Raw genomic sequence first — 56055 nt, 5'->3', positions numbered from 1 at the left:
AATGCATTTGTTAAGGAACGCTTTCGATCATGGTATCGAAGACTCTGCCACGCGTCGCCTTTTAGGAAAACCAGAACAAGGATTAATTGAAATTACAGCTACTCATCGCAGTAATCGCACTATCATTACTATCCGTGATGATGGTTGGGGCATTTCTCTGGAGAAAATTCGCACCCGCGCCCTAACTATGGGATTGGATGCTTCTTTACTCGCTAATGCTAGTGATGAAGAACTATTATCACTAATTTTTGAACCAGGTTTTACTACCTCCGAGCAAGTCACAGCATTATCTGGCCGCGGTGTCGGTATGGATGTGGTTCGCAATAACCTCAAACTAATTCGAGGAGATGTGAAAGTTGATACCGAACCAGGAGTTGGTACTACCTTCACTTTATCAGTACCGTTTACACTTTCCGTTGCACGAGTTTTGCTGGTAGAAATCAACAAAATTCTATTAGCATTTCCCACAGATGTCATTTCAGAAATATCTTTACTTCAAGACGAGCGAGTTTTTGAAATGGCTGGTAGCGAAGTTTTAAATTGGCAAGGAACCATGCTGCCACTGATTCGCTTAAATCGTTATTTAGAGTTTAATTGCCTACGCTACGATAGCGCAGAGTTGGAAATTCCGGCAGCCATTAGTACTAATAGTGTGTTAGTAGTCAAAGGTAATAATCAGCCAGTCGCAATCCAAATAGATCGTTGCTGGGGCGAACAAGAAGTTGCGATTCGCCAAGTTGAAGGAAATATACCTTTACCTGAAGGCTTTAGCAACTGTACAATTCTCGGTGATGGTCGAGTAGTACCACTAGTTAATGTTAATGAGTTGCTGTATTGGATTGCTACAAATCAACGGACTCCCAGAGGCACTCAATTACCATCAGCAAGGTTAAAGACACCGTTCCTGATATTTGATGAAGAGAAAATATCAGCAGCATCTATTAAGCAGAAAGGTACAATTTTAATTGTAGATGATTCGATTAATGTACGCCGCTTTTTAGCTCTAACTCTTGAAAAAGGAGGTTATCAAGTAGAGCAAGCTAAAGATGGTCAAGATGCCTTAGAAAAACTCCATAGTGGATTAAAAGTGGAGGCAGTAATTTGCGATATTGAAATGCCTCGCCTTGATGGTTATGGCTTTTTAGGCAAGGTAAATTCAGACGTTGATACAAAAAATATTCCCGTTGCGATGTTGACTTCTCGTAGCAGCAATAAACATCGGCAACTAGCTATGCAATTAGGGGCGCGAGCTTACTTTTCTAAACCTTATAACGAGCAAGAGTTATTGCAAACTCTGGAGGAAATAATTCATTCGGTTGCAGAACAGGCAGTTTCTAATTAAAATTGTTAATTCATAATTAGGTTTTAGATATTTTCTTAGGTGCGTTATGCCAAAGGCTAATGCACTATTTGTTTTAACTTTTGCTGCCTTGGCGACTAGAAGTCACGGCTGCACAGACTTGTGTTGAGCATCTCGACTTCGCTCGATGGAGCCGGAGTCGAAATACAAAACCCGCACTTCAACTAGGCTCAGTGACCACCTGCGCGGATTAAAAGACTGAGTTATATCAGTAATCATCGCCTAGCTTTTGCGTCATAATATTTGTGTAAATTGAAATAAATATACGTAAACTCAATTTGTAGTGAATTTATGGTAACTGTAACACTGACAGCTGTTGCTACCGCAATCGCAACTACACTTTGGACTAAAGCACAGGAGAAAATTGGCGAAAACATTGGTGATGCTACATGGACGCTAGGTGGTAAGTTAATAAGATTACTCCGCCAGAAAAATAAATCGCCATTACTCACTAGCGCTGTTGAGGGAAATGAACCGCAGCGATTAGATTATGGTCAAGCAGTGCTGGAACTGAAAGCAGCAGCAGACGCAGACCCAGAAATTGCTCAAGCTGTTGTAGAAGTGGAAGCAGCAGCAAAAGCCGAACCAAAACTCACTCAAAAAATTCAAGAAATCGAAAATACCCTCAAGTCTCAACAGCCAACTATTCAAAATCTGACGCAGCTAGCAGAAAAAATTGGGGTTGTAAATCAAGGACAAATAAATAACCAAACTAATAACTTCACAATTTGACTACAGTCGTCTCAAGGGGAGGATGGGACAAAGTTAACTCCCGATGACTGGCGTGAAGTCTGCCGTGAAATACTCGCAGAACGGCGAAAGCTGACTACAAATCCTCTGACATCAACTGAGGGAGTAACCCTGCAAGTTGATGATGTTTACGTACCACTGGGATTACTTGAGCGCAAAAAACCATCCAAGCCTCAAGGTGATATTTCTCCAGAACAGGGTTCAGAACTGTACAAGGAGACAGAAATCACCAAAACATTTGAGCATGATGTTTTTCTTGAAGAAGTTCTCAAACAGAAGAACACGCCTAAAAGTCAAGGTAAGCGAATTGCAATCATTGGCGAACCAGGCGCGGGAAAGACAACACTTTTACAGCAGATTGCTGATTGGGTATCTTGTGAGATTCACCAGTCGATTGTGATTTGGGTATCTTTAGCAGATTTGCGAGAAAAGGAACTAAAATCTTATCTTTTCGAGAGTTGGTTAACTCAGATTGCCGAAAAAACAGGTAAAGCTGAACCCACTGAGCAACTAAAGAATGATTTTGTTGCTCTATTTAATCAAAATAATGTCTGGCTGCTGTTAGATGGGTTAGATGAAATGTTCGCATCTTCAGGTAATCCTCTCACAGAAATTGCACGACAATTCCGTGAAGTCAGGTTAATTTCTCAAGCGCGAATTGTGCTGACCTGTCGAGTTAATCTGTGGGATGGCAGCACTAATGTACTTGATGATTTTGATACCTATCGCAGTTTAGATTTTTCTTATCCACAACAGGTAGAGAGATTTATTCATAAATGGTTTACTGCTAATTCAGAAAAGGGGGAGCAGTTATGTACTGCGTTGAAAGAATCAGGTAAGGAACGAATTCAGGATTTAGTGAAAAATCCTTTGCGGTTGACGCTGCTGTGTTTGAATTGGCAATCAGGAGATGGCAAGTTACCAAATACTCAAGCGGGACTCTATCAGCAATTTGTCGATGACTTCTACAAGTGGAAAAAAGATGAATTTGCGACAAACTCTGACCAGCGTCAGCAACTCAATGTCAAATTAGGCGAATTAGCTAAAGCAGCAATAGACAAAGAAGCAACCCGTTTTCGCTTGCGAGAGGATTTTGTTAGTCAGTTTTTAGGAGATGCTGATGATGAAAAGTCGCTGCTAAAATTGGCACTAAATCGCGGCTGGTTGAACTGTGTCGGGATAGATCCGAACAGAAAACTTGTTTACGCTTTCTTTCATGCTTCATTTCAAGAGTACTTTGCTGCTATAGCAATTGATGACTGGCATTTCTTTCTCAACCACGTTCCTAAAAATCCCAGTCAAGGAACTTATCGCATCTTTGAATCGCAATGGAGGCAAACAATATTACTTTGGCTAGGGCGAGAAGAAAACCTCAAGCAGCAAAAACAAGAGTTTATCGATGCTTTAGTAAACTTTAAAGACGGGTGTACTGACTGGAATAGCGAAGATGTAGATAAAAGATTTTATGAATATTGCGCCTATTTTTTAGCAACCGCAGGAATTGCAGAGTTTAGAGGTTATTCTAAAGCCGATAAAATAGTAGCACAAATTGTCAAGTGGGGCTTTGGTTATTTCAACACCAAAAAACAAAACTGGACAAAATTTCCTAATCTAATTCAAGAGGGAGCTAGGTCAGCACTGCAACAAACAGACCGCATAAAAGCGATCGCCGCCTTGGTGCAACTGCTGCAATCAACTATTGTCGATGACGAAACCCGTAGGCGCGCAGCAGAAAGCTTAGAGAAAATCGGCACTGGCAATGAAATTGCGATCGCCGCCTTGGTGCAACTACTGCAATCAACTACTGTGGATGACGAAACCCGTAGGCGCGCAGCAGAAAGCTTAGAGAAAATCGGCACTGGCAATGAAATTGCGATCGCCGCCTTGGTGCAACTACTGCAATCAACTACTGTGGATGACGAAACCCGTTTGCAGGCAGCAGAAAGCTTAGAGAAAATCGACCCTGGCAATGAAATTGCGATCGCCGCCTTGGTGCAACTGCTGCAATCAACTACTGTGGATGACAAAAACCGTAGGTGGGTAGCATATAGCTTAGAGAAAATCGGCACTGGCAATGAAATTACGATCGCCGCCTTGGTGCAACTGCTGCAATCAACTACTGTGGATGACGAAACCCGTAGGCTGGCAGCATCAAGCTTAGAGAAAATCGACCCTGGCAATGAAATTGCGATCGCCGCCTTGGTGCAACTGCTACAATCAACTACTGTGGATGACGAAACCCGTAGGCTGGCAGCATCAAGCTTAGAGAAAATCGACCCTGGCAATGAAATTGTGATCGCCGCCTTGGTACAACTGCTGCAATCAACTACTGTGGATGACGAAACCCGTAGGCTGGCAGCAGAAAGCTTAGAGAAAATCGACCCTGGCAATGAAATTGTGATCGCCACCTTAGTGCAACTGCTGCAATCAACTACTGTGAATTACTCCACCCGTTGGCAGGCAGTATCAAGCTTAGAGAAAATTGGCACTGGCAATGAAATTGCGATCGCCGCCTTAATGCAACTGCTGCAATCAACTACTGTGAATTACTCCATCTGTAGGCAGGCAGCATCAAGCTTAAAGAAAATCGGCACTGGCAGTGAAATTGCAATCGCCGCCTTGGTGCAACTGCTGCAATCAACTACTGTGGATGACGACACCCGTTTGCATGCAGCATCAAGCTTAGGGGAAATCGACCCTGGCAATAAAATTGTGATCGTCGCCTTGGTGCAACTGCTGCAATCAAATACTGTGGATAAATTCACCCGTTTGCAGGCAGCAGAAAGCTTAGAGAAAATCGACCCTGGCAATAAAATTGTGATCGTCGCCTTGGTGCAACTGCTGCAATCAAATACTGTGGATAAATTCACCCGTTTGCAGGCAGCAGAAAGCTTAGAGAAAATCGACCCTGGCAATAAAATTGTGATCGTCGCCTTGGTACAACTGTTGCAATCAAATAATGTACATGACAACACCCGTAGGCTGGCAGCATTAAACTTAGGGGAGATTATACAGGATAATCAGCATCGCATTACGGTAGTTAAAGCTTTAAGTAGTTATTGGCGATTGGATGATGCCAACTACGATTTAGCCTGGAAATGCGCCCAGAATATGCCTTACCCCGATTTCTATCGAGCTTGGCATCAGCATAATGTTGCAACTCGTGCGATGCGAAGCTTAAAGAAAATCCTCTTCAGAAGAATTTGAGCAATTTTGCAGCAGCAACGTTACAAATGAAGTTCCCGTGGTAACTACAGCTTGTCCATTTGTTACCAACACAACCTGTTTGGTTACGAATGCAAATCCCTTAGTAACGAAAACTTATGCGTTCGTTACCAACACAACCTGTTTGGTTACGAATGCTTATCCATTTGTGGCAAATGCTTATGCGATCGTTACCATCCTAAAATCCAAGGACAGAAAATGCTAAGATTCCAATCAAATATGGCATTTGCACAGCTATGACACCCACGCTGCACAAATCAATCTCCTTAGCAGAGTTCCTCAAACTGCCAGAAACAGAACCTGCTAGTGAATTTATCGATGGTCGTATCTACCAGAAACCAATGCCACAAGGCAAACATTCCCGGCTACAACTAAAACTTTGTAACGCAATTAGCCAAATTGCTGAAGAACAAGAAATTGCCTTGGCTTTTCCAGAATTACGCTGTACCTTTGGTGGACGTTCGATTGTACCAGACGTGAGTGTATTTGCTTGGGAACGCATTCCCTTTGATGCTAATGGTGAAATTGAAAATACCTTTGGAATTTATCCTGATTGGACAATTGAAATTCTTTCATCAGAACAGAATACAACCAAGGTAATTATAAATATTCTTCACTGTCTAAAACACGGCACTCGATTGGGGTGGTTAATAGATCCAGATGAACGCTTGATATTAGTATTTTTGCCAGGACAACAACCTATAGAGATGACTGGAGATGAAGTATTGCCTGTACCTGAATTTTTACAACTGAATTTAACAGTTACGCAGGTTTTTGCATGGCTAAAACCAACCAAAATTAATTCATGAAGATTTAACGCTGCGGATGTTACACTTTCTGGGCTTGCGATCGCTGCTGGTAATATTAATTCAAGAGCAGCAGGCAACATAACTATCAACTCTGGTACTTTGATATTGAAACCTGGTGCTATTATATCGAAACCAGTACCCGAACCAAATGCGATCGCTGGTACTATACTTGCTAGTAGTCTGCCTTGGCTGGCGAAGACAAAGCAAGCAGTATTTAGCAAGGCTAAGGTCTAATTACATATTAGAATAAATTCGCAAATAGTTTAAATACGAAGCCCGCTCAGATTTCTCTCTGCGCGGGCTAAGTATTTTATGGGCAATTAGCCGGACGTAATATTAATGTCCCTGCAACTAAAATACTTCCAGGAACCTTTATTAAGCCTCAACCTTTACGCCCTTCCAGAATGCGACATAACCTTCAATATTCTTAGCTTTCTCCTTAGCGCTGGGATAATACCAAGCAGCATCTTTGTTGACTTGTCCATCAACTTCGATACTGTAGTAACTGGCAACACCTTTCCAAGGACAAGTAGTGTGGGTGTTACTTTCAGTAAAATACTGCTTGTTAATGGCGTCAACAGGGAAATAATGGTTGCCCTCCACAACTACGGTATTATCACTCTCGGCTAAAGTAGCTCCATTCCAAATTGCTTTCGGCATAAATGACTTTGTAAATAAACTATACATATAACATTTTGACACTATCAGCTTATTTGTAGTGAATTTCTGGAACCTATGACGCTGCCAAAATAGTTCAGAAGTCATGAAGAGGCGATGAATTACAAGATTTTCCCCTAAATATTAATTGCAATCACTTTTATTTATCAATTTGAAAATTAAAAGCATTTGCTTACATCATAAAGATTTTCTAGCATATTGCTATGGAAAGTTTATTAGCCCAAACAAAGTCATATTTCGGTTGCTCGCCTTGAGCAACAAATATCTAAATATGTAAGCGATGCCTGCGGTGAGCTACGCTAACGCACTTAGATAAATGCTTGTCAGCTAAAGATTTTATTTAGCATTTATTTGCATTTTTTAAGTTCTGATTAAACTTTCTTTCGATGTTCAATTTCTCCCATTTGAGTTAATTTGACTAACCTGTTTGGATAATTAAAAAATCAATTCTCCAGATGAACCGATCCGAAAAACTTGAGATTAATAAAATGGTGGACTCTATTACTAAAGAATACTAATTGCAACTACATTTTGTTCTAATTGAGGATAACTCTATGAAATTCACAAACTCCTTTAATTCTGCACATATTATTGCTTGGATTAATTCTATGCCTAAAATCACTTGCTTTCATCAAGCTAAGAATCACAATAGTCCATCAATAAACACAGCCGTCAACTCTGAAACTTATCCTAGATATTCTACGAGTGCCAATTATCTCAAACCCTTTGATACTGCTTTTATTGCTTATTACATGATGGGTTTTGGTAATTTTTAATGAGCTAAGTTATTTCTGGTCTTTTGAGGTGTAACTTATATCATTTTGTAAATTACAGTTTTTTCCAAAACACTCCATTCTTACACTATACCAATTCTCTTAAAAGCTTAGTGTTCAAAGTTTTCGGCAATTGTTTAACTCAACTTTGTGAGTAATAAATGAACAAACCTGATGACTTAATCATAAGAGCTTGACATTGCTAAATAAGAAGACTCTATTACTTGAGAATACTAATTAACCTCTACCGAGGATCAAATCATGAAATTCACAACTTTGCTCAATTCTGCACTGATCGTTGCTTTTATGGCTTTTATGCCTGGAATTGCTGGCGCTCAAACAGTTAATACTAATAATGGTGGTGGACAAATAAATACAGATGTCAATAATACTTTAGGCAAAAATCCTACAGATACTCAATATCTGCAACCCTTTAATCTTGCCTTTCTCGCTTATCAAGGTTATTTAAAAAAGCAGGGTATTCCTAGTTATGGCACTTTGTTATTCAAATACCAAACCGGATACTTGACTGGGAAAGATGTGGTTCAAGCTGCTATTAGGGCTAATAAGTTACCAGCGGAAGTTTTGAACGATGAAATGTATGTCAACGCAGTTGAGTTACAGATGAAATCATTTGGCGATACTAATGATTCACAATAGACAATTTAGGAGTGTTGAAATCAATCTCCGCATTTACCTATAATTTTAGACACGATAAATCGCCGTCTCTACAATAGACTTTTTGCATAAGTCGGGAAAAGAGGAAGGGGAAAGGGAAAAGGTTCTGTATTGTCCCCTTCCCCTTTAACCTTTACCCTTTTCTCAAGAGTGCAAAAAGCACTTTTGTAAGAGGTCTAATAATCAGTCTTTGGTCTTGACGGTGATTTATCGCGTCTGGGATAATACTTTTGTGACTTTGTTGAATACTTTGTTTGCAGCTATTGGTCGATTTATTGCGCTTTTGCGTTGATTAGGTTTGAAATAAAGTTGCACACAGCGTTAGAATAACTGAAAATATAAGGAAAATCAAAGTTTGTGGCGAATATATCCCACATCCCCAAATTACCGATACCACCGTCTCTTTTGGGGTCAGAAGTTGGTTCTTTTACTGAGTTTACAGTTACTCAACGAATGCCTGCGATCGCTCGCAGAGTTATTACTGAAAATAATTTCTCGTCTGAAATTAATACCAGCTTAGAAAATCTGGCAAGAGAACTACCAGCAGGATATGTGCAACCTCTTTTAAATAAGACTGCTGTAGATTTTTCAGCCTGGAATACATATTTAGAATTATACAAAGGTCAGCGTTGGCTAGATGTTCCTTGGTTTTTTGCCGAAACTTATTTTTTTCGGTTGATTCTAGAAATTACTAATTATTTTCGCCCTGGTGTCTGGCAAGGTATCGATCCATTTGAGTTACAAAAGTCTCAAAGTTTAGAAGCATCACTGGATTCGATTATTCAACTGTGCCATCGGGCTAACGATTGGTTAGATAATTCTCAACTGAAGGGAGAATCAAATCAAACAGCTTTAATAGCGCTGTTATATTTTGCTTTGTGGGGAAATCGAGTTGACTTGAGTTTATGGTCAGCATCCGAGAGCGATCGCAGTCGTTTTGATATTCAAACCCAACTAGCTCATATCTTAGTAAATGATGCCTCCCAAGTCACGAAATTGTTAACCAACTCTCAAGGAGGACGGATTGATTTTGTTGTAGACAATGCTGGTTTTGAACTTGTTTGTGATTTATGTTTAGTAGATTTTTTATTAAGTAGCGGATTGGCTAATCGGATTTACTTACACTTAAAGCCACATCCGACTTTTGTATCTGATGCCATGATTAAGGATGTACATGATACAATAAATTTTTTAGCCGCTATTGGAAATCAACAACTTACATCCTTTACTCAAAGACTGGAAGACAATATTGCATCCCGGCGTTTAGTACTATCTGAAGATTACTTTTGGACATCGCCTTTAGCCTTTTGGGAAATACCCAACTCCCTCAAAAATGAGTTAGCCAATGCGAGTTTGGTTATGGTCAAAGGAGATGCCAATTATCGCCGATTATTAGGCGATCGCCATTGGGAATTTACTACTGACATTGCAGATATAGTCTGCTACCTACCCGTGCCAATGGTAGCTCTACGCACCCTAAAATCAGAAGTAGCAGTTGGTTTAAAGCCAGAAGTTATTGAGAAAGTAGCAAAATCTGACTCTTCTTGGTTAACAAATGGACAGTGGGGTGTGATTCAGTTAGTAGTTTAGGCAATTTTTGAAAAATCGAGATAATTTGTAAAACAAGTATACGTATCTTCACTACTTATGGGGTCGTCTACCCTACCCGTATCGCTACAACCAGCTTAGGATAGACTAGAAGAACTTTCTAAGGAAAATGGTAGAAAAAATCACAGCTGTGTTTAATGGCAAAGTGTTCTATCCAGCTGAACCGGTCGCACTGCCAATTAATACCCACGTGCGAATCAGTATTGAAATTTTACCGCCCAGCGAACATGAAACGGTATCATTTTTGCAAACGGCGCGATCGCTCAACCTCGAAGGACCGCCTGATTGGTCTGCCAATATAGATAAATATTTGTACAGTAAATAAACTTTTCATGCATTCTGAAGTCTTTCTTGATACATCATTTGCCATTGCCTTATCAGCACCAAGCGATCGCTTGCATGACCGAGCCTTACATCTGGCTAAAATGTTACAAGCAGCAGAAACTCGTTTGGTGACAACACAGGCGGTGATGTTGGAAATTGGCAATGCCTTATCCCAACAACCTTATCGTCAGGCAGCAATCATATTATTAAATTCTCTAGTAGCAGACTCCAAAGTAGAAATTGTCCCCCTTTCTCAAGAACTTTACGAACGCGCTTTCCAGCTATATCGCGAACAAACAGAGAAAGAATGGGGATTTGTCGATTGCGTATCTTTTATTGTTATGCAATATAGCGGCATCACTGAAGCACTAACTGCCGATGAGCATTTTCAACAAGCAGGCTTTCGAGCATTATTGCGAGAAAATTTACCTTAAAGATTTAGGAATTGGACACGAGGCATTAATTATTCACAAATGACAAATGACAAATACTTCGACTTCTCTTCGAGACGCTACGCGAACGCTCAGTACAAGTGACAAATGACAAATGACAAATGACAAATGACAATTAAATATTTCGTTACAATCGGTGTGTGCGTTAGGCATTCAAGAGTTATCAGCCATGAAATTGATTTCCGATCCACCGATTCCTGTGAAAATTCAAAAGATGAAGGAACGGGTGCGGTGGATGCATCCAAGTTTTGTGCAACGGGGAATTGACCAAACCAGTTTAGTTATTGACGATCAGAGGCAAGATAATCCAGAATTTTCCTTTATGGTTATCGGCGATTCCGGTACTAAATCTCATTCTCGACACCATCCCCAACGAAAAGTTGCCGAACTGATGCTGACTCACCGCGATGATTGCAGCTTTGTGTTGCACACTGGCGATGTCATCTATGTGGTGGGTTCCCAAGAATATTATTCAACAAACTTTATTGAGCCTTACCGGGAATTTCTTGTCGATGGTGACAACCCGAAAAGCATTCCTTATGACCGCATGGTGTTTAATCTGCCGTTCTTGCCAGTCCTTGGTAATCACGATTACTACGATGTGCCGTTGATGTATCGTTTATTTACTGGCACAACATCGTCACTGCGTCGCCTGTTCCGCTACAAAGACATCGAGATTGGCTGGCATGGATCGTATCAAGGTAATGCTTATGCACGAGCATTTATGGACTACACCCAGGCGATGTCTCCACAAGAATTAGCACACCATTTAGATTGGCACTACACCGCAAAGACCGACACAGGGCGCTGTTTGCGTTATCAGCCTGGACAATTTACCCGTTTACCCAATCGCTATTACACCTTTCGTTACGGCGGGATTGACTTTTTTGCACTCGATTCTAATACCTTTAATACACCATCACCATTACCTGCAACTCAAGAGGGAGAAATTTACCGTCGGGAATTACAAAAGCGTCGCCAGGAAATCGATCGAGAAGAATTAGAGATTTTGAAGATATGCGATCGCCTCAACCCAGATAAACCCGCCGAAGCGGAACAACTCGATGACCTTAGTGCCAAATTAGACCAAATCAACGAAATCAAAATTGATATTGAAAAACAACTAGCATCTCATCAAATGCCTGCGATCGATTTTGAACAACTTGAATGGTTGCGAAGCAGACTAATCGAATCTTGGAATAACTCAGAGGTGCGCGGACGTGTAATTTTTTTCCACCATCCTCCCTACGTCACAGAAGCTACCAAGTGGAATCAAGCACAAACCTTGGCGGTTCGCCACCGTTTGCGCTGGGTGTTTGAACAAGTAGCAGAAACTCTTGGTACTCTAATTAAAGAACGTCCCATAGTCGATTTGATTTTAAACGGTCACGCTCACTGTTTAGAGCATCTTTGCACAACTGACACCGGATTTGCTGATTCTCACATTAACTGTATTATCTCTGGTGGGAGCGGTCATCGTCCCCGCTATCAACGGCGAGAAGGGACTGAATTGATGGAAATTTTTGCTGAAATTCCAGGTAAACCCACTCGGAAAGTTGCGGATTCAACGTTATTTGTCGGCCGTCATAACTACAATTTCCAGAACCGACTGCCTTATTCATGTGTGCGGATTGATGTTCTGGATGGTAGCCCGCCCAAGTTTATCATCAGACCGTTGATTACTGAACGGGTTGAACAAGAGTGGCATAACACGGAACTGGAACCTTTTGCGATCTAAACGGGATGCGAAGTAATTGAACTACACATTTTTCATCCCACTTGAAAATCAAATCTCAGCGCTGCATCTTAGCAAACTTTTACCAAATGCACCTTTGCATTGAGATAAAAGCTAGGTATATCCTAATCTTGAATAGAGTTACGATCGTCGCAAATTATGGCAGGACATAGTAAATGGGCAAATATTAAGCGCCAGAAAGCGTTAGTAGATGCAAAAAAGGGAAAAACCTTCACTCAGTTATCCAGGGCGATTATCGTTGCGGCTAGAAGCGGCGTACCAGATCCGGCGCTGAATTTTCAACTCCGAACAGCAGTTGACAAGGCTAAGGCTGCAAGTATTCCCAATGATAATATTGAACGAGCGATCGCTAAAGGTGCAGGCACTTTTGGCGGCGATAGCGCTACTTTTGAAGCGATTCGCTACGAAGGTTATGGCCCTGGTGGTGTAGCGATTTTAATCGAAGCCCTCACAGATAATCGCAATCGCACTGCTGCTGACTTGCGTGTAGCTTTTAGTAAAAATGGTGGCAATCTTGGTGAAACAGGTTGCGTTAGCTGGATGTTTGAACAAAAAGGCGTTTGTGTGGTGCAGGGTGTAGTTGACGAAGAACAGCTTTTAGAAGCATCCCTCGAAGGCGGTGCCCAGTCTTATGAGATGACTGAAGATGAGATGGTTGAGGTGTTTACTGATATTGGAAATTTAGAAATTCTTAGTCAGACACTCAAAAATCAAGGCTTTAAGGTAACTGATGCCGAATTGCGCTGGATTCCTAGTAATAGTGTAGAAGTTACCGATCCCGATCGGGCGCGATCGCTTTTCAAGTTAATTGATACTCTAGAAGGTTTGGATGACGTGCAAAATGTCACAGCTAACTTTGACATAGCAGAAGAATTGATGGCTATCAGCATTTCTTAATCAAAATTACAGTTATTTGGTTTATGTAACAAATATTACACTTATATAGAAGTGCTAGCAACTATTCTTAGCACAGTATTGCACTTAAGTCTTATATCTACGGATGTAAAAATAGACATGAAAGATTCATATCAATTACAAACTTATGACATACCTCTATTGGATAGTGAGATTGTTCATTACCTGATGAGGATTTTCAAGTGAATAAATTCGCTAAAGCTTTACTTTTGGCTCTGGTATTTGCTGCTCCTGTAACCGTATTTGCGGCTCAAGCTCAAGCTAAAGAAGTCCGTGTTGCTAGCGTAAAAAGTGCTAAAGTTCATCACAAGACACATCACAAGACACATCACAAGCGTCATGCTAAAAACCTAACTCATAAAACTCACGCATAAATAGTTACTATTAGTCGTAAAAGTTTCTAGTAGCTCTGTAATAAAGTTTAGTGTTGGTTTATCTGAAAAATAATTGTATTATTTAACCCCGCTGAAATCCCTACCAATCAGCGGGGTTTTTATTAACTTGCTCATGAGGACGCGCTCGTATAAAAATCAAAGTTCAAAGCGATCGCCTAATCATATCTACCACTATCCAATTTAGTCTTCAAAACATATATGAAAGCAGACTATTTAGAAGAATCGCTTTTTCGTGAGTTGGAGGAGCGTTTGCTTCAACCCGATGTCCGAAAATCAGCGAAAGATATCATGGATTTACTTGCTGATGAGTTCATTGAATTCGGAAGCTCAGGGCGTGTTTTTAATAAACAGCAAATTATCAAGAGCTTGCAGAATGAATCCATCCAACCTCTGACTCAAAGATTGATAACAGAATTCAAAACATTAGTTTTAGCAACAGGGGTTGTTTTAGTAACTTATCGTATAGTCAGACATATATCTGGCAAACAACCTGTTCATTCGTTGCGAAGTTCCATCTGGAAATTAAACAACGATCGATGGAAAATGATCTTTCATCAAGGCACTTTGGTTAGAGAATCATCAGTGCAGTATGATAAGTAATTGCTTGAAATTATTTAGAGTCCAAGTTTTGCATAAAAAAGGCTCAAGCATTCCTGCCTGAGCCTTTTCTAAATTCAATTAAGCTTAGTAGCGGTTGTTGCTACGGTTGTAGCCGCCGCCACCACGGTTCCCAAAGGAACCACCACTTCTGTCTTCCTTGGGCTTGGCTTTATTTACTTTGAGGTCGCGACCAAGCCATTCAGCACCATCAAGAGCTTCAATAGCTTTCGCTTCTTCATCTTCTGAACTCATTTCCACGAAAGCAAAGCCGCGTAAACGACCTGTTTCACGGTCAGTGGGTAATTGAACGCGCTTTACAGCACCATATTCTGCAAATACAGCACTCAGCGCATCTTGTGTAACATCATAGGAGAGGTTACCAACGTAAATTGACATCAAATGTCTCCAAAATCATAAGTTTGTAGAGATTTAGATTTCGGAGAGAAGTCTGTAATACCAAAAGGAAAAAGCCTGTCAATACTAAAAACAAACACTGTCGCCGAATTAATTCTCATTTCACTTGCCATGATGACATAGCAACCAACTTTCTGGGTAAAAGTTTGAAAAACTGTTATAAAAAGTTATATAAGCGGTTAATAGCTAGATGCTGGCTAGTCTAAAAACGGGTGAGGCTAAGTAAACCGCACCCACGAAATTACTACATTAAATCTAGTTATGTCAGCCTAAGTTTAGTTACTTAATACTGCCCAGATTAAAAGTAGGGGTGTGAAAGTCCCGTATCTTCAGTCAATACAAGTCTTCTACTAAGGGCAGATTGCAAGAAATTTAAAAATATTTATACTGAGTTAAGAATTGCATCGTCAGCTAAAAAGCGGGCGACTCAATTTAATGAGTTAAAGTGGTGAGAAATTTTTTTCAATAAAAAGTAATTTTTGATACAAAATTCTGCAAGAAGATAGCCAATTGACTCTCGCCGCTTTTCACTATTGATAATGTCTCAAAATTACTTGGTAATGCATGGCTGTTTAACCCAAAAAGCTCACCAAATACAAGAAAAATAAATGATTTTGGACAGAAATAAGCCGCACAAGCAGGCGAAATCACCTTTGGCAGCCGCTAACCAGGTAATTAATACCCAGTTAAATTCAGTTATGAAGACTGATGTGGCTGTTGCAGATGTAAAAAATAGTTTTGACACAAAGGTGTCTTCCCCTTTTGCATCCAAATTATTGATTCCCTGTCTGCTGGGCATAGGACTGCTGAGTGCGAATTGTGGAGCGCTACCCAAGGAAGAAGCGGCTGACGCACAATCTCAGAGTCCTGGTAGCGGACAACGTGGTGGTGCAACGGCTGTAGATGCAGCGATCGCTCGAACTGATACGCTACAAACACAACCAGAATACACAGGTAATACAACACCCTTCCGAATTGTGTCACTGCGATCGCAAGTAGAAGCTCGGTTGTTGGCTTTGAACCTTGATGTCGGCGATGCAGTAAAGCTTAAGCAAAACGTCGGGCGGTTAGATGATGCCATACTTTCGACCGAATTAAAGCAAGCAGAAGCAGAGCTAGCAGCCCTCAAATCAGAAGTAGCCAGGGCAACCAATCAGGTAAGCAATGCTCGTGCAGACGTTGAACGGGCGCGCCTAGAAGTAGTACAAGCTCAAGCAGACTCAGAGCGGCAGCAGAGGTTGTTCAAAGCTGGAGCGATCGCAGAACAAACTGCCCAGCAGGCGCGTACCCAGGCACAAACAGCCGCCCAGGCACTCCGGGCAGCCCAAGAACAAGTTCGCACAGAACAGCAAGCCGTTGCTGCCGCCCAAGGTAGAGTACTTGCTCAACAGGCATTGGTTGCCCAAACCAAAGAGCGCAGGTCTTATACTCGGCTGGTATCTCCGATCGCTGGCGTAGTCACAGAAAAGGTGACAGAACCAGGCAACCTACTGCAAGCAGGTAACGAAGTCTTGAAAATTGGCGACTTTAACCGTGTCAAAGTCGTCGTCCAAGTTTCCGAATTAGAACTGGCACAAATTCAAGTTGGGCAATCTGTACAAGTCCGTTTAGATGCCTTCCCCAAAGAAACATTAATTGGCAAAGTTACCCGCATTTCCCCTGCTGCCGACGCCACAGCTCGCTTGATACCTGTAGAAGTAGTGATTCCCAACACTCAAGGTAAGATTGGTAGCGGACTACTGGCGCGAGTCAATTTTCAAAACCAGACTCAACAGCGGGTAGTAGTACCGCAAACAGCAATTCAAAAACAAGCAGGGGCAGCAAAGGCAGCACAGAAAGAGCAAGAAAACTCGTCGGGGACGCTATTTGTGGTGAAAGACACAGATGGTAAGACGAAAGTAGCGACGCGTGCTGTAACTTTAGGACAAAAGGCTGATGGCAAAGTGGAAATTTTATCCGGCTTGCAAGCGGGAGAGCGCTATGTTGTTCGTAGTGGTAAGCCGTTAAAAGAAGGTGACACTGTAAGTCTTTCAATTCTTTCAGAAAAGCAATAGTAGGGTGAGCAATAACCACCATTCCAAAGAAAAAAGTACTCAGTAGTCAGCACTTAGCACTTATCACTTAGTATCATGCAACAGGCAAATAATAATAGTGGCAATAGCGGATTTAGCCTGAGTGCGATCGCTATCCGCCAACACATTGGCACACTCATGCTCACCGTGGCAGTAATTGTCATTGGGGTATTTTTTCTCACAACGATCCAAGTCGATCTCCTACCATCAATTACCTATCCACGGATTGGCGTTCGCCTAGAAGCCCCTGGTATTTCACCAGAAGTAGCAGTAGATGAAATCACCAGACCCTTAGAAGAAGCTTTAAGGGCAACTGAGAATGTAGTGCAAGTTTTTTCCCGCACCCGTGAAGGACAAGTCAGCCTCGATTTATACTTCCAACCAGGGGGCGATATTGACCAAGCCCTAAACGATGCAACTGCTGCTTTTAATCGAAATCGAGGACAACTACCAGATACGATAGAGGAGCCGCGCTTATTCAAAGTCGATCCTTCTCAATTGCCGGTTTATGAATTGGCGCTGACATCTGCCTCGTTACAAGGGAAAGATTTACGCGTATTTGCTGATGAAGAGTTAACGCGTGAACTCAGTGTCGTGCCGGGAGTTGCTTCGGTTGATGTATCTGGTGGCGCAGAAGAAGAAGTACGAGTGCTTGTTGACTTAAACCGATTGCAAGCTTTGGGTGTCGGGTTAAATGATGTCTTAGATGAATTAACAGCCCGTAACCAAGACACTTCTGGCGGTCGGATTCTGGGGCAAAATTCCGAGCCACTGACTCGGACTGTAGGACGCTTCCAAAATGCCAAGGAAATTGAAAACCTTTCCTTGGAAGTTTCTTCTCCTGCTACTGCTAATACCAGTAATAGCAGTAATACCACTACCACTACTACCCCTACACCTTCCCGCCGCGTTTATTTACGAGACTTTGCAGAGGTAATTGATGATACAGAAGAACAGCGAGTATTTGTTTATCTGAATCGTCAGCCTGCGGTGAAATTTTCAGTCCAAAAGCAGCCAGAGGCCAACACGATCGCAGTTGTAGATGCTGTTAAGCGGCGAATTGAACAATTACGACAATCAGGTTTAATTCCAGCAGACATGACTTTGAGTCCCACCACAGATGAATCTGTCTTCATCCGCAATTCTTTAAATGATGTAATCTTTTCTGGGATTTCTGGGGCATTGCTAGCAGCAGCAGCAGTATTGTTATTTTTGGGATCGTTCAGGCAAACATTTATTATCAGTTTGACGATTCCGCTATGTACTCTGGCGGCGATCGCTTTAATGAAAATCTTTGGCTTGACTTTGAATGTATTCAGTTTGGCAGGTCTGACATTAGGAGTCGGTCAAGCAATTGATACATCGGTTGTAATCTTGGAGAACATTTCCGAAAAAGCGGGGATGACTCCCAATCAGAAGGAGATGGAGGCAGGGGAGCGGGGGAGCAGAGGAGCAGAGGAGAAGGGGAGAAATTCCAAATTCTTTATTGACAGTGCGACTACTGCTTCTCAAGAAGTAGAATCTGCTTTAGTTGCTGCTACAGGTGCCAATTTAGTTTCTGTAGTGCCATTCCTCTTAATTGGCGGCTTTATTGCACTGCTATTTAATGAACTGATTCTGACAATTAGCTTCGCAGTCGCAGCATCTCTTGTGGTTGCGATTACAGTAGTGCCGATGCTGTCTTCTCGACTTTTGGGAATCCGCTGGTCTAGTCGGATTAGTGAATTTTGGCTGCTTAGACAGTTTAATCACCGATTTGAAGATGCGACGCGGGGATACAGTAACTTCTTAACCAAGGTCTTACGCTATCGCCTTTTCGTAGTAACTGCTGCTTTGGTAATTTTAGGCGGCAGTAGCTTCTTCATGTTTGGTCAAATTCCCCAAGAAATTTTACCCCGCATCAGTACCGGACAAGCTACCTTGAGAGCGCAGTTTCCTCCCGGCACACCTTTAGCAACTTCTGAAAAAGTTATGCAAATTGTCGATGACATTTTGCTCAAACAACCAGAAACCGAATCTGCTTTCACAACTGTGGGTGGTAATTTATTTGGCAGCAGTACTACAGAAAATCCTTTACGTGCCAGCAGTACCATCAATCTAAAACCAGGCACAGATGTCGAAGCTTTCGTCAAAAAAGTAACTCAGGAATTTAATAAACTCAACTTAGCAGGAATTCTGTTGCGCCTCAATCCTGGTCAGGTGCGGGGTTTAATCTTGAGTAATTCTCCAGTGCAAGGGTCAGAAGTTGACGTGATTCTGCAAGGTGAGAATGAAGAAAACTTAACGCAAGCAGGCGCTCAAGTGCTGCAAGCATTACAAGAAAGAGCAAAATTAGCAACATTTCGACCAGATGCCGACCCCCGACAACCGGAAATCCAAATTCGCCCCGACTGGGAAAGGGTTTCAGCTTTAGGGTTGAACGCCGGACAAATTGGTGCAACAGTTCAAACAGCAATTGAAGGTTCAGTTCCCACACAAATTCAACGCGGTAATCGTTTAGTTGATGTGCGGGTGCAGCTAAATAAAGAAGCGATTCAGCGTCCTTCCCAGCTAGAACAATTACCGCTATTTACAGAAAACAATCAATTAATCCGGCTTTCAGATGTGGCAAACATTCAAGAAGGTCAAGCGCCTGGTGAGGTGCAACGGATTAATCAGCGCCAAGCTTTTATTGTCGCCGGAAATCTCAGTGAGGGAGCTAGTCTTGGTGAAGCGATCGCAGAAGTCAATCAAGTACTCAAGGATGTAGACTTACCTGATGGTGTTTCCATTGTGCCTAGTTCTGCCCAAGAAACTAATCAACAACTTCAGGATGCTTTAAAAACTTTGGGGGCGTTGGCAACGTTCTTAATCTTTGTAGTCATGGCGGTACAATACAATTCGCTAATTGACCCATTGGTAATTATGTTCACCGTACCACTAGCGTTAGCTGGGGGAATTTTTGGACTTTACATTACCCAAACTGCAATTGGCGCAACTGTAATTGTTGGTGTCGTCCTGCTGGTGGGAATTGTGGTGAATGCAGGGATTTTAATGGTGGAACTGGCGAATCAAATTCGGGAAGAAGAAGGTTGTACTCGCCAAATTGCGATCGTCAAAGCTGCTCCTCAACGCTTGCGCCCAATTATCATGACCACAGTCACCACTATCTTGGGACTGTTTCCTTTGGCATTGGGCATTGGTGAAGGTTCTGAATTTTTGCAGCCTTTAGGAATTGTAGTTTTCTTTGGGATGGCGATCGCAACAATGCTGACACTATTTATCATCCCCTGTTTTTATGTTCTGCTGCACGATTTGCTTGGTGGAAATTGGGCGAAGCCAGTGTTAATCCGATTGCGTGGATTTACGAAAAAACTTATTAGCTAATGAGCATTTAAGTTGCACATAGCGCAATACCGATTTTACTGGCGATCGCGATCGCTGTTTTTTCTAGGTGGTTATAAATAGAGAACCGTTTGCCATAATCTCTCAACCTTATAACCATTTCATACCAAGTTGTGATAAATAGTATCATTTGCTTGAAAGCTTATGCCGATCCGCCCCGCCACAATCACTGATGTACCCGCAGTTTTACCAATGGTTGCCAAAATTTGTGCTTTGCATGAGTCTTGGGATTCTGCCAAGTATGGTTTTCTACCGCATCCAGAACAGCGTTATGAGCAATGGTTGACGCGTTTGGCAAATAGCGATCGCAGTGTATTTCTAGTATCCGAAAATGAAGGGCAAATTGTAGCTTTTCTAGTGGCAACAGTTGAGCGAGAAATACCAATTTATCGGTTACAGGAATTTGCTTTTATTCATGATATCTGGGTCGAGGCGGAATATCGCCAAAACGGAATTGCGCGGCAGATGGTGATGCTAAGTATTGAACGCTTTCATCAGATGGGCGTCAAGCAAATTCGTCTAGATACAGCAATTGCTAACGAGGCTTCACGGCGGTTATTTGCATCTTGTGGTTTTCGATTCAGCATTATTGAAATGCTGATTGAATTGAGTCATTAGTCATTAGTTATGAGCAAATGACTAATGACTAATGACAAAGGACTAACTAGCTAACAGAGTTTTTTCTAGAGAAGTCCAACGGAAAGAGCGATCGCCACCCCTCTCAATGATTATTCTCACTCGTGGTTCTAGTTGAGGCAAATTCGTCAAATACTCAAGTTCTTGATTTGAAAGAATATGCCCTTCAATAATCCACAAGACCAGCCCCTTAGACTTTGGTGGTAGCTGTTCTAGATGAGAATTGAGAATTGGGGGTAAATAGTACACATGACCCACTGCGGCACCGCTACCAGTGCTTTTTTTTCCAAGATGAGGAGGTCTGACTCCATGAATTCTTGTGAGATACGCAGCTAAATCACCCAGTCCTTTAGCAGTAATGTGGAGGGTAGTATAGCCAGCTGCCCGTAGTCGGCGCTGATATCGACCTTCATAACCCCCTTCTAGAGGTACATACACTCCCAAAGCGCCAAACTTTTCCAGATCGCGGATTAAACCGTTGCCAGTGGTAATTAGTGCCATAGATTTTCGTATTATCCCACTTAGATATCTCTATTATTTACCCTGAACCGATAGATTAAAAGCATTTTTTTGGGGTATTGGGCATTGGGATTAGGGGAGAGGTGACAGGTGATAGGTGATAGGTGATAATCTGTACCCTGTATCCCAATACTTGTCGGATTTTGGGGAAAAGGGGAAGGTTAAAGGGGAAAGAAAAAACCTTTAACCTTTACCCTTTAACCTTTTCCCAAAACCCAATTCCGAGTTAAAAATGCATAAAGTGAGCAGTATTGCCCTGTACCCTATTCCCTGTAACCTGTAACCTATTCCCTACTCCCTTACTTATTCCCCACTCCCTAAAAAGGTTAAAGGGGAAAGAAAAAACCTTTAACCTTTACCCTTTAACCTTTTCCCAAAACCCAATTCCGAGTTAAAAATGCACAAAGTGAGCAGTATTGCCCTGTACCCTATTCCCTGTAACCTGTACCCTATTCCCTGCTCCCTTGCTTCTTCCCCACTCCCTAAAAATAACTCTATAAATTACTGGACAAACATAAATAAATAATTTATATTATTAGATTGTGACCAAAAAGGCAAATTAGGTCAACTTTTTACTGTCATTCTGAGGTAGTGCTAACATCAAAAACTGATGACTGAATCCAAATTGGATAATCTAGCTCAGAGCGATCGTAGACTGGTAAACTAAGAAAGCTTTCAGGTCAACATTAGAGCTTATGAAAGAATAACTAAAGTTAATCCTAAGCTCCAACGTAGATTTACTCCTGTGCCTCCAAAAAAGCAGGCAAAAGCTTAAACAATAGTTTAAGGTGTTTAAGGAAGTAAAAACTGAGCAGCAATGTTGGTTTCATGGCATTACGTCAGTCTCAGTTAACGGATACTGGGCGGTAATAACCGCTTAAGTCCAACTGCAACACGGCAGTAGCCAATCTCTAAGAAGCCGCCATATAAGGCGTGTACAAATCGGGAAACCTGCCGACAGCGCTGCCTCCAGAAAGTGCCAAAGCAATTGCTTGGACGAAAGCATTGCTGCACACAGCTGAAAGCTGTAGCGCCTTGCATTGATTCCAGAAGTTACTCCTTCCAAACGGGAAGAGACTTGTGGCTGTTCTAGCGATCTAGTGAGTGAAGCTAAACAGATTCACCAAGCAGTACGGACACGGTTTGTTGTGTCCGAAAGCATTTGGAACGGTTTATTGAAACCATTCTAAATTTCCCAGGCTAAACCAGCCTAAACTGATGCGTACAAAGCGTGTCCTCTAGAGTCCAATTCCAAGGTCAGCAAGTAGAAGGAGAACCAGTTACTGTGTCTGTAGGTATTCTCGGCACCAAGCTGGGCATGACCCAAATATTTGACGAAGCAGGAGTGTCTATTCCTGTAACTGTCATTCAAGCAGGGCCATGCACCGTTACACAAGTTAAAACCAAAGAAACCGACGGTTACTTTGCCATTCAAGTTGGTTATGGCGAAGTCAAACCCAAGGCACTAAATAGACCACTACTGGGCCATTTGGCTAAATCATCTGCCCCAGCATTGCGTCACTTAAATGAATATCACACCGATAGCTCTAGTGATTATGCTTTAGGTCAACAGATTAAAGCAGATATTTTTAGCGCAGGTCAAATTGTCGATGTCGTCGGCACAAGCATTGGTCGTGGCTTTGCGGGAAACCAAAAGCGCAACAACTTTGCTCGTGGACCCATGTCACACGGTTCCAAAAACCACAGAGCACCTGGTTCAATAGGTGCTGGTACAACACCCGGTCGTGTCTATCCAGGTAAGCGGATGGCAGGTCGTTTAGGTGGAAAACGTATTACAATCCGCAAACTGACCATAGTGCGAGTCGATCCAGAACGCAACTTATTGCTAATTAAAGGAGCCATTCCTGGTAAAGCAGGCGCTCTAGTAAGTGTTGTACCGGCAAAAATAGTGGGATAGTCAAAAGTCATTAGTCAGTAGTCATTAGTCAGTAGTCATTGGCTAAGGACAAAAGACAAATGACTTTTGACAAATGACAAAGGACAAATAACAAAAATGGTTGAAAGCGTAGTTAAAAATTGGCAAGGAGAACAGGTCGGCGAGACGACCTTCGAGTTGCGCACTGCCAAAGAAGAAACAGCGTCTCATATTGTACACCGCGCCTTAGTACGGCAATTGACCAATGCTCGTCAAGGAAATGCCAGCACAAAAACTCGTTCAGAAGTCAGAGGTGGCGGTCGTAAACCTTGGCGGCAAAAAGGTACAGGTCGCGCTCGTGCAGGTTCTATTCGTTCGCCATTGTGGCGTGGTGGTGGTGTGATCTTTGGGCCAAAGCCCAGAGATTTCAACCTGAAGTTGAACCGCAAAGAGCGACGTTTAGCATTGCGGACAGCATTTGTCAGCCGGATTGACGACTTGATCGTAGTAGAAGAATTTAGCACCGAGCTATCTCGCCCGAAGACTAAAGAATTAGTAGCAGCACTTGCCCGTTGGGGAGTAGTACCAGAAAGCAAGGCACTGTTAATTTTGTCTGAAATTGCGGCTACAGATAACGTTTATTTATCAGGCCGCAACATTGAAAATTTAAAACTAATTGCAGCCGACCAGCTAAATGTTTTTGATTTACTGCACGCTGACAAAATAGTAGTTACGGCATCAGCCCTAGAAAAAATTCAGGAGGTCTACAGTGCCTAGCTTTGACCCCCGCGACCTTGCCGACTTAGTACGTCGCCCAATCGTCACCGAGAAAGCGACTATCTTGATGGAGCAAAACAAGTACACCTTTGAAGTAATTCCAAAGGCATCTAAGCCAGAAATCAAGGCTGCGATCGAAGATTTGTTTCAGGTCAAGGTTGTAAAAGTCAACACCACTCTACCACCGCGCAAAAAGCGGCGCGTTGGGAAATTTATTGGTTATAAACCCCAATATAAGCGAGCGATCGTCACCGTCGCACCTGGGGATGAAGACAAGATTAGACAAGTTCTATTCCCAGAAGTCTAGAAATTTTAGATTTTAGATTTTAGATTTTAGATTGAGGAGTTGACTGAATAAGTACCGAAAATGGTGGCAATTAGTTAAACACTCATTAAATTCAAAATCCAAAGTTCAAAATCCAAAATTAAGTAAATCCAAAATCCAAAATCCAAAATAGATTATGGGTACTCGTTCTTATCGCCCTTATACCCCCAGCACTCGCCAAGTTACAATCTCTGACTTTGCGGAAATTACCAGAACCGAGCCAGAAAAATCCTTAACAACCTCGAAGCATCGCGCCAAAGGTCGGAATAATCACGGACGGATTACTAGTCGTCGTCGAGGTGGCGGACACAAACAGCTTTATCGGATTATCGATTTTAAAAGGGATAAACATAATATTCCGGCAAAAGTCGCAGCAATTGAATACGATCCTAACCGTAACGCCAGAATTGCCCTTTTGTATTACCAAGACGGTGAAAAACGGTACATCCTTCACCCCAACGGATTGAAAGTTGGAACAATAATTATTTCTGGGCCGGAAGCTCCCTTTGAAGATGGAAATGCTTTACCACTCTCGAAGATTCCCTTGGGTACTAGTGTTCACAACGTAGAACTGACCCCTGGTAAAGGTGGTCAAATTGTGCGTGCTGCTGGTGCTAGCGCTCAAGTTGTGGCAAAAGAAGGTAATTATGTAACTCTCAAGTTGCCTTCAGGAGAAGTCCGCTTGATTCGACGCGAGTCCTACGCCACCATTGGGCAAGTAGGCAACACCGATGCGAGAAACCTGAGTGCAGGTAAAGCCGGACGAAATCGCTGGAAAGGTCGCCGTCCTAAGGTTAGAGGTAGCGTCATGAACCCAGTGGATCACCCACATGGTGGTGGTGAAGGTAGAGCGCCTATCGGTAGATCGGGGCCTGTTACACCTTGGGGTAAACCCACATTGGGTGCGAAGACACGCAATCGCAAGAAACTTAGCAGCAAGTTGATTGTGCGTCGTCGTCGTAAGTCTTCTAAACGCGGTCGCGGTGGTCGTGAATCATAGAATTTTAGATTTTAGATTTTGGATTTTAGATTGAGGTCTACTCGTGAACATTGAAAATTTGTGAAACCTGATTAGATACCTAATTATCCAAAATCCGAAATTCTAAATCCTAATTCCTAAATCCTAAATCCAAAATTGAACTATGGGTCGTTCTCTAAAAAAAGGTCCTTTTGTTGCGGATCATCTCCTAAAGAAAATTGAAAAGCTCAACGACAACAACAGAAAAGAAGTTATTAAAACTTGGTCACGAGCTTCGACAATTTTGCCTCTAATGGTAGGGCATACCATAGCTGTTCACAACGGACGCCAACACGTTCCCGTTTTTGTAAATGAACAGATGGTAGGACATAAGTTGGGTGAATTTGCCCCGACACGCACCTACAGGGGTCATGGAAAAAGCGACAAAAAAGCAGGTAGGTAGTTATTAGTTATTAGTCATTAGTCATTAGCTAAAGACAAGTGACAAATGACAAATGACAAATGACAAAATTGGAGAAAATTATGGCTACTAATACTACTGAAGTAAAAGCGATCGCTCGTTTTATCCGCATCTCGGCTTACAAAGTGCGTCGGGTACTCGATCAAATCCGCGGGCGATCTTACCGAGAAGCGTTAATCATCCTGGAATTCATGCCCTATCGCGCTACTGAACCCATATTGAAGGTTCTCAGAAGCGCTGCTGCCAATGCCGAACACAATGCTGGGTTAGATCGGACTCAACTTGTAATTACTCAGGCTTATGCCGATCAAGGCCCGCCATTGAAGCGCTTCCAACCAAGAGCGCAAGGTCGAGCTTACCAAATTCGCAAGCCGACGTGTCATATTACCGTAGCTGTTGCAGCTGCTCCAGAAAAATAAGCACGTTTACCCAATAAATTGCGTAAAGTAAGAAATTTTAGAGGAAGCATTTGTGGGACAAAAGATTCATCCAGTTGGTTTTCGCCTGGGTATTACACATGAACATCAATCCCGTTGGTTTGCTGTTCCCGATCGCTATCCAGAACTTCTCCAAGAAGACCACAAACTCCGTCAATACATAGAACAAAAGCTGGGTAGACAGGCTCAAAACAACGCCGGAATTTCCGAAGTGCGGATTGAGCGCAAAGCCGACCAAATCGACTTAGAAGTACGCACAGCTAGACCTGGGGTAGTAGTGGGTCGTGGTGGACAAGGTATCGAATCTTTGCGTACCGGACTCCAAGGATTGTTGGGTAGTAATCGTCAAATTCGGATCAACGTAGTTGAAGTTCAACGAGTTGATGCTGATGCCTACCTAATTGCCGAATACATTGCTCAACAATTGGAACGTCGGGTTTCCTTTCGGCGAGTAGTGCGGCAATCGATTCAACGTGCCCAACGCGCTGGTGTCCAAGGTATTAAAATCCAAGTTAGCGGTCGCCTCAACGGTGCGGAAATTGCCCGGACAGAGTGGACTCGTGAAGGTAGAGTACCTTTACATACCTTACGGGCTGACATTGACTACTCTTATTGCACGGCAAAAACTGTTTACGGCATTTTGGGTATCAAAGTATGGGTGTTTAAAGGAGAAATTATTCCAGGACAGGAAGAAACTCCGTTACCACCAGCAAATCGCGAACGCGAACGCGAACCCCGCGATCGCGAACGAGAACCTCGTCGCCGTCAACAACAACGTCGTCGCCAGCAATTTGAAGACCGCTCAAATGAAGGATAAATCGTCATTAGTCATTAGTCATTAGTAAATGACAGATGACAAATGACAAATGACAAATGACAAATGACAAACCATGTTAAGCCCTAGAAGAACTAAATTCCGCAAACAACAGCGCGGACGGATGGAGGGACTAGCCACCCGTGGTAGCACCCTCAACTTCGGTGATTTTGCACTCCAAGCGCAAGAACCTGCTTGGATTACCTCGCGTCAAATCGAGGCTTCCCGTCGGGCAATGACTCGTTATATTCGTCGGGGTGGACAAATCTGGATTCGGATTTTTCCTGATAAACCTGTAACCATGCGTCCTGCTGAAACCCGAATGGGTTCCGGTAAAGGTAATCCAGAGTTTTGGGTAGCTGTAGTCAAACCAGGACGAATTTTGTTTGAAATCGGTGGAGTTTCTGAAGAAATCGCTCGTGAAGCGATGCGTTTGGCTTCATTTAAACTGCCCATCAAAACTAAGTTTATTGTGCGCTCTCAACCACAGGAGCAGGAGTAGCTTATGCCTCTTCCCAAGATTTCAGAAGCTAGAGAATTAAGCGACGAGAAGCTTTCTGATGAAATTGTCGCGACCAAAAGACAACTATTTCAGTTGCGCTTGCAAAAAGCCACCAGACAATTAGAAAAGCCCCATCAGTTCCGACAATTGCGCCACCGTTTAGCCCAATTGCTGACGCTAGAAACAGAACGCAAACGGGCAGCAAATCAATCGGCTAAAGAAAAAAAGTAGGAGATTATGGCAGTTAAAGAACGAGTTGGCTTGGTAGTGAGCGATAAAATGCAAAAAACTGTGGTAGTCGCCATAGAAAACCGCGCTCCTCACCCCAAGTACGGCAAGATTGTGGTTAACACCCAACGATATAAAGTTCACGACGAAGAAAATCAGTGTAAAGTAGGCGATCGCGTTCGCATTCAGGAAACTAGACCCCTGAGTAAAACCAAGCGCTGGAAAATCACAGAAGTCCTGAACGTCAAGCCTACTTAAACCTCATCGTTGTTAAAAACTAACAACATTACAAGGGAGAATAATTGTGATTCAACCCCAGACTTACCTGAATGTCGCAGATAATAGCGGCGCCCGCAAACTGATGTGCATCCGCATCTTAGGCGGAGGCAACCGTCGTTATGGTTTTATTGGCGATAAAATTATTGCAGTTGTCAAAGATGCTACACCCAATATGGCTGTTAAAAAGTCTGATGTGGTGGAAGCAGTAATTGTTCGGACTCGAAAAGCTGTAAATCGCGATAGCGGCATGAGTATTCGCTTTGATGATAACGCTGCTGTAATCATCAACAAAGACGGTAATCCCAGAGGCACACGGGTTTTTGGCCCAGTTGCACGGGAACTGCGCGATAAAAACTTCACCAAAATTGTTTCTCTGGCTCCGGAGGTGCTTTAATGGCAACCAAACAGGGTACTCCCAAAGTATTCCACAAAATGCACGTCAAAACTGGTGACACCGTACAAGTGATTGCTGGTAAAGACAAAGGAAAAGTTGGTGAAATTATCCAAGCACTTCCCCAACTGAGTAAAGTTATCGTCAAAGGTGTCAACATCAAGACCAAGCACGTCAAACCCCAGCAAGAAGGGGAATCGGGGCGAATTATTACCCAAGAATTCCCGATTCATAGCTCCAACGTAATGCTTTATTCCACCAAGCAAAACGTTGCCAGTCGTGTTGGTTACACCTTTACCTCAGAAGGCAAAAAGGTGAGAAAACTCAAGAAAACTGGCGAAATTTTAGATAAATAGTCATTAGTCATTGGTCATTTAGTCATTAGTTATTAGTAAAAAGACAAATAACAAAAGACAAAAGACAAATAACAAAGGACAATAAAAGTTCCCTGACCAAGCCCAGGGATATCAGGACAAAAAACTATGGCGACAACAAGACTCAAAACCTTATATCAAGAGACAATCGTCCCCAAACTGATTAATCAGTTTCAATATACCAACGTTCATCAAGTACCGAAATTAGTAAAGGTTACGATTAACCGAGGTTTGGGTGAAGCAGCTCAAAATGCGAAGTCGCTGGAAGCATCCATAAACGAAATTTCAACGATCGCTGGTCAAAAACCGGTGGTGACAAGGGCGAAAAAGGCGATCGCTGGCTTTAAGATTCGTCAAGGGATGCCTGTGGGGATCATGGTTACCCTCAGAGCAGAACGGATGTATGCCTTTTTCGACAGACTAGTTAGCCTGTCGCTACCCAGAATTAGAGATTTTCGCGGCGTTAGCCCTAAAAGCTTTGACGGACGCGGTAACTATACTTTGGGTGTGAGAGAACAGCTAATTTTTCCAGAAGTCGAATACGACAGCATCGATCAAGTGCGTGGTCTGGATATTTCCATCATCACCACAGCAACAAATGACGAAGAGGGACGCGCCTTACTTAAAGAATTAGGAATGCCCTTTCGCGATCAATAAGTTCATCTATAGAGGGAACGATGGCGGCTAACGACACAATTGCAGATATGCTGACGCGCATCCGCAATGCCAACCTGGCGCGGCATCAAACTACACAAGTGCCAGCGACAAAATTGACCCGGAGCATTGCCAAAGTGCTACGGGAGGAAGGCTTTATTGCTGAAATCGAAGAAGCAGAAGAAGGAGTAAAACGCAATCTGGTGATTTCTCTGAAATACAAGGGAAAAAACCGTCAGCCTTTGATCACCGCCTTAAAGCGGGTCAGTAAGCCTGGCTTGCGTGTTTATTCAAATCGAAAAGAATTACCAAGGGTACTAGGCGGCATTGGCATTGCCATTATTTCTACATCCAGTGGCATTATGACTGACCGCGAAGCGCGGCGTCAAAACTTGGGTGGCGAAGTACTTTGTTACGTTTGGTAGTCATTGGTCATTAGTCATTGGTCATTTGTCATTAGTGAAAGACAAAGGACAAAGGACAAAGGACAAATAACAAAGGACAAAAAGTCATGTCACGTATTGGTAAACGTCCAATTACTATTCCCGCCAAAGTTCAAGTGGCGATCGATGGTACGAATATTGTGGTGAAAGGCCCGAAAGGAGAGCTTTCTCGCACTCTCAGAGATAACGTCTCACTCTCTCAAGAGGGGGAAATATTACACGTAAATCGTCGGGATGAAACTCGGACATCGAAGCAATTGCACGGCTTGAGCCGTACTTTAGTTGCCAACATGGTCGAGGGAGTTTCCCAAGGTTTTCAGCGCCGTTTGGAAATTCAAGGCGTTGGTTATAGGGCACAAATTCAAGGGCGTAACCTAGTTTTGAATATGGGTTATAGCCATCAGGTGCAAATTGAACCACCAGATGGAATTCAGTTTGCCGTAGAAGGTACCACTAACGTCATTGTTAGTGGCTATGACAAAGAAATCGTCGGTAACACAGCCGCCAAAATTCGTGCTGTTCGTCCACCAGAACCTTACAAAGGTAAAGGCATCCGCTATGCCGGTGAAGTAGTCAGACGGAAAGCTGGTAAGACTGGTAAGGGTGGTAAGAAGTAGAAATGAAACTTACTCGTAGAGAATCAAAAAACCGTCGTCATCGACGCGTTCGTGGCAAAGTTGTTGGCTCCCCAGAACGTCCGCGTTTATCGGTATTTCGTTCTAATGAGCATATTTATGCCCAGGTAATTGATGATACTCAACATCAAACCATCGTGGCCGCATCGACTCTAGAACCAGAGTTGAAATCTAGTTTAGCGTCATGTGCAAACCGCGATGCATCGGTACAAGTTGGTAAGTTGATTGCAGTGCGATCGCTAGAAAAAGGTATCACCAAAGTAGTCTTCGATCGCGGTGGTAACTTATATCATGGTCGTGTCAAAGCGCTCGCTGATGCAGCACGCGAAGCTGGTTTAGATTTCTAAATTAGTCCTTTGTCATTTGTCCTTTGTCCCTTGTATAAGAGCTAATGGCTTCCCTTGTATAAGAGCTAATGACTAATGACTAATCACTAATGACTAATGACAAAAGAGGCATAAATTATGGCAACAGAGCGTAAAAGTAGAACAAAGCGTGCCAAAAAAGAAGAAACCACTTGGCAAGAGCGGGTTATCCAAATCCGCCGCGTGAGTAAAGTGGTCAAAGGTGGTAAAAAACTCAGCTTCCGAGCGATCGTTGTCGTTGGTAACGAACGCGGTCAGGTTGGAGTTGGAGTAGGCAAAGCTTCAGATGTAATAGGTGCCGTTAAAAAAGGCGTAGCCGACGGCAAAAAACACCTCATTGATATCCCAATCACCAAATCAAACTCTATCCCCCATCCTATTGATGGTGTCGGTGGTGGTGCAAAAGTGCTGATGCGTCCAGCCGCACCTGGTACTGGGGTAATTGCTGGTGGTGCTGTGCGAACTGTGTTGGAATTAGCCGGAGTTCGTAACGTCCTAGCCAAGCAACTAGGCTCAAACAATCCGCTCAATAATGCTAGAGCCGCAGTTAATGCCTTATCTACACTGCGTACCCTTGCTGAAGTCGCCGAAGATCGCGGTATTCCTATTCAAAATCTCTACATCTAACTAGTCATTTGTCCATAGTCACTAGTCCTTTGTTCTCAACAAACGACAAACGACACCAGACAAATGACAAACGACAAATGACAAATGACATTTTTAGCTTATGAGACTCCATGATGTTAAGCCGCAAAAAGGCTCAAAGAAACGCAAGCGCCGTGTAGCCAGAGGTATTTCTGCTGGTCAAGGTGCTAGTGCCGGTCTAGGTATGCGGGGTCAAAAATCTCGTTCTGGTAGTGGGACTCGACCAGGTTTTGAAGGTGGTCAACAGCCATTGTACCGCCGCCTACCGAAGCTGAAGGGCTTTCCGATTATTAATCAGAAGATTTACACTACGATTAATGTAGAGAAGCTAGCTTCCCTTCCCGCGAATACGGAAGTAACTTTGACCTCATTGAAAGCCGCAGGTATCCTGACTGCTGTCAAAGGGCCATTGAAAATTTTAGGTAACGGGGAATTGAGCATTCCGCTCAAGGTACAAGCGGCAGCTTTCACAGGTTCAGCTCGTAGCAAAATTGAGGCAGCTGGTGGTAGTTGTGAAGTCTTATGAGTGAGCCGGAACAGCACACTTAAATGCAAGCCAACTCGCTGCCAGTGCTTGGTTCACTATAAAGGTAGCACTCTATGATCAGTCGAGATAAAGCCCCAACGGCTCAAGAAACTTTTATGCAGATGGCACAGGCAGCTGGTCTCAGAGGTAGGCTGCTTGTCACCGTCGGTATTTTAATTTTGGTTCGCCTGGGTATCTTCTTACCCGTACCAGGGATTGATAGACCGAGATTTGCCGAAGCTATATCGGGCAGTAATTCCATATTCGGCTTATTGGATATATTTTCTGGGCGAGGACTTTCGACTTTGGGAGTCTTTGCTTTAGGAATTTTGCCCTTCATTAATGCGTCTATTATCATCCAATTGCTCACCGCGGCGATTCCATCTTTAGAAAATTTACAGAAAAATGAAGGGGAAGCTGGTCGGCGAAAAATATCGCAAATTACTCGCTATGTAACTGTAGGTTGGGCAATTCTTCAAAGTACAGCTTTTTCGGCATTATTCCTTCAGCAATTTGCCTTAAAGCCAGGGCCAATATTTGTTGCTGAAACGGCGATCGCTCTGACTGCTGGTTCAATGTTCGTTATGTGGGCATCAGAACTAATTACAGAACGGGGTATTGGGAACGGGGCATCATTGTTGATTTTTGTCAACATTGTGGCATCATTACCAAAAGCTTTAGGCGATACCATCGACTTGGTGCAAGTAGGCGGTCGGGAAGCAGTCGGTCGGGTGATCGTGCTGATCTTAGTTTTCCTGGCAACAATTGTTGGTATTGTGATTGTGCAGGAAGGAATGCGCCGCATCCCAATTATTTCGGCTCGTCGCCAAGTAGGTCGCCGAGTTTTGGCAGAGCAGCGTAGTTATCTGCCACTGCGACTAAATCAAGGCGGCGTGATGCCAATTATTTTTGCTGCTGCCATCCTCAGTTTGCCACTGCTAATCGCCAATTTTACTAAAAATGCTGATTTGGCGAATATAGTTAACACTTATTTGAGTCCAAGCGGTTCTAGCTCCTGGGTCTATGCCTTGGTCTACATGATTTCCATTGTTTTCTTCAGCTACTTCTATTCTTCGTTGATTCTCAACCCGGTAGATGTAGCCCAGAACTTGAAGAAAATGGGTTCTAGTATTCCTGGAATTCGTCCAGGCAAAGCAACTAGCGAGTATATCGAACGCGTATCCAACCGACTAACTTTTTTGGGTGCGATCTTTTTGGGCTTTGTTGCCATTATCCCCACAGCCGTAGAAAGCGCTTTAAATGTAAAAACTTTCCGGGGAATAGGTGCAACCTCGTTGTTAATTTTAGTTGGTGTGGCAATTGAGACAGCCAAACAAGTCCAAACTTATGTCATCTCTCAGCGCTATGAAGGAATGGTGAAATAATAGTGACGCGATTAATCTTCTTGGGTCCACCTGGAGCGGGTAAAGGAACACAAGCTCAAACTTTGGCTGAACACTTGAATATTCCCCATATTTCTACAGGTGAAATATTAAGACAAGCCATGAAAGAGCAAACTCCTTTAGGAATCAAAGCTCAAAGCTATGTTGATAGTGGCGAGTTGGTACCCGACCAGCTAGTGCAGGACTTGGTACAGGAGCGCCTCGATCGACCAGATGCCAAAAATGGTTGGATTCTGGATGGCTTTCCCCGAAAAGTTACCCAAGCAGCTTTTCTGGAGAAGTTACTGGAAGCAATACATCAAGGTGGCGAAAAGGTAGTCAATTTAGATGCACCAGATGAAATTGTAATTGCACGTTTGCTCGCTAGAGGACGAAAAGATGATACCGAAGAGGTGATTCGTCGTCGTTTAGAAGTGTACCGCGCGGAAACTGCACCTTTAATTAATTATTACGGCGATCGCAAAAAACTCCTAACAGTCAATGGCAACCAGTCCCAAGAAGATGTCACTGGTGAACTACAAAAGGTAATCGCTTCTTGAAAAAGAGGGGCAGGGCATGAGGAAGATGGGGAGATAATACTAACTCGTAACTCTTAACTCAGCACTGGCTCAACGCCCCTCTGACGCTAACAGCACGGGCTAAACGCCGAGCTATCGCTAACAGCACTCCTAACGCCCAATGCCCCATACCAAAAAAAAGATCAATTTTAGCTAAGATATATTAATAAAGTGTTGATATATTTCTTAAAATGTGTTTCTTTGCAGATGAAGCGCTGCAACTGAACACGAAATTGTTGAGTTGAGGAAAAAACAAATTGTCTAAGCAAGATTTGATTGAAATGGAAGGCACGGTTACAGAGTCCTTGCCCAATGCGATGTTTCGCGTTGACTTGGACAATGGCTTTAACGTGCTGGCACACATTTCCGGCAAGATTCGTCGAAATTATATCAAGATTTTGCCCGGCGATCGCGTCAAGGTGGAGTTAACTCCCTACGACTTGACCAAAGGCAGAATTACCTATCGACTACGCAAAAAGTAACTATTATGTAGAGAATTTTACCATAAAACCATTTTTTTGACTGTTTATTAGTCATTTAACTGGATTAATTTCCCTAGAAATGCTATAATTTTATATTTGGAGTCAAAAAATAAAAGGCATGAAAGTTAGAGCCTCAGTCAAGAAAATTTGTGAAAAATGTAACGTGATCAAACGTCGTGGTCGCGTTATGGTGATTTGCGTGAACCCCAAGCACAAACAACGTCAAGGATAACGCTCTTACCAACAGAGCTAGTTGCAGGACGCATATCATCATTAAAACGAAAAGACGCGATTAATCACGTTTTTCCAACCAACAGTAATTGCGACAACAATAGGGAGAGTTCATTGTGGCACGTATTGCCGGAGTAGACCTTCCACGCGATAAGCGCGTCGAGATCGGTCTAACTTACATCTACGGAATTGGATTATCACGCTCTCAAGAAATTATAGCGGCTACTGGTGTGAACCCAGATACTCGCGTTAAGGACTTAAGTGATGCCGATGTAACAGCCCTACGAGGGGAAATAGAAACCAACTATCAAGTTGAAGGCGACTTGCGGCGCTTGGAGTCTTTGAACATCAAGCGCTTAGTTGACATTGGTACCTACAGAGGTCGTCGTCATCGTATGGGCTTACCAGTCAGAGGCCAAAGAACTCGCACCAATGCTAGAACCCGTCGAGGCAGAAGGCAGACAGTGGCTGGGAAGAAGAAGGCTCCAGGGAAATAATTTTGCAACGCTTGTTAATCCGAGCAAGTTTTACCTTAAATCAACTAAACAAGTATGGCGAGACAACCAACTAAAAAAACCGGGAGCAAGAAGCAGAAACGGAATGTACCCAGTGGAATGGCCTACATCCAGTCTACTTTCAACAATAGCATTGTCACCATTACCGATCAAAATGGAGATGTCATCTCCTGGGCTAGCGCTGGTTCTAGCGGTTTTAAGGGAGCAAAAAAGGGAACTCCCTTTGCAGCGCAAACCGCAGCTGAAAGTGCAGCTCGCCGAGCTATCGATCAAGGAATGCGCCAAATTGAGGTAATGGTAAGTGGGCCAGGAGCAGGTAGAGAAACCGCTATCCGAGCGCTCCAAGGAGCAGGACTGGAAATTACACTGATTCGGGATATTACCCCGATTCCTCACAATGGTTGTCGTCCACCCAAGCGCCGTCGAGTTTAAATACCAAAACTTGGGCAGTGAGGACGAAAAGTTACAGCCAGCAATGACCGCTTGAGCGTCTAACGTTCAAACTGTCATTGAGTTAAAGCTTGGGCGACCAGAAGCGTGTCAGATTTTCTCGTCGGGAAAGTTGCTAAACTTCGGGCTACCCAAAATATTATTAATCAATTTTGGATTTTAGGTTTGCGATTTTAGATTGAACCCGATTATAAGGGTGCTGGGCCTCGTGGATTTTAAGTTGATGATTTAAGATTTGTTCCGCCAATAAGAGGTGGAGCATGAACGAAAGAAGCACAATCCAAAATCCAAAGTCCAAAATCGAAAATTGGCAATCAATTCTGGAGGCAATTGATTTGTCTGCTAGCAGCACCTTAGAAAAAGGGAGGCTCATCCGTGGCGCAGTTTCAAATTGAATGTGTAGAGTCGAATACCGAAGAAAGTCGGAACCATTACAGTAAATTTGTATTGGAACCTCTAGAACGCGGTCAAGGAACAACTGTTGGCAACGCACTGCGGCGGGTTTTACTGTCTAATTTAGAAGGTACAGCAGTTACAGCAGTGCGGATTGCAGGCGTTTCACATGAATTCGCCACAGTTCCGGGCGTGCGGGAAGATGTGCTGGAAATCCTCATGAGAATGAAGGAAGTTATCCTGAAAAACTATTCTTCGCAGCCCCAGATTGGTAGATTACTTGTTAGCGGCCCAGCAACAATCACTGCGGCACATTTTGATTTGCCCAGTGAAGTAGAAGTCATCGATCAGACTCAGTATGTAGCCACCATTGCTGAGGGTGGAAAGCTGGAAATGGAATTTCGGATCGAGAAAGGCAAAGGCTATCGCACTGTAGAGCGAGGACGTGAGGAAGCCACATCGTTGGATTTTCTGCAAATCGACTCGATATTTATGCCAGTGCGAAAAGTCAACTACAGTGTTGAAGAATCTCGTGGGGAAGGCTTGATTCCAAAAGACCGACTACTGTTGGAAGTTTGGACAAATGGCAGTGTTTCCCCTCAAGAAGCACTATCTTCGGCTGCTGCGATCTTGGTAGATTTATTCAACCCGTTGAAGGACATCTCCCTAGAACCAACAGACACAGGTTCGGATATTCCAGACGACCCAACTGCCCAGATACCCATCGAAGAGTTGCAACTTTCTGTGCGGGCATATAACTGTCTCAAACGGGCACAAGTTAACTCTGTGGCAGATTTGTTGGATTATACCCAAGAAGACCTCTTAGAAATTAAGAACTTTGGGCAGAAGTCAGCAGAAGAAGTCGTGGAAGCTTTGCAGCGACGCTTGGGCATCACCTTGCCAATGGAAAGAGGCTCGAAACACCCTTAAGAAAAACCGTTCATAATTCATAGTGCATAATTATGCGTCACCGTTGTCGCGTCAAAAAACTCAGTAAACCAGCCGATCAACGTCGTGCTTTACTGCGATCGCTCACCACCGAGTTGATCCGTCATGGTAAGATTACCACCACTTTAATTAGAGCGAAAGTTCTCAGAAGTGAAGTGGAAAAAATGATTACCCTAGCCAAAAATGGCTCCTTGGCAGCACGTCGGGAAGCTTTTGGCTATATCTTCGACAAACAACTAGTTCATGCTCTATTTGAGCAAGCTCCTACTCGATATGGCGATCGCCAGGGCGGTTATACGCGCATCCAGCATACCGTACCGCGTCGAGGCGATAATGCAAAAATGGCAATAATTGAATTGGTTTAAGTCATTTAGTCATTGGTTATTAGTCATTAGTCATTAGTCATTGGTCATTAGTGAATAACAAAGGACAAGTGACATAGACGCCCGGAGGGCGGCTTCCCGAAGGGTAGGACAAATGACGAAGCACAAATGACAAAGGACAAAATCTGTATGTTAGAAAGCCACCAGCCTACACAAACTCATCGAGTAGCCTTGGTAATTCAATACCTGGGCACTCATTTTCATGGCTGGCAAAGGCAAAAACAACACCGGACAGTCCAAGAAGAGATTGAAATTGCGATCGCTACTATTCTTGGCTACCATGTGACACTACATGGGGCTGGGCGAACCGATTCTGGAGTTCACGCTGCTGCTCAAGTAGCCCATTTTGAAGCAACAGGTTTTATTCCGCCTCACAAGTGGGCAACAATCCTCAACAGCTACCTGCCGCCAGATATATTAATCAGGGCTTCAGCTAGTGTCGATAACCGTTGGCACGCTCGCTTTAGTGCAGCCTATCGACGGTATCGCTACACAATATATACTGAAGATCGGCTTAACTTGTTTGTAAGACCCTTCAGTTGGCATTATTATTATGCACCCCTGGATGAATCTTTAATCCAAGCTGCCTTGAAACCTCTTTTAGGAAAGCATCACTTAGCTGCTTTTCACCGTGCAGGCTCAAAGCGATCGCATTCCTGGGTAGAGGTGCAAGCAGCAGAGTGTCGTCGCAGTGGGCCATTTATCCATATTGAAATACAGGCAGATGGATTTTTGTATGGCATGGTACGGCTGTTGGTAGGGATGCTGGTAGAAGTAGGTTCTGGACAACGAACTCTTTCTAGCTTCACGGAACTCTGGAAAGAAGAACGTCGGGAAGAAGTGAAATATGCCGCACCGCCTCAAGGCTTGTGTTTGTTGCGAGTCGGCTATCCCGATTTTCCCTTTCCAAAAGAGATTTGGTACGACACCTTGCCAAAGTTCGTCACTAGTCAAGAGTCATTAGTCATTGGTCAGTAGAGACGCGATTAACCCTTGTCTGTACAAAGGTCATTAGTGAATAACAAAGGACAACTGACAAATGACAAAAGACAAATGACTCTTGACAAATTAAAAATGACAAAGGACAAATGACAAATGACAATAGTTAAAACATACCTTCCTTCTCAAGCAACCCTTGAGCGTGAGTGGTACATAGTAGATGCCACCGATAAACGCCTCGGTCGCCTCGCCAGCGAAATCGCCCAGGTATTGAGAGGCAAAAAGAAACCCGAATATACGCCTCATCTAGATACAGGTGACTTCGTAATCGTTATCAATGCCGAGAAAGTAGCAGTTACAGGCAAAAAGCGCACTCAAAAGCTTTACCGCCGCCATTCTGGTCGCCCTGGTGGGATGAAAACCGAAACTTTCGCTAAACTGCAAGAGCGCATACCAGAGCGGATTTTAGAACAAGCTGTTAAAGGTATGCTACCTAAAAATAGCCTCGGTAAGCAGTTGTTCACCAAGCTGAAAGTTTACGCTGGGCCTACGCATCCTCATGATGCTCAAAAACCTAAAGAACTAAAAATTAGTACAATTCCTGGAGAAGAAAATTAATGGTAGTAGCAGATGCTAATAGCGGTCGCGCCGTATACTGGGGTACTGGCCGTCGTAAGAACGCAGTAGCACGGGTACGCTTGGTTCCAGGCACCGGTCAACTGATTGTGAACGGTAAAGATGGAAATTTGTATTTCCAATTCAACCCCAACTACCTGGGAGTGATTAAAGCACCCCTGGAAACTCTAGGATTAGAAAACGAATATGACATTTTGGTAAAAGCAGAAGGCGGTGGCTTGACCGGACAGGCTGATTCTGTTCGTTTGGGAGTTGCTCGTGCTTTGTGTCAACTTGACCCAGACAACCGCCCACCTTTGAAAACCGAAGGTTACTTGACTCGCGATCCCAGAGCAAAAGAACGGAAGAAATATGGTTTACATAAAGCTCGGAAAGCGCCTCAGTACTCTAAGCGTTAGGGAATTGGGCATTGGTGAAGAAGGTAATAGGTTACAGGGGACAGGCGATCGTTTTCTGTTACCTGTAACCTGTTCCCTTCTCTAACTCCAATTGAAACCTGAAAGTTATAATTGATATAGATTCATCACAAAAGGAACAATGGCTAAAGCTGATATTCACCCCAAGTGGTATCCAGATGCTAAAGTTTACTGCAACGGTCAAGTTGTTATGACCATTGGCTCTACCAAGCCAGAATTGCATGTAGATGTTTGGTCTGGAAATCACCCATTTTACACCGGCACTCAGAAGATTATTGACACTGAGGGTCGAGTAGAGCGCTTCCTCCGTAAGTATGGCATGAGCAGCACTCAAACATCTGGCGACGATCAAAACAAAAAGTAGCGGGTTGGCTCTGCTGTTAACGACGGCCCTGCATCAGCTGGGTCGATTTTCATTTATATGCTCGAGCCAATTTGTTATTTTTTAAGGAGCGATCGCAATCGTCATGGCTGAATCATACTTACTGGACAAACTAAAATCCGTTGAACAAACTTTTAATGAATTAACACGTCGTCTTGGCGACCCCGATACCGCTAGCAATCCTGATGAGTATCAAGAAATTGCTAAGTCTCGTTCTTCTTTGGAAGAGGTAGTTAATACTTATGAAATTTGGAAAACAGCCCAAGAAGACTTGACAGGAGCGCGTCAGGTTTACAAAGAATCTGCAAGTGACCCAGAGTTGCAAGAAATGGCGGCACTGGAAGTAAAAGAACTTGAAGAAAAAATAGAACATTTAGAGTCTCGCTTGAAAGTCTTACTGCTACCACGCGACCCCAATGATGAAAAGAATATCATGTTGGAAATTCGCGCTGGCACAGGTGGTGATGAAGCGAGTATTTGGGCTGGCGATTTGATGCAGATGTACACCCGCTATGCTCAGACTCAAGGTTGGAAAGTTTCTCTAGTGAGCGAATCTCGTGGAGAAATGGGTGGCTGGAAAGAAGTCATTCTCGAAATTAAAGGTAATAACGTTTACAGCCAGCTAAAGTTTGAAGCTGGTGTGCATCGTGTGCAGCGCGTGCCGGCAACTGAATCTGGGGGACGGGTTCATACTTCCACAGCTACCGTAGCGATTATGCCAGAGGTGGATGATGTAGAAATTCACATTGACCCAAAAGATATTGAAATGACTACAGCTCGTTCTGGTGGTGCTGGTGGACAAAACGTCAACAAGGTGGAAACAGCCGTTGACTTGATGCACAAACCGACGGGAATACGCATTTTCTGTACAGAAGAACGCAGCCAGTTGCAAAACAAAGAACGGGCGATGCAAATTCTGCGGGCGAAGTTGTATGAAATCAAGTTAAGCGAACAACAAGAAGCTGTAACTTCGATGCGGCGATCGCAGGTTGGTACTGGATCGCGATCGGAAAAAATTCGCACCTATAATTATAAAGATAACCGCGCTACCGATCATCGGTTAGGTCAGAATTATTCTCTTACCCCTGTTTTAGATGGTGATTTAGAGACGCTTATCCAATCTTGTATATCTCTAGACCAACAGGAACGTCTGGCGGAGTTAGCGACTTCTGCCGCTAACTAATTTTTGGTGTTAAATATTCTGTAAAACCACTTGTTGCACTGTTGCTTTTAACACAGACAGGTGGTTTTCTAATATCGCGTGAAGTATATCTTCTATTTCACTGGGATAATGATAATAAGCAAATTCGTACTTCATAACGTAATTTAGCTTCGCCCATTCCTTCAGGGTTTGACAGGTATAAATTAGCTTTTCCGTTTCTTCTTGCCAACGCGCAAAAATCCGGTAGCTAAAAAAGCTGCTGCATATATTGCCTTTTACATCCCAGTAGGAAATACACACTTGATGCTTCAGAAGGTGGATTTTTTTGATTTGCTTAACATCGTAGCCTTTAACTTTTAAAGCTTCTTTGGTTTCTGCCTCAGAAATGTTCCACTGTTCTGGTTTAATTTTATTGGTGGCTATAAGATTTTTACCTTTGCGGCGATATTGGTTAATTTTGCGTGGCTTGCGAAACATGATGCACCTTCGATATTATTTTTTCGCAGCAAAGTTGAGCTACTAGCACAAGCGCCGTAGCAAACTAAGTTTTTTGGGTTGATTAAAGATAGATGGGTTATTCTACTAGCTTGATGCCTGTAGTTGCCGATTTACAACCAGAGATATAGTTTAGTACTAAAACACAAGGCTGTCAATATAAAAGTAAACTTGTATTATTGAAAGTAAACTTGTACATACAGTTGGCTAGCTATATAAGCAGTGAAGATCGAAAGCAAACAAAAACTGATTGAAATCATTAAACTAGCTCGCGGTTCAATGAGTCAGCGAGCGTTTGGTAAGCTTTTGGGAGTATCTGCTACTGCTGTTCAGATGTGGGAAAAAGGTGTGAAGGTTCCAGATACAGAAAATTTGGCTCGAATCGCATCGAAAGCAGGTTACACAATGGAAGAGTTAATCAGTTGCATTGATGGCAAGCCAATTCCAGAAACCTCAGATTTGAGTCTGATTCTTAGACAAATCCAGCATATGCCTTTAGCTCAAGTGGCTCAGATCGTCCAAGCTGCGGCGGAGAGATTGGCGGCTGTAGCTGAAGCATCCGGGGATGAAGCGAAGGCTAGTTGAATATTAAAATAATTCGTAATTCGTAATTCGTAATTAAGTTTTTTTAACTAGCTCGTGGTTTCTTGCTGTCAAGGTTCAACTCTATGGACAAACCTTTTTTGTATGACCAAGATTTCTATGGCTGGACACAGCAGCAGGCTAAAGCGTTAGAACAGAGGCTAGTTATGGAACTAGACTGGCAACACCTGCAAGAGGAAATTCAAGCTTTGGGGAGACAGGAGTATCGAGAACTCGTGAGCCGTCTGAGTGTATTACTCGGTCATCTCTTGAAGTGGGAGTATCAACCCGAACAACGCTCTCGCAGTTGGTTTTTAACAATTCGAGAACAGCGTCGCGCCATCCACAGACATTTGCGACAGAACCCTAGCTTAAAGTCTCGAATCGAAGAAGCCTTGTTAGATGGCTTTGAAGCGGGAGTCGATTTGGCGCTACGAGAAACTAATTTACCATTACGAACTTTTCCAGAGCATTGCCCATATTTATTTGATGATGCGATCGCAGACAATTTTCTGTGCGATACTCGTCAAGACTGGGAAGGATAATTCCTGCCATTTTTTGCCAAAAGTACTTAAAACATCACCAATCCAAAATGGTAGTTAGTTAATGATGACTAGGAAATTTAGGTGATACTCTGGTCAAACGAAAGCAATATAGTCAAGCCGCACAAAATCATCGCGTTGGCAATTGAAGCGACTCAATCTGGTAGCTGCATAAGCCTGCTGTTCATATAGGAAGTCTTCTACAAAGCTATATGAATTCTCTATTTCTCCTGCTGTCAGTTGCCGGAACTTTGACTCAAATAGGTGTGGTTCAACAATCCGTTCTGGCGCGTCCACCAAAGCTTGATCGTGAGTATCTTGCCAGATATCCTCATCAAACTCAAGACGCTCCATCATCTCGCCGTTCTCCCAATAAGCGTAACCAATGGTAAAACCACAATCATCAACCCAGTAGTAAATTGTTCGGGTGTGTAGCTGTTGGGAAAGAGACTGAGCCTGCGACTCCCAATTCCACGAACTAGGTACAAAGCGCTCAAAATCATTATCAAATGTGTTAGTGGGAACAGGGGTATACTTATCGGTCATAGATGCATCTAAAATTCCAGTCCATAAGTGTCCTCGAAATTGGAACACCAATAGTCCAGGATTTTGAATATTTTGGTTATCAACATCACGTTCCCATCGCACCCCCAAAGATGCCAAAATTTCACCTACTTGGTCAAAAGGGGCATCTACCAGCAATCCTTCAGCAATTGTATCTATGTCCTCCAATCCATAGCGTTCTTCAATGGAAGGGTTTTCTGAAATCATAGTCCGAATTTTAGAGAAGAAGGACGACCTGCTGGAAGAGGATCAAAAAACTTTGGGGAATAACCAGTAAATCTGTTCTTATTTAGAAGGATACCACGCCCCATCTGTAAATTGTTCTTTGTTACAACTCCATTAGTATTTCGTAGACAAGCTACCATTTGGTATACAGAAACTGGAGTAAAGGGAATTCCAGGAGTTTTACCTGCGTACTTTAATACACCTTTGGTGATACCGACATTTGATCTGGTCATGATGTACCTCATGTGATTAAGAAACGGTATAACCAGTGGCAGTTAAGGAATAAATGGTTTTAAAATGATGCAATCTTAAAATATTTAGGGATGCAGCTATGTCGCTACGCAATGAGCCTTTAGATTGGCATTTTGAATCAAACGAACATTATATACCGATTTATCATAAAGGTGATTTAGTAGGTTTTTTCAAACCGGAATATGCCACTGAAGTTATTAAGTTTTTAAATGAAGAAGAAGTTTTAAAGAAAGCGCTGAAAATGGCTTGTACTGATTTAATTAAAAAAATCGGTGGCGATACCAGAAAAGTCAATTATTTAATGGAAAAATATATAAAAACTAGTGAGCGTCCGAAATATGGAACTAGAGCGATCGCAGTTTTACTTCAAGATAGGCAAAAAGAGCTTGATTTGAGTAACCAGGAGTTTACGAAATTCTGCGACACCTTTAAATTATCTCCTACAGAACTGAATAATATTTATGCCGGAGAAGCATTTGATGATAGTTTATTAGCGCCTCTTTCACGTATATTAGGGATGGCAAAAGAGCAATTACTGAAAGTCCGAGATGGTTGTGAATAACAAAGTAACAGATGAACAGCAAATCCAAATATTCAAATGATATAAAGTTTTGAAAACAGACATCATCTTTTATCGGCTGTTTCAATAATTTCCTGATATCTTCTTTGAACTTATTGGTAATCCTCCAGAATTAGCTAGACTTTATCAATTTTCATCAGTTGAAATCAAACAAACAGCCTTCAGAATCGATGGTGTGTTTTTGCCTACACAAGGAAGCGAGAATCCGATTTACTTTGTTGAAGTGCAATTTCAAACTGATGGGGAAATTTATTCACGGCTAATTGCAGAAATATGTTTATATCTTCGTCAAAATCAACCATCAAATGACTGGGGTGCTGTGGTTTTATTCCCAAACAGGAATATAGATACAGGAGATATCAAACATTACCGTGAGTTTTTCACAAGTGGGCGCATCAGGCGCATTTATTTGGATGAATTAGGTGAAGCTACATCGCTTCCAATTGGCATTGCAACTGCTAAATTAGTAATTGCAACCGACGATATCGCAATTGTCCAAGCAAGGGAGTTGATAGACAGAACTAAGTCGGAAATAAACTCACCACCAAAACAGCAGCAATTACTACAATTTATAGAGACTATTTTGGCTTACAAGTTTCCCACAATGAGTAGGGAGGAAATCGAGCAAATGTTTAGCTTAAGCGAGTTAAAGCAAACCAGATTTTATCAGGAAGCCTTTCGGGAAGGTGTTGAACAAGGCATTGAACAAGGTAAGGTTCAAGGGAAACTAAAAGCAGTACCAGCAATGTTGGCAGCAGGGTTGACTGTAGAACAAGTAGCAGAGGCGTTAGATTTGAGTGTCGAAGAAGTTAGACAAGTAACACAAAGCCAGCCTTAAGATAGATGTGGTAAATTTTATCCGTGGCTCAAGCCAAATTTGGTTTGTGGCTTCCAGACTTTCTCACGACAAATTTATAGTTAATTTTTGTTAATATTAGAGGCGGTGTTAGTACTTCGTCCTCAACCACCCACTCCCTACCTGAGAGAAACTTAATGCTGCGACTAGAACATATAAGTAAAATTTATCCCACAGGCGAAGTTCTCAAAGATATCAACTGGGAAGTTAAACCAGGCGATCGCATTGGCTTAGTCGGTGTCAACGGTGCTGGAAAATCTACCCAACTCAAAATCATCTCTGGGGAAATTGAACCCACCGCAGGCGAAATTATCCGTCCTAATAGCTTACATATAGCCTACCTCAACCAAGAGTTTGAAGTAGACCCTACCCGCACCGTTAAAGAAGAATTTTGGACTGTTTTCAAAGAAGCCAACGAAGTACAATTGTCTTTGGCACAGGTGCCACGAGAGATGGAAACGGCTACCCCAGAGCAACTGGATCGACTGATTGACAAGTTGGATCGCTTGCAGCGCAAATTTGAAGCCTTGGATGGCTACAACTTAGATGCACGCATCGGGAAAATCTTACCAGAGATGGGGTTTGGGCTAGAAGATGGCGATCGCCTCGTCAGTGCCTTTAGTGGTGGTTGGCAAATGCGGATGAGTTTAGGTAAAATTCTGCTGCAAAAACCTGACTTGTTGCTGCTGGATGAACCGACTAACCACCTAGATTTAGAAACCATTGAGTGGTTGGAAAATTACCTCAGAGGGCTGGTTACGCCGATGGTAATAGTCTCCCATGACCGGGAGTTCCTTGACCGCCTCTGCACCCAAATTGTGGAAACTGAACGTGGCGTTTCCAGTACTTACCTTGGTAACTACTCGGCATATTTGTCACAAAAAGCCGAAAGTCAATCAGCACAACTGAGTGCTTACGAACGCCAGCAGAAAGAATTAGAGAAACAACAAACTTTTGTTGATAGATTCCGCGCCAGTGCTACCCGCAGTACCCAAGCAAAAAGCCGGGAAAAGCAACTCGAAAAAATTGAGCGCATTGAAGCACCCATTGCTGGGGTAAGAACTCTCCACTTCCGTTTTCCACCTGCACCTCGCAGTGGACGCGAAGTAGTGGAAATTCAAGATTTAACTCATCTTTATGGTGATAAAATCCTGTTTTTGGCAGCAAATCTGCTAATTGAAAGAGGCGATCGCATTGCATTTCTTGGCCCCAACGGTGCTGGAAAATCTACCCTTCTGCGCGTAATTATGGGTATGGAACAACCCACAGAAGGTATTGTTAAATTAGGGGATCACAATGTTATTCCCGGTTACTTTGAGCAAAATCAAGCTGAAGCTTTGGATTTGAAAAAAACTGTCATGGAAACTATCCATGATGAAGTTCCCGACTGGGATAATCAAGAAGTCCGCACGCTTTTGGGACGCTTCTTATTTAGTGGTGACACTGTATTTAAGGCAGTTGGGGCATTAAGTGGAGGAGAAAAAGCTCGTTTGGCGTTGGCAAAAATGCTCTTACGTCCTGCTAACCTACTAATTTTGGATGAGCCGACAAACCACCTAGATATTCCAGCTAAAGAAATGCTCGAAGAGGCGCTCCAAAACTATGATGGTACGGCAATTGTAGTCTCCCACGATCGCTACTTTATTTCTCAAGTAGCAAACAAAATCGTCGAAATTCGTGATGGGGAATTCCGGGTTTACTTAGGAGACTATCATTACTATCTCCAGAAAATTGCCGAAGAAAAGGAACAAGCAAAGTTAGCTGCAATAGAAGCCGAGAAAGCAGCGAAAAAAGCGGCTAAAGCAGCTAAAGCTTCCACGAAAAGGAAATGAAAAACTAAAAAATCGCTTAGTAGTAGCGTTTGAGCGCTATTACTAAGTAATCACTCCTTATGAGAGTTCCAAAACATCACAGGAAAATTACTAAAATTTAAAAAATATTTCTAAAAACCGCAAGTCCTTCGTAAAAGAAGTTAATAAGCAAAAATTCACTTGCGGCGTGGATTAGCAGTGGTATCATTCGGGTATTACAAAAAGTAAAGGGCAATTTTACTATGACCAAAGCACCTGTTGCTCCTGTGGTGCTAGTCATTTTAGACGGATGGGGCTACTGCGACCAAACGCGAGGAAACGCCATTATTGCTGCTAAAACTCCCATTGTGGACAGTTTATGGGCAGCTTACCCGCATACCCTCATCCACACATCAGGAAAAGCCGTAGGGTTGCCAGAAGGTCAAATGGGCAACTCGGAAGTAGGTCATTTGAACATTGGTGCTGGGCGAGTTGTACCGCAAGAACTGGTACGCATCTCAGATGCGGTCGAAGACGGTTCTATTGCCTTAAACCCAGCACTCCTCAAAATTTGCCAGGAAGTTCGCTCTCAAAATGGCAAGCTGCATCTAGTCGGGCTTTGTTCTGAGGGAGGGGTACATTCGCATATTACCCATCTATTCGGACTACTTGACTTAGCCAAAGACCAGCGAATTCCAGAAGTTTGTATTCACGCCATCACCGATGGTCGTGACACCGCCCCAACAGAAGGGGTAAAAGCGATCGCGCTACTGCAAAATTATATAGACCGTTTAGGAATTGGGCGCATAGTCACCCTTAGCGGTCGCTACTACGCGATGGATCGCGATCGCCGCTGGGATCGCGTCAAACGCGCCTACGATGTAATGACCCAAGATAGTGTGGGTGACGATCGCACGGCTGTAGAAATCTTGCAAGCATCTTACGCCGAAGGGATAAAAGATGAATTTATCAACCCCATCCGAATTGCATCCGGCGCAATAAAACCAGGGGATGGGGTGATATTTTTTAACTTCCGCCCCGATCGCTCCAGACAACTGACTCAAGCTCTGGTCAGTCCCACTTTTAACGGTTTTGAAAGACAGCAAATCACACCTCTGTCTTTTGTCACCTTTACACAGTACGATCCAGATTTACCCGTGGCTGTAGCTTTTGAGCCTCAGAATCTCAGTAACATTCTGGGAGAAGTTATAGCCAATCATAGTTTGAATCAGTTCCGCACCGCCGAAACAGAAAAATATGCCCACGTCACCTATTTCTTTAATGGGGGTCTGGAGGAACCTTTTCCCGGAGAAGATCGGGAACTAGTAAGCAGCCCGATGGTAGCAACTTACGATCGCGCCCCAGCGATGTCAGCAACAGCAGTTACAGATGTTGCGATCGCTGCGATTCAAAAGGGTATATATTCTTTAGTTGTGATTAACTATGCCAACCCAGACATGGTAGGGCATACTGGTCAAATCGACGCTACCATTACAGCAATTGAAACAGTCGATCGCTGTTTGGGACGGTTGTTAGAGAGCGTTATCAAAGCTGGTGGTACAACAATTATTACTGCCGATCACGGCAACGCTGAGTATATGCTAGATGAAGGGGGTAATCCCTGGACGGCTCATACCACTAACCCAGTCCCCTTCATCTTGGTGGAAGGAGAGAAAGTTAAAATCCCTGGATATGGTACAAATGTCGAACTGCGAAGCGATGGTAAGCTATGCGACATTGCCCCCACAATTCTAGAGATTTTACAGCTGCCTCAGCCACCAGAAATGACCGGGCGATCGCTGCTGAAAACAGCAGAATACGAGCTACAACGTACTCGCACTCCCGTGCAAGTAGGGCTGTAAAAGATTGCTGAGTAGAGACGCGATTAATCGCGTCTGTACAAAAGTTAGGAGTTTTTAGTAAACTCCTAACTTCTAAATTCTGAATTCTGTTTTTTAAAACTTGTTATAAATGAGATTCCTACCATGACAGTTACTAATATCGTGCAAGGCATTTGGGCATTTTCCGCCGTTGGTTTGATTATCTTAGTTTTGCTGCATAGCCCTAAAGGTGATGGCATTGGAGCCATTGGTGGACAAGCCCAGCTATTTAGCAGCACCAAGAGTGCAGAAAACACCTTAAACCGAATTACTTGGGCATTGACAGTTATTTTTCTCGGTTTAACAGTAGTTTTAAGTGCTGGTTGGCTACCTAAATAAGGATAGGTAAATGGGGAAAAGAACCCAACACCCGATACTTAACACCTTAATAAATTTAATTTCACGACGGTTAATTACAGCTCTTGCCTTGTTTATTGGCACAGGGCTGTTAATCGTTTTTACTAATTTTCAGTCGAGTGATGGATTTACAAGAATACCAAAATCTGTGTATTCCGATTTAATAATTTCTCTCCCTACGTCCCCAAAACCTCATCCCTTACCGCCCACACTCGCGCAGTGGCAAGATAACACTAATAGTGGTGACTACTTTTCGCAAGTCACAATAACCCAAGTTGGTTATTTAGTCTGGTCACAATTTCCCATTCAAGTTTATGTAGAACCACCAAAAGCCATCAGCGAAAAACAAGCTCAAGCATGGGTTAATGGTGTCTTGCAAGGTGTACAGGAGTGGAGTACTTATTTACCTTTAATAATAGTCGAACAGCCAGAAGTTGCTGATATTACAATCGCACGAAAAGCGCCACCTCTACAAATTTCCCCTGGTAGTAATATACCCCGTGCGCGATCGGCCCAAACTACTTACGAGTTATACACCAGTAACAAAATTTTATCCCACCGCTTCACCATCTTGCTAAGTCCTACTCAAACAGGTGAGTATCTCATTGCAGCTACCCGCCACGAATTCGGTCATGCACTGGGAATTTGGGGTCATAGTCCGCTACAAACTGATGCTTTATACTTTTCCCAAGTTCGTAATCCGTCGCCTATTTCTGCCAGAGATGTAAATACTCTAAAACGGGTTTATGAACAGCCAACCAGTTTAGGATGGTCTTTAGTGGATAATTCAAAGATTAATTGATCGATAGGTAAACTACAAACTGGTCACTAAGGTAAAAATGCTACTAATAGTGAAATAATGACAAATTAGTAGGAGAAATCCCATGACTAACTTCAATGTACAGCTACCCGAATCTTTATATAAACAAATTGAAGCTTTAGCAGCAAGAGAAAATATTTCCATTTAACAACTTGCAACTATTGTTTTAACGTGAGTTCGACGGAACTAAAAAATGGCAGGAGGTAGCGCAGGCAAATCTTTTGGGTAAATATCAATTGAAGGTTTTTTAGGCAAATAGGTATAAGCAGCTAAACCAGCCATCAAATTCACCAAAAAATTAAATGGACTACGATGGCGAGAGTGTTCGATTTGACATATATTTTTCAGATGGTCATTGACGGACTCAATCACAGCACGTTTGCGTAATAGAATTTTATCAATCAGTTTTACCAAGCGATTTTTCATTTTCTTTTTAGATTTTGTGATTAATTGCAACCCTCGTTCATATAACTCCTCAAATAATTTTTGAGAGATGTAACCTCTGTCACCAAAGAGTTTACCAATTAAATCTTTAGTCATATCTGGGACTGGTTTTCGGTCATCGATATTTGCTGGAGTTAGTGAAAATGCGAGTAATTCTCCACAATCATTAATAATCAAATGCAGTTTAAATCCAAAGTGCCAGCCCACAGAATTTTTGCCCCATTTCACTAACCCTTTAAATACCTTGTGAGAATGCGCTCGACAGTTGTGACAAACATCTATTGGGGTGGAATCGATAAAACTAATCCCTGTAATTTCTCCTGTTCGTGTATGCAAAAAACAACACAGCAACATTAAACACCAAGGCATGAGTTCCACAAATCTTGTGTAACTGACCAAATTTGGAAACACTCCACGCCAGCTTTGTAGTACGTGCAACGTATAAAATTCCTTAAAAGTCTTATAACCACTGCCATGAAACGCGATTACTATTGTCATCACTTCCGATAAATGCATCCTGGACTGACTGCGACGTTCTCCTTTGGTGGATGGTAACTGTGGTACTTGTTGCCATAAGCTTTGCCACTGATTGCAGAAATCATCCACATCCCAGAAGATTTGCGTGATATCAAGGCGAGATACAATGGCGGACATAGCCGAGACCCTTATTTTTCTTAGATATTTTTAGTCTCGGCATTTTTTTGTGATTTTTTGGCTAATCCTCAATTAATCTTAGCGATCGCTGCCGTGAATAACCTTGTTTTGCAAATCTATACATCGCAAGCTTTTTACCTTTTTATAACCGTCGAACTCACGTTAATTTATTAATTTTTGCCGATAATTGCCCAGAAAAAAAAGATACACAGCACTCATAAGTTAAGTCAGAAGATATCCAGCGACTCCCAAAAGAACAATTAAGCAAAAATTCTACACTATCGCCTGTCAGTAATCCAATTCTCTCGCTGTTCCCCCTGAATCGATTGTACAATTCCAAACCTTTCTTCAATTTTGCGTGGCAGAGTGAATATCCCAAAGATGTAAACGCAAACTTCTTCCGGTTGATTTGTTAAAACACGAACTCTGGCTTCGTTATCTTGTAAACGCTCTATGAAAATAGATGCACAAATTTCAACATCTTCAGGAATTTCATATTCTTCCTTGGAAAAGGTGAATCTCTTCTCCAAACTATTTGCAATTGGGTCAATAACGGTTTGTTCAGGCAACGGATTTGTGAAACAATAGACGTATGTTCGGCAGCACTTTCCATCTTCTAGCTGCTCTAAGTCAGGGATATTTCTCACCTTTATCTGACTTGCGTGATACTTCATTTCGTTAACTTTAGATAGCCTTGTAAAACTGGTAAGAGAATTCTTAGTTAGGTATTTGTATTTTACCCGATCGCACTTATTGCCATCTTAAGATTTACAGTGCGATCGCACTTTATTCCCTTTCCCTACGCTCTGCGACTTAGTGGTAGAGGCCGCTGTGCTAAAACTCCTTTATAAAGTTCTTCCAGCAGACTAATATTTTTACTAAGGGTATAGCGGTCTAATACACGCTGTCTAGCTTTTTGCCCCAATAGGGTTGTTAACTCTGGATGGTCTTGCAACACTGGTAAAAGGGTTCTCAATTGCGATCGCGCTGTTTTGGTACTAATAACTACACCTGCGCCCTTTTCCAATACTTCTCCATCTGCACCCACATCTGTTGCTAAACAAGCCAACCCACATGACATTCCTTCTAACAGAGATAAGGACAAACCCTCTACCAGTGAAGGCAAAACAAATACATCTGCGCCCCGCAAAATTTCGATGCGTCGATCTTCATCAGCGACAAATCCTAACCAGATAATGCCGTATTCTGAACCATAAAACGGCTCTAAGGAAGACTTTAAAGGACCATCCCCAACAATTAGCAATTTAGTCCCAGGCGCCATTGCCGACTGTTTCCAAGCGCGGAGGAGAGCTTCGACATTTTTCTCTGGTGCTATGCGACCCTGATAGACAAACAAGCGATCGGCTTTAAATTCTGTTTTAATTTGAGAAAATCCTGGAGAATACTTGGCGGTATCAACACCGTTGGGAATCACGGCAATATTTTCTTCTCTTACGCCCATCCCTGCCAATAATTCTCTCTGAATTTGGGAAAATACAATCACGCGATCGTAGTTAACTAAAAAAGGCGCGTAGAGCTGATAAGCCAAAAGTTGTGTTCCTGATACCAGCTTTGCCCCCTTGCCAGCAAATGGCGTGTGAAAAGTGGCAACTAGCGGCAACCTCAGTTCCTCACAGATTTCCGGTAGAAAAAAGTCTAAAGGAGATAAGGTTAAGGAAGCATGGACTACATCTGGTTTGATTTCCCGCAGTGAATCGGTTAAAACTTTGGTGGCTTTAAAAGTGGGAATTGTGTAAACCTGGGACTTATAAATGAAAGGTAGGGAAACCTCTCGAAGATTTGGCCAATTATCAGGTTCAGACTCTTCCTGGGCGAAGTGAAGAAAGCTAACTTGATGTCCCCTATCTAGCAAGGCATTTGTAATTTCTCGACTGTAGGTGACATTGCCGCAAAAGGGTGATTTTTTTCCAATCCAGGCTATACGCATTCTTTATTTAGCTGTAAGAAAAGCGGGTTAAATCTATTACTTGGTGTCCTTTGTGATTTTTATTTTATCTAGCTATACTTGCTGGTTTTTTATTTATTAAAAATTCCCACAAGTTTCTACTAGTTTAAAAGCTTATTGTCAGCTAATTAAACCAGTGGATTTATGGCTTTATTTATTTTAGTTATAAGTTGTTAATTTTTGATATTTAAGCAACTTATTCTGACTTATGTCAGATTCATATCCGGCAAGTATGTGATAAATTTTCACTGGCAACAGTTTACCATGAACACAAAAGCTTTAAGTAAATTATTAATTACATCAAGGTAATGAATAATAACTCTTGTTAGCTGATAACTACTTGTGTGAGTTATACCAAGTTAATATACCTCCTGAAAAGACGATCGCAGCTAATCCCAAAAAAACTACCTGTAATCCCAGAAAGGTTTCTGCGACACCAGCTAATGCTAAAGGTAAGGAGAGGGCAATATTAATTACATTGTTCTGCAAGCCAAAAACTTTACCACGCATTTCTGGAGGTGTTTCTGTTTGGATTGCGGTTTGCATGGGAATTCCGACTAGTGCCCCAAAGATGCCCACTAGCGCTACCAGTAACAATACAAGCCACAATTGAGTTGTAAATACTGACAGACCAATCAGGGATGCGGCCATACCCATACAACCGCACAGACTTAGCTGAGTATAGGAGAAACGTTGACCAAATTGACCAAGAATTGTTGCTCCACCAGCGATGCCAACACCGCCAGCTGCTAGTAAAAAGCCGAACTGGGAGGCTTTCATATTGGGAATTATTTCTGCCATCCGAACAGCTAGAACAGTTAATGCTGCAAAGACAGAAAACAAGATAATCAGTTGAAGCAAAGCATTGCGGACGCGATGATTTGCTTTGAGATAGGCAAAACCGTCTCGCAAGTCAGAGAATACGTGAGGGAATTCTGTATCGAGGTGGTGTTTTTCCTTAGTTGCCAGGAGGAACAAAATTATTCCAGCGATCGCATAACTGCCACCTACTAAAAGTTCTTTGCCCAAATTACCACTACCACCAATTTGCAGCCAAAGTCCATCAGCGATCGCGAGTAATGGTTCTCCAACAGCAAACCCAACAATCACCGATGCCATCATCGTTGTGGTGTAAAGCGAATTAGCCGAGAGTAAATGCTGTTCTTCTACAATCAAGGGAATTGCCGCCTGTTCTGCCGGAGCAAAAAACTGCGTCAAAGTCGAAACTAAAAAAGTTACACCCAAGATAATTACAAAACCCACTGGCAGCAATCCTATGGGTTTCCAATCATGAGTTAACCACAACATGAAGGGAATTGACAAAACCAGAATGCCGCGCCAAATATTTGTTGCTACCAGCACAGCCTTTTTCGACCAGCGATCGACAAACACCCCAGCAACGGAACCAAACAATACGGCTGGAATAGTAAAAGCCATCATCAAGACTGATACCCAACCACTAATACTCTGATTGCTTCCTTGAAACTGAGTATTAATCAAGGCAATCATCAGTACCAAATAAACTTTATCTGCTAGTTGAGAGAAAACTTGACCGCCCCAAAGAGCCAAGAAATTAGGATTTTTTAATACAGGTAAAAATCCTAGCTGTTTTATATTCCCTGTAATAGCTTCTCCACCTGAACCCGACCCATCTAATTTCGGTAATTCTTTCTCTGGGATAGTAGCTACTGACATCTGCCCATTACGAAGACCATTGCTATCTACCTCAGCAGTGGTTAATTTGTCCTCAGATTGTGTTTCTGATTGGCTTGTAACATCAGTTTTTGGGATCTCTGTTGTCCAACTTTGATCGTTTTTAGAAACGTCTTTTGGGGACATTTCTTGGCCATTTATTTGACTAGGTGTACACTTGGGAACAGCACTCAAGTGATTCCTGACTGTAGGATCTGATACTTTATTCTGTTTTTTGGCGAGGCTAGGTGACAAAGGCAGGACTTTTTTATCCAAATCAGACGGTTGCATCATGGTTGGCAGCAAAATAAGAGTCGATCAAGGTAGCAGAGCGAATAGGGCGACCTAATTGATACTGAGCATACTGGCGCAAAATCTGCTCAACAGATAACCAGTTACAATCTCTAGCACCATCAATTTGCATTATCTCTGGTTGTGACAGATGTTGAAGCAAAGCTAGTTCCATAGCACCCAAACGACTAGAAATCACAGGTATTTCTTGCCGGTGCACAACAACTGTTTGGGCATTGGGCATTGGGAATGGGGCATTGGGCATAGGGTATTGGTTATTAATCTTCCCCTGCTCCCCTGCTCCCCCGCTCCTCTGCCCCTCTGCCCTCATTTCCCTTTCCCCTTCTTTTCGTAAACGTTCTCTAGCTTCTAAAGAAACCGTTCCACCCGCAGGGATGCTAAATCCTACCTGCCAGTTGGGGTCTGTGAAGTCCGGCTTCAGGGAACGTTGAGATAGGCAGCAGATTTGCACTTGTGGCGTCAGTCCTGCTAAGGCTAAAAGGTGAAATACACCATGAGCCAGATGAGCCAAAACACCAAATGAATTTGCACTAGACACCGCCTCTAAGCGATGGAGATGTTCATTGAACAAATCATAAAGTTCTTCTTGGGGTTGTTCGCTCAAAGCTTCACACAGAACTATTTCTGCTAAATATTGACTGGCAGCCAGTTTTCCCAAATCTTGAGCTAAACCAGGATAAGTTTTTAACGTCTGTGCTTGAGTAATTTTATCAAGCGATCGCCCTTTAGCAATTAATAGTTCATTCACAACAAACATTCCACTCCTACCGCCCAGGCTGGAGTTGTGCTTACGTGACCCTGGAGCCACAGCTCGAATTAGACCGAATTCTCGTGTCAAAATCGTCACTATTTTATCCGATTCTCCTAGCGCCTGGGTTTTAAGATTAATACCAGTTGCTTTATAGGTTCTACTCATTACTCATTACTCATTAGTCATTAGTCACTAGTCATTAGTAGTTATTTAGTCATTAGTCATTGGTCAACGGTCATTAGATTAGGACAAATGACAAAAGACAAATGACAAAGGACAAATGACTATTCACCTTTTCCCAAGTTATCGCGCTGACGGATCAAATCCATACCGCGAGA

Annotated in this window: 70 protein-coding genes (2 of these 70 cut by a window edge); 56 read left to right on the top strand and 14 right to left on the bottom strand. The window is 42.8% G+C overall.

Going from position 1 to position 56055, the window contains the following annotated elements:
* From NSTC731_RS34570 to NSTC731_RS34550, 5 genes are all read left to right on the top strand, one after another.
* Window positions 1-1342 carry the end of a response regulator gene (locus NSTC731_RS34570; RefSeq protein ID WP_445628878.1) on the top strand. It extends 1685 nt beyond the left edge of the window, so the window shows 1342 of its 3027 coding nt (coding positions 1686-3027); the start codon falls outside the window, past its left edge; its stop codon occupies window positions 1340-1342.
* A 309-nt stretch (window positions 1343-1651) separates the two neighbouring features.
* A complete protein-coding gene (locus tag NSTC731_RS34565) occupies window positions 1652-2092 on the top strand; it encodes a hypothetical protein (protein WP_445628877.1) in 441 nt (146 codons plus the stop codon).
* Between the two features lie 69 nt (window positions 2093-2161).
* Entirely contained in the window at window positions 2162-5317 is a 3156-nt protein-coding gene (locus NSTC731_RS34560; protein ID WP_445632243.1) for a HEAT repeat domain-containing protein, read from the top strand.
* 254 nt (window positions 5318-5571) lie between these two features.
* A complete protein-coding gene (locus NSTC731_RS34555) occupies window positions 5572-6144 on the top strand; it encodes a Uma2 family endonuclease (protein WP_445628876.1) in 573 nt (190 codons plus the stop codon).
* A 105-nt stretch (window positions 6145-6249) separates the two neighbouring features.
* On the top strand, window positions 6250-6378 hold the full coding sequence (locus tag NSTC731_RS34550) for a hypothetical protein (RefSeq protein ID WP_445628875.1): 129 nt from the start codon (window positions 6250-6252) through the stop codon (window positions 6376-6378).
* A 141-nt stretch (window positions 6379-6519) separates the two neighbouring features.
* On the opposite strand, the gene NSTC731_RS34545 is transcribed toward NSTC731_RS34550, so the two are convergent.
* Window positions 6520-6804 carry a DUF427 domain-containing protein gene (locus NSTC731_RS34545; protein ID WP_322713705.1) on the bottom strand — a complete coding sequence of 95 codons (285 nt, stop codon included), beginning with the start codon at window positions 6802-6804 and terminating at the stop codon, window positions 6520-6522.
* Between the two features lie 572 nt (window positions 6805-7376).
* Here NSTC731_RS34545 and NSTC731_RS34540 point away from each other — a divergent pair.
* The 9 genes from NSTC731_RS34540 (at window position 7377) to NSTC731_RS34500 (ending at window position 14323) form a co-directional block, all read left to right on the top strand.
* On the top strand, window positions 7377-7598 hold the full coding sequence (locus NSTC731_RS34540; protein ID WP_445628874.1) for a hypothetical protein: 222 nt from the start codon (window positions 7377-7379) through the stop codon (window positions 7596-7598).
* A 258-nt stretch (window positions 7599-7856) separates the two neighbouring features.
* Window positions 7857-8255, top strand: a complete 399-nt coding sequence (locus NSTC731_RS34535; RefSeq protein WP_445628873.1) for a hypothetical protein — start codon at window positions 7857-7859, stop codon at window positions 8253-8255.
* 375 nt (window positions 8256-8630) lie between these two features.
* A complete protein-coding gene (locus NSTC731_RS34530) occupies window positions 8631-9863 on the top strand; it encodes a damage-control phosphatase ARMT1 family protein (RefSeq protein ID WP_445628872.1) in 1233 nt (410 codons plus the stop codon).
* 127 nt (window positions 9864-9990) lie between these two features.
* Window positions 9991-10206, top strand: a complete 216-nt coding sequence (locus NSTC731_RS34525) for a hypothetical protein (RefSeq protein WP_445628871.1) — start codon at window positions 9991-9993, stop codon at window positions 10204-10206.
* Between the two features lie 7 nt (window positions 10207-10213).
* Window positions 10214-10639: a type II toxin-antitoxin system VapC family toxin gene (locus NSTC731_RS34520; RefSeq protein ID WP_322672214.1), complete on the top strand. Its 426-nt coding sequence runs from the start codon at window positions 10214-10216 to the stop codon at window positions 10637-10639.
* 187 nt (window positions 10640-10826) lie between these two features.
* The gene (locus NSTC731_RS34515; RefSeq protein WP_445628870.1) at window positions 10827-12395 is read left to right on the top strand and encodes a metallophosphoesterase family protein; all 1569 of its coding nucleotides are present in this window, start codon (window positions 10827-10829) and stop codon (window positions 12393-12395) included.
* Between the two features lie 156 nt (window positions 12396-12551).
* A complete protein-coding gene (locus NSTC731_RS34510) occupies window positions 12552-13310 on the top strand; it encodes a YebC/PmpR family DNA-binding transcriptional regulator (RefSeq protein ID WP_445628869.1) in 759 nt (252 codons plus the stop codon).
* 200 nt (window positions 13311-13510) lie between these two features.
* Window positions 13511-13702: a hypothetical protein gene (locus NSTC731_RS34505; RefSeq protein ID WP_445628868.1), complete on the top strand. Its 192-nt coding sequence runs from the start codon at window positions 13511-13513 to the stop codon at window positions 13700-13702.
* Between the two features lie 219 nt (window positions 13703-13921).
* The gene (locus NSTC731_RS34500) at window positions 13922-14323 is read left to right on the top strand and encodes a nuclear transport factor 2 family protein (RefSeq protein WP_445628867.1); all 402 of its coding nucleotides are present in this window, start codon (window positions 13922-13924) and stop codon (window positions 14321-14323) included.
* 84 nt (window positions 14324-14407) lie between these two features.
* Here the strand turns inward: NSTC731_RS34500 and NSTC731_RS34495 are convergent, their stop codons facing one another.
* On the bottom strand, window positions 14408-14719 hold the full coding sequence (locus NSTC731_RS34495) for an RNA recognition motif domain-containing protein (RefSeq protein ID WP_322672219.1): 312 nt from the start codon (window positions 14717-14719) through the stop codon (window positions 14408-14410).
* A gap of 626 nt (window positions 14720-15345) precedes the next feature.
* On the opposite strand from NSTC731_RS34495, the gene NSTC731_RS34490 reads away from it, so the two are divergent.
* A complete protein-coding gene (locus NSTC731_RS34490; RefSeq protein ID WP_445628866.1) occupies window positions 15346-16791 on the top strand; it encodes an efflux RND transporter periplasmic adaptor subunit in 1446 nt (481 codons plus the stop codon).
* Window positions 16792-16866: 75 nt separating this feature from the next.
* Window positions 16867-20175, top strand: a complete 3309-nt coding sequence (locus NSTC731_RS34485; protein WP_445628865.1) for an efflux RND transporter permease subunit — start codon at window positions 16867-16869, stop codon at window positions 20173-20175.
* Window positions 20176-20182: 7 nt separating this feature from the next.
* On the opposite strand, the gene NSTC731_RS34480 is transcribed toward NSTC731_RS34485, so the two are convergent.
* Window positions 20183-20323 carry a hypothetical protein gene (locus NSTC731_RS34480; RefSeq protein WP_445628864.1) on the bottom strand — a complete coding sequence of 47 codons (141 nt, stop codon included), beginning with the start codon at window positions 20321-20323 and terminating at the stop codon, window positions 20183-20185.
* 14 nt (window positions 20324-20337) lie between these two features.
* Here NSTC731_RS34480 and NSTC731_RS34475 point away from each other — a divergent pair, with 14 nt between their 5' ends.
* The gene (locus NSTC731_RS34475; protein WP_445628863.1) at window positions 20338-20811 is read left to right on the top strand and encodes a GNAT family N-acetyltransferase; all 474 of its coding nucleotides are present in this window, start codon (window positions 20338-20340) and stop codon (window positions 20809-20811) included.
* Between the two features lie 42 nt (window positions 20812-20853).
* Here the strand turns inward: NSTC731_RS34475 and NSTC731_RS34470 are convergent, their stop codons facing one another.
* Together NSTC731_RS34470 and NSTC731_RS34465 are read right to left on the bottom strand one after the other, a co-directional pair.
* Window positions 20854-21330, bottom strand: coding sequence for an NAD(P)H-quinone oxidoreductase subunit N (locus NSTC731_RS34470; RefSeq protein WP_445628862.1), 477 nt, complete (start codon window positions 21328-21330; stop codon window positions 20854-20856).
* Between the two features lie 867 nt (window positions 21331-22197).
* Window positions 22198-22389: a hypothetical protein gene (locus NSTC731_RS34465; RefSeq protein ID WP_445628861.1), complete on the bottom strand. Its 192-nt coding sequence runs from the start codon at window positions 22387-22389 to the stop codon at window positions 22198-22200.
* A gap of 244 nt (window positions 22390-22633) precedes the next feature.
* Between NSTC731_RS34465 and rplC the strand changes: the two genes are divergently transcribed.
* The 31 genes from rplC (at window position 22634) to prfA (ending at window position 40976) form a co-directional block, all read left to right on the top strand.
* The gene (rplC, locus tag NSTC731_RS34460; RefSeq protein ID WP_445632242.1) at window positions 22634-23266 is read left to right on the top strand and encodes a 50S ribosomal protein L3; all 633 of its coding nucleotides are present in this window, start codon (window positions 22634-22636) and stop codon (window positions 23264-23266) included.
* Between the two features lie 96 nt (window positions 23267-23362).
* A complete protein-coding gene (gene rplD, locus NSTC731_RS34455) occupies window positions 23363-24001 on the top strand; it encodes a 50S ribosomal protein L4 (RefSeq protein WP_445628860.1) in 639 nt (212 codons plus the stop codon).
* Window positions 23994-24308, top strand: coding sequence for a 50S ribosomal protein L23 (locus tag NSTC731_RS34450; protein WP_069070779.1), 315 nt, complete (start codon window positions 23994-23996; stop codon window positions 24306-24308). Before rplD ends, NSTC731_RS34450 begins: the two co-directional genes overlap by 8 nt.
* A gap of 154 nt (window positions 24309-24462) precedes the next feature.
* Entirely contained in the window at window positions 24463-25326 is an 864-nt protein-coding gene (rplB, locus tag NSTC731_RS34445) for a 50S ribosomal protein L2 (RefSeq protein WP_335003857.1), read from the top strand.
* A 142-nt stretch (window positions 25327-25468) separates the two neighbouring features.
* Window positions 25469-25747: a 30S ribosomal protein S19 gene (gene rpsS / locus NSTC731_RS34440; RefSeq protein WP_012410721.1), complete on the top strand. Its 279-nt coding sequence runs from the start codon at window positions 25469-25471 to the stop codon at window positions 25745-25747.
* Between the two features lie 80 nt (window positions 25748-25827).
* Window positions 25828-26184: a 50S ribosomal protein L22 gene (gene rplV / locus NSTC731_RS34435; protein ID WP_069070777.1), complete on the top strand. Its 357-nt coding sequence runs from the start codon at window positions 25828-25830 to the stop codon at window positions 26182-26184.
* Window positions 26185-26236: 52 nt separating this feature from the next.
* Window positions 26237-27019, top strand: a complete 783-nt coding sequence (rpsC, locus tag NSTC731_RS34430; protein ID WP_445628859.1) for a 30S ribosomal protein S3 — start codon at window positions 26237-26239, stop codon at window positions 27017-27019.
* Between the two features lie 73 nt (window positions 27020-27092).
* Window positions 27093-27518, top strand: coding sequence for a 50S ribosomal protein L16 (gene rplP, locus NSTC731_RS34425; protein WP_012410718.1), 426 nt, complete (start codon window positions 27093-27095; stop codon window positions 27516-27518).
* A 3-nt stretch (window positions 27519-27521) separates the two neighbouring features.
* Window positions 27522-27749, top strand: a complete 228-nt coding sequence (gene rpmC, locus NSTC731_RS34420; protein ID WP_445628858.1) for a 50S ribosomal protein L29 — start codon at window positions 27522-27524, stop codon at window positions 27747-27749.
* Window positions 27750-27755: 6 nt separating this feature from the next.
* On the top strand, window positions 27756-28004 hold the full coding sequence (gene rpsQ / locus NSTC731_RS34415; RefSeq protein ID WP_094349093.1) for a 30S ribosomal protein S17: 249 nt from the start codon (window positions 27756-27758) through the stop codon (window positions 28002-28004).
* A gap of 46 nt (window positions 28005-28050) precedes the next feature.
* A complete protein-coding gene (gene rplN / locus NSTC731_RS34410) occupies window positions 28051-28419 on the top strand; it encodes a 50S ribosomal protein L14 (protein ID WP_099101129.1) in 369 nt (122 codons plus the stop codon).
* The gene (gene rplX / locus NSTC731_RS34405) at window positions 28419-28772 is read left to right on the top strand and encodes a 50S ribosomal protein L24 (RefSeq protein WP_292729115.1); all 354 of its coding nucleotides are present in this window, start codon (window positions 28419-28421) and stop codon (window positions 28770-28772) included. Before rplN ends, rplX begins: the two co-directional genes overlap by 1 nt.
* 126 nt (window positions 28773-28898) lie before the next feature.
* Window positions 28899-29447: a 50S ribosomal protein L5 gene (rplE, locus tag NSTC731_RS34400; RefSeq protein ID WP_445628857.1), complete on the top strand. Its 549-nt coding sequence runs from the start codon at window positions 28899-28901 to the stop codon at window positions 29445-29447.
* Window positions 29448-29467: 20 nt separating this feature from the next.
* A complete protein-coding gene (gene rpsH, locus NSTC731_RS34395; protein ID WP_094349096.1) occupies window positions 29468-29869 on the top strand; it encodes a 30S ribosomal protein S8 in 402 nt (133 codons plus the stop codon).
* Window positions 29870-29955: 86 nt separating this feature from the next.
* Window positions 29956-30504 (top strand): 50S ribosomal protein L6, encoded by a 549-nt coding sequence (gene rplF / locus NSTC731_RS34390; protein WP_322738048.1) that lies wholly within the window; start codon window positions 29956-29958, stop codon window positions 30502-30504.
* 2 nt (window positions 30505-30506) lie between these two features.
* The gene (gene rplR, locus NSTC731_RS34385; protein WP_445628856.1) at window positions 30507-30869 is read left to right on the top strand and encodes a 50S ribosomal protein L18; all 363 of its coding nucleotides are present in this window, start codon (window positions 30507-30509) and stop codon (window positions 30867-30869) included.
* A gap of 117 nt (window positions 30870-30986) precedes the next feature.
* Entirely contained in the window at window positions 30987-31514 is a 528-nt protein-coding gene (gene rpsE, locus NSTC731_RS34380; RefSeq protein WP_322679498.1) for a 30S ribosomal protein S5, read from the top strand.
* A 100-nt stretch (window positions 31515-31614) separates the two neighbouring features.
* Window positions 31615-32058 carry a 50S ribosomal protein L15 gene (gene rplO / locus NSTC731_RS34375; protein WP_322731372.1) on the top strand — a complete coding sequence of 148 codons (444 nt, stop codon included), beginning with the start codon at window positions 31615-31617 and terminating at the stop codon, window positions 32056-32058.
* A gap of 74 nt (window positions 32059-32132) precedes the next feature.
* The gene (secY, locus tag NSTC731_RS34370) at window positions 32133-33443 is read left to right on the top strand and encodes a preprotein translocase subunit SecY (protein WP_104906409.1); all 1311 of its coding nucleotides are present in this window, start codon (window positions 32133-32135) and stop codon (window positions 33441-33443) included.
* A gap of 2 nt (window positions 33444-33445) precedes the next feature.
* Window positions 33446-34000 (top strand): adenylate kinase, encoded by a 555-nt coding sequence (locus NSTC731_RS34365; protein ID WP_445628855.1) that lies wholly within the window; start codon window positions 33446-33448, stop codon window positions 33998-34000.
* Between the two features lie 275 nt (window positions 34001-34275).
* Complete coding sequence (infA, locus tag NSTC731_RS34360; RefSeq protein WP_006276978.1) at window positions 34276-34500, top strand: translation initiation factor IF-1; 225 nt, start codon at window positions 34276-34278, stop codon at window positions 34498-34500.
* A 118-nt stretch (window positions 34501-34618) separates the two neighbouring features.
* Window positions 34619-34732: a 50S ribosomal protein L36 gene (gene rpmJ / locus NSTC731_RS34355; protein WP_015129703.1), complete on the top strand. Its 114-nt coding sequence runs from the start codon at window positions 34619-34621 to the stop codon at window positions 34730-34732.
* Between the two features lie 115 nt (window positions 34733-34847).
* Window positions 34848-35228, top strand: coding sequence for a 30S ribosomal protein S13 (rpsM, locus tag NSTC731_RS34350; RefSeq protein ID WP_104906411.1), 381 nt, complete (start codon window positions 34848-34850; stop codon window positions 35226-35228).
* Window positions 35229-35282: 54 nt separating this feature from the next.
* Window positions 35283-35678: a 30S ribosomal protein S11 gene (rpsK, locus tag NSTC731_RS34345; RefSeq protein ID WP_069070761.1), complete on the top strand. Its 396-nt coding sequence runs from the start codon at window positions 35283-35285 to the stop codon at window positions 35676-35678.
* A 393-nt stretch (window positions 35679-36071) separates the two neighbouring features.
* Window positions 36072-37019 (top strand): DNA-directed RNA polymerase subunit alpha, encoded by a 948-nt coding sequence (locus tag NSTC731_RS34340; protein WP_322694212.1) that lies wholly within the window; start codon window positions 36072-36074, stop codon window positions 37017-37019.
* 32 nt (window positions 37020-37051) lie between these two features.
* Window positions 37052-37402: a 50S ribosomal protein L17 gene (gene rplQ, locus NSTC731_RS34335; RefSeq protein WP_445628854.1), complete on the top strand. Its 351-nt coding sequence runs from the start codon at window positions 37052-37054 to the stop codon at window positions 37400-37402.
* Between the two features lie 147 nt (window positions 37403-37549).
* The gene (truA, locus tag NSTC731_RS34330; RefSeq protein ID WP_335191589.1) at window positions 37550-38398 is read left to right on the top strand and encodes a tRNA pseudouridine(38-40) synthase TruA; all 849 of its coding nucleotides are present in this window, start codon (window positions 37550-37552) and stop codon (window positions 38396-38398) included.
* Window positions 38399-38521: 123 nt separating this feature from the next.
* Complete coding sequence (rplM, locus tag NSTC731_RS34325) at window positions 38522-38977, top strand: 50S ribosomal protein L13 (RefSeq protein ID WP_445632241.1); 456 nt, start codon at window positions 38522-38524, stop codon at window positions 38975-38977.
* Window positions 38977-39393, top strand: a complete 417-nt coding sequence (gene rpsI / locus NSTC731_RS34320; protein ID WP_190935522.1) for a 30S ribosomal protein S9 — start codon at window positions 38977-38979, stop codon at window positions 39391-39393. Before rplM ends, rpsI begins: the two co-directional genes overlap by 1 nt.
* Window positions 39394-39532: 139 nt before the next feature.
* A complete protein-coding gene (gene rpmE / locus NSTC731_RS34315) occupies window positions 39533-39775 on the top strand; it encodes a 50S ribosomal protein L31 (RefSeq protein ID WP_109011936.1) in 243 nt (80 codons plus the stop codon).
* Window positions 39776-39878: 103 nt separating this feature from the next.
* Window positions 39879-40976, top strand: a complete 1098-nt coding sequence (prfA, locus tag NSTC731_RS34310; protein WP_322694215.1) for a peptide chain release factor 1 — start codon at window positions 39879-39881, stop codon at window positions 40974-40976.
* Between the two features lie 9 nt (window positions 40977-40985).
* Here the strand turns inward: prfA and NSTC731_RS34305 are convergent, their stop codons facing one another.
* Complete coding sequence (locus NSTC731_RS34305) at window positions 40986-41432, bottom strand: hypothetical protein (protein WP_445628853.1); 447 nt, start codon at window positions 41430-41432, stop codon at window positions 40986-40988.
* 240 nt (window positions 41433-41672) lie between these two features.
* Between NSTC731_RS34305 and NSTC731_RS34300 the strand changes: the two genes are divergently transcribed.
* Together NSTC731_RS34300 and NSTC731_RS34295 are read left to right on the top strand one after the other, a co-directional pair.
* Complete coding sequence (locus tag NSTC731_RS34300) at window positions 41673-42035, top strand: helix-turn-helix domain-containing protein (protein ID WP_094328443.1); 363 nt, start codon at window positions 41673-41675, stop codon at window positions 42033-42035.
* A gap of 83 nt (window positions 42036-42118) precedes the next feature.
* Window positions 42119-42577 (top strand): DUF29 domain-containing protein, encoded by a 459-nt coding sequence (locus NSTC731_RS34295; protein WP_099101141.1) that lies wholly within the window; start codon window positions 42119-42121, stop codon window positions 42575-42577.
* Window positions 42578-42670: 93 nt separating this feature from the next.
* Here the strand turns inward: NSTC731_RS34295 and NSTC731_RS34290 are convergent, their stop codons facing one another.
* Window positions 42671-43345, bottom strand: coding sequence for a hypothetical protein (locus tag NSTC731_RS34290; protein ID WP_445628852.1), 675 nt, complete (start codon window positions 43343-43345; stop codon window positions 42671-42673).
* Entirely contained in the window at window positions 43342-43596 is a 255-nt protein-coding gene (locus NSTC731_RS34285; protein ID WP_445628851.1) for a hypothetical protein, read from the bottom strand. Before NSTC731_RS34285 ends, NSTC731_RS34290 begins: the two co-directional genes overlap by 4 nt.
* Window positions 43597-43694: 98 nt before the next feature.
* Between NSTC731_RS34285 and NSTC731_RS34280 the strand changes: the two genes are divergently transcribed.
* The 6 genes from NSTC731_RS34280 (at window position 43695) to NSTC731_RS34255 (ending at window position 49880) form a co-directional block, all read left to right on the top strand.
* Complete coding sequence (locus NSTC731_RS34280; protein ID WP_445628850.1) at window positions 43695-44177, top strand: hypothetical protein; 483 nt, start codon at window positions 43695-43697, stop codon at window positions 44175-44177.
* A gap of 97 nt (window positions 44178-44274) precedes the next feature.
* Window positions 44275-45033 carry an Rpn family recombination-promoting nuclease/putative transposase gene (locus tag NSTC731_RS34275; RefSeq protein ID WP_445632240.1) on the top strand — a complete coding sequence of 253 codons (759 nt, stop codon included), beginning with the start codon at window positions 44275-44277 and terminating at the stop codon, window positions 45031-45033.
* A gap of 155 nt (window positions 45034-45188) precedes the next feature.
* Entirely contained in the window at window positions 45189-46883 is a 1695-nt protein-coding gene (locus tag NSTC731_RS34270) for an ABC-F family ATP-binding cassette domain-containing protein (RefSeq protein WP_445628849.1), read from the top strand.
* Window positions 46884-47104: 221 nt separating this feature from the next.
* Window positions 47105-48703, top strand: coding sequence for a 2,3-bisphosphoglycerate-independent phosphoglycerate mutase (gpmI, locus tag NSTC731_RS34265; protein WP_445628848.1), 1599 nt, complete (start codon window positions 47105-47107; stop codon window positions 48701-48703).
* A gap of 123 nt (window positions 48704-48826) precedes the next feature.
* Window positions 48827-49060, top strand: a complete 234-nt coding sequence (gene secG, locus NSTC731_RS34260) for a preprotein translocase subunit SecG (protein WP_335187358.1) — start codon at window positions 48827-48829, stop codon at window positions 49058-49060.
* A gap of 10 nt (window positions 49061-49070) precedes the next feature.
* Window positions 49071-49880, top strand: coding sequence for a peptidase (locus NSTC731_RS34255; protein ID WP_445628847.1), 810 nt, complete (start codon window positions 49071-49073; stop codon window positions 49878-49880).
* Between the two features lie 204 nt (window positions 49881-50084).
* On the opposite strand, the gene NSTC731_RS34250 is transcribed toward NSTC731_RS34255, so the two are convergent.
* The 6 genes from NSTC731_RS34250 to deoC all read right to left on the bottom strand — a co-directional run.
* Window positions 50085-50996 (bottom strand): IS982 family transposase, encoded by a 912-nt coding sequence (locus tag NSTC731_RS34250; protein WP_445628846.1) that lies wholly within the window; start codon window positions 50994-50996, stop codon window positions 50085-50087.
* Window positions 50997-51274: 278 nt separating this feature from the next.
* Window positions 51275-51670: a hypothetical protein gene (locus tag NSTC731_RS34245; RefSeq protein WP_445628845.1), complete on the bottom strand. Its 396-nt coding sequence runs from the start codon at window positions 51668-51670 to the stop codon at window positions 51275-51277.
* 125 nt (window positions 51671-51795) lie between these two features.
* Window positions 51796-52944, bottom strand: a complete 1149-nt coding sequence (locus NSTC731_RS34240) for a glycosyltransferase family 4 protein (RefSeq protein ID WP_445628844.1) — start codon at window positions 52942-52944, stop codon at window positions 51796-51798.
* Window positions 52945-53298: 354 nt separating this feature from the next.
* Entirely contained in the window at window positions 53299-54945 is a 1647-nt protein-coding gene (locus NSTC731_RS34235) for an MFS transporter (RefSeq protein ID WP_445632239.1), read from the bottom strand.
* Complete coding sequence (recO, locus tag NSTC731_RS34230; RefSeq protein ID WP_445628843.1) at window positions 54932-55882, bottom strand: DNA repair protein RecO; 951 nt, start codon at window positions 55880-55882, stop codon at window positions 54932-54934. Before recO ends, NSTC731_RS34235 begins: the two co-directional genes overlap by 14 nt.
* Window positions 55883-56001: 119 nt before the next feature.
* Window positions 56002-56055, bottom strand: the end of a protein-coding gene (deoC, locus tag NSTC731_RS34225) for a deoxyribose-phosphate aldolase (protein WP_445628842.1). Its footprint extends 627 nt past the window's final position; 54 of the gene's 681 nt are visible here — the last part of the coding sequence; the start codon falls outside the window, past its right edge; its stop codon occupies window positions 56002-56004.

Source organism: Nostoc sp. DSM 114167, from assembly GCF_052692655.1.
Note: the sequence above shows the minus strand (reverse complement) of the source record. Positions and strands in the feature narration are given on the sequence as shown.

Coding starts and splice junctions, on each gene's coding strand:
- NSTC731_RS34565 (WP_445628877.1), top strand. CDS start 1,652: ATGGTAACTGTAACACTGACAGCTGTTGCTACCGCAATCGCAACTACA.
- NSTC731_RS34555 (WP_445628876.1), top strand. CDS start 5,572: ATGACACCCACGCTGCACAAATCAATCTCCTTAGCAGAGTTCCTCAAA.
- NSTC731_RS34545 (WP_322713705.1), bottom strand. CDS start 6,804: ATGCCGAAAGCAATTTGGAATGGAGCTACTTTAGCCGAGAGTGATAAT.
- NSTC731_RS34540 (WP_445628874.1), top strand. CDS start 7,377: ATGAAATTCACAAACTCCTTTAATTCTGCACATATTATTGCTTGGATT.
- NSTC731_RS34535 (WP_445628873.1), top strand. CDS start 7,857: ATGAAATTCACAACTTTGCTCAATTCTGCACTGATCGTTGCTTTTATG.
- NSTC731_RS34525 (WP_445628871.1), top strand. CDS start 9,991: ATGGTAGAAAAAATCACAGCTGTGTTTAATGGCAAAGTGTTCTATCCA.
- NSTC731_RS34520 (WP_322672214.1), top strand. CDS start 10,214: ATGCATTCTGAAGTCTTTCTTGATACATCATTTGCCATTGCCTTATCA.
- NSTC731_RS34515 (WP_445628870.1), top strand. CDS start 10,827: ATGAAATTGATTTCCGATCCACCGATTCCTGTGAAAATTCAAAAGATG.
- NSTC731_RS34510 (WP_445628869.1), top strand. CDS start 12,552: ATGGCAGGACATAGTAAATGGGCAAATATTAAGCGCCAGAAAGCGTTA.
- NSTC731_RS34500 (WP_445628867.1), top strand. CDS start 13,922: ATGAAAGCAGACTATTTAGAAGAATCGCTTTTTCGTGAGTTGGAGGAG.
- NSTC731_RS34495 (WP_322672219.1), bottom strand. CDS start 14,719: ATGTCAATTTACGTTGGTAACCTCTCCTATGATGTTACACAAGATGCG.
- NSTC731_RS34490 (WP_445628866.1), top strand. CDS start 15,346: ATGATTTTGGACAGAAATAAGCCGCACAAGCAGGCGAAATCACCTTTG.
- NSTC731_RS34485 (WP_445628865.1), top strand. CDS start 16,867: ATGCAACAGGCAAATAATAATAGTGGCAATAGCGGATTTAGCCTGAGT.
- NSTC731_RS34480 (WP_445628864.1), bottom strand. CDS start 20,323: ATGATACTATTTATCACAACTTGGTATGAAATGGTTATAAGGTTGAGA.
- NSTC731_RS34475 (WP_445628863.1), top strand. CDS start 20,338: ATGCCGATCCGCCCCGCCACAATCACTGATGTACCCGCAGTTTTACCA.
- NSTC731_RS34470 (WP_445628862.1), bottom strand. CDS start 21,330: ATGGCACTAATTACCACTGGCAACGGTTTAATCCGCGATCTGGAAAAG.
- NSTC731_RS34465 (WP_445628861.1), bottom strand. CDS start 22,389: ATGCAAGGCGCTACAGCTTTCAGCTGTGTGCAGCAATGCTTTCGTCCA.
- rplD (WP_445628860.1), top strand. CDS start 23,363: ATGGTTGAAAGCGTAGTTAAAAATTGGCAAGGAGAACAGGTCGGCGAG.
- rplB (WP_335003857.1), top strand. CDS start 24,463: ATGGGTACTCGTTCTTATCGCCCTTATACCCCCAGCACTCGCCAAGTT.
- rpsS (WP_012410721.1), top strand. CDS start 25,469: ATGGGTCGTTCTCTAAAAAAAGGTCCTTTTGTTGCGGATCATCTCCTA.
- rplV (WP_069070777.1), top strand. CDS start 25,828: ATGGCTACTAATACTACTGAAGTAAAAGCGATCGCTCGTTTTATCCGC.
- rplP (WP_012410718.1), top strand. CDS start 27,093: ATGTTAAGCCCTAGAAGAACTAAATTCCGCAAACAACAGCGCGGACGG.
- rpmC (WP_445628858.1), top strand. CDS start 27,522: ATGCCTCTTCCCAAGATTTCAGAAGCTAGAGAATTAAGCGACGAGAAG.
- rpsQ (WP_094349093.1), top strand. CDS start 27,756: ATGGCAGTTAAAGAACGAGTTGGCTTGGTAGTGAGCGATAAAATGCAA.
- rplX (WP_292729115.1), top strand. CDS start 28,419: ATGGCAACCAAACAGGGTACTCCCAAAGTATTCCACAAAATGCACGTC.
- rplE (WP_445628857.1), top strand. CDS start 28,899: ATGGCGACAACAAGACTCAAAACCTTATATCAAGAGACAATCGTCCCC.
- rpsH (WP_094349096.1), top strand. CDS start 29,468: ATGGCGGCTAACGACACAATTGCAGATATGCTGACGCGCATCCGCAAT.
- rplF (WP_322738048.1), top strand. CDS start 29,956: ATGTCACGTATTGGTAAACGTCCAATTACTATTCCCGCCAAAGTTCAA.
- rplR (WP_445628856.1), top strand. CDS start 30,507: ATGAAACTTACTCGTAGAGAATCAAAAAACCGTCGTCATCGACGCGTT.
- rpsE (WP_322679498.1), top strand. CDS start 30,987: ATGGCAACAGAGCGTAAAAGTAGAACAAAGCGTGCCAAAAAAGAAGAA.
- rplO (WP_322731372.1), top strand. CDS start 31,615: ATGAGACTCCATGATGTTAAGCCGCAAAAAGGCTCAAAGAAACGCAAG.
- secY (WP_104906409.1), top strand. CDS start 32,133: ATGATCAGTCGAGATAAAGCCCCAACGGCTCAAGAAACTTTTATGCAG.
- rpmJ (WP_015129703.1), top strand. CDS start 34,619: ATGAAAGTTAGAGCCTCAGTCAAGAAAATTTGTGAAAAATGTAACGTG.
- rpsK (WP_069070761.1), top strand. CDS start 35,283: ATGGCGAGACAACCAACTAAAAAAACCGGGAGCAAGAAGCAGAAACGG.
- rplQ (WP_445628854.1), top strand. CDS start 37,052: ATGCGTCACCGTTGTCGCGTCAAAAAACTCAGTAAACCAGCCGATCAA.
- truA (WP_335191589.1), top strand. CDS start 37,550: ATGTTAGAAAGCCACCAGCCTACACAAACTCATCGAGTAGCCTTGGTA.
- rpsI (WP_190935522.1), top strand. CDS start 38,977: ATGGTAGTAGCAGATGCTAATAGCGGTCGCGCCGTATACTGGGGTACT.
- rpmE (WP_109011936.1), top strand. CDS start 39,533: ATGGCTAAAGCTGATATTCACCCCAAGTGGTATCCAGATGCTAAAGTT.
- prfA (WP_322694215.1), top strand. CDS start 39,879: ATGGCTGAATCATACTTACTGGACAAACTAAAATCCGTTGAACAAACT.
- NSTC731_RS34305 (WP_445628853.1), bottom strand. CDS start 41,432: ATGTTTCGCAAGCCACGCAAAATTAACCAATATCGCCGCAAAGGTAAA.
- NSTC731_RS34295 (WP_099101141.1), top strand. CDS start 42,119: ATGGACAAACCTTTTTTGTATGACCAAGATTTCTATGGCTGGACACAG.
- NSTC731_RS34290 (WP_445628852.1), bottom strand. CDS start 43,345: ATGATTTCAGAAAACCCTTCCATTGAAGAACGCTATGGATTGGAGGAC.
- NSTC731_RS34285 (WP_445628851.1), bottom strand. CDS start 43,596: ATGACCAGATCAAATGTCGGTATCACCAAAGGTGTATTAAAGTACGCA.
- NSTC731_RS34280 (WP_445628850.1), top strand. CDS start 43,695: ATGTCGCTACGCAATGAGCCTTTAGATTGGCATTTTGAATCAAACGAA.
- NSTC731_RS34270 (WP_445628849.1), top strand. CDS start 45,189: ATGCTGCGACTAGAACATATAAGTAAAATTTATCCCACAGGCGAAGTT.
- gpmI (WP_445628848.1), top strand. CDS start 47,105: ATGACCAAAGCACCTGTTGCTCCTGTGGTGCTAGTCATTTTAGACGGA.
- secG (WP_335187358.1), top strand. CDS start 48,827: ATGACAGTTACTAATATCGTGCAAGGCATTTGGGCATTTTCCGCCGTT.
- NSTC731_RS34255 (WP_445628847.1), top strand. CDS start 49,071: ATGGGGAAAAGAACCCAACACCCGATACTTAACACCTTAATAAATTTA.
- NSTC731_RS34250 (WP_445628846.1), bottom strand. CDS start 50,996: ATGTCCGCCATTGTATCTCGCCTTGATATCACGCAAATCTTCTGGGAT.
- NSTC731_RS34245 (WP_445628845.1), bottom strand. CDS start 51,670: ATGAAGTATCACGCAAGTCAGATAAAGGTGAGAAATATCCCTGACTTA.
- NSTC731_RS34240 (WP_445628844.1), bottom strand. CDS start 52,944: ATGCGTATAGCCTGGATTGGAAAAAAATCACCCTTTTGCGGCAATGTC.
- NSTC731_RS34235 (WP_445632239.1), bottom strand. CDS start 54,945: ATGCAACCGTCTGATTTGGATAAAAAAGTCCTGCCTTTGTCACCTAGC.
- recO (WP_445628843.1), bottom strand. CDS start 55,882: ATGAGTAGAACCTATAAAGCAACTGGTATTAATCTTAAAACCCAGGCG.